We start from the raw sequence: 57,406 nt of genomic DNA on the forward strand, positions 1-57,406 counted from the left end.
CATGCGGCGCGCATGAAGAATTTCGGCCGCGTCCATTCGGCGGGCATCTTGTTCCCCGCCGACCGCCGCGGGCAGATCGTCGACGGCAAGCTGAAGTTCAGCCTCGACGTGGACGACGATCTGCCGGTGCTGCGCGACGCGATGGCGACGCTCACCAAGGTCCATTTCGCCGCGGGCGCGCTCGAATGCTATCCAGCGCTGGCCAAGGGGCAAAAGATCACGCCCGACATGGATGTCGACGCCTTCTTCCGCGACGCGATCCGCGAACAGGACGATGTCACGCTGTCGAGCAGCCACCCGCATGGCGGCAATGCGATCAACGAGGATCCGTCGTACGGTGTCGTCGACCTCGACTGCCGCGTCCACGAAACGACCAATGTGTTCGTCACCGACGCGAGCACCTTCCCCAGCTGCATCCGCGTCAACGCGCAATGGACGACGATGGCGATGGCGCAATATGCGACGGGGCGCGGCGATCCCTTTCGTTGAGGCGCAATCGCGCCTACATGGCGCCCCCATGTTCCAGGTTGCCGCCCTTTATCGTTTCGCATCGTTCGACGATCCCGCCGCATTGCGCCAGCCGCTGATCGACCTCTGCGCGGCAGAGGGCGTGATGGGCACGCTCCTCCTCGCGCGCGAAGGCATCAACGGCACGATCGCCGGAACCGAGGCCGGGATCGCCGCGGTGCTCGGCCATATCCGGGCGCTTCCTGACTGCGCCGGGCTCGACGTCAAATATTCGACCGCCGCCGAGATGCCGTTCCAGCGGATGAAGGTGCGGCTGAAAAAGGAAATCGTGACGATGAAGGTGCCGGGGCTCGACCCCGCACGCGACGCCGCGCCTTATGTCGATCCCGCCGACTGGAACGCGCTCGTCGACGATCCCGACACCGTGCTGATCGACACGCGCAACGGCTTCGAGGTCGGCTACGGCAGCTTTACGGGCGCGGTCGACCCCGAAACGAAGAGCTTCGGCGAATTCCCCGACTGGTGGCGCGCCAATGCCGACCGTTTTGCGGGCAAGCGCGTCGCGATGTTCTGCACCGGCGGCATCCGCTGCGAAAAATCGACAGCCTTCCTGCGCCATGAAGGCGTCGAGGATGTCGTCCACCTCAAGGGCGGCATCCTCGCCTATCTCGAACAGGTGCCCGAAGCCGACAGCCGCTGGCACGGCAGCTGCTTCGTCTTCGACGAGCGGGTGAGTGTGGGGCATGGCTTGGTTGAGGTCGGCGAGAAGTCCGACCCCGACTGAGCCGTCAGGCGACCGTCAACGTATAGGTCACCCGATAATCGCTGGCGTCGCCGTCGAGCGTTTTCGTGAACGTCCCCGCCGCATCGCCGATGTCGATCGTCCCGATATTGTCGCTGCCGCCGATATCGTCGAACTCGCGCAGCTGGAAACTCACCGGCTGGTCGAACTCGAAGCTTTGGGGCACCGCCCAGCTCTCACCCTTCCTGATCGAATAAATCTCGCTCTTGCCCTCGGGAAAGCGCTGCCCCGTGTTGAAGCGCAGGAACAGCTGGTCGGGGAGGCCAAGCCCGAGGCGCCCGGTCAGCTTGACGCATTCGACGCGGATGTTCGACAGCGTGAATTTCCGCGCCGCCGGTCGGGCCGCGGGGGCCGGCTCCGTCATCGCTACCATCGTGACGGGCGGGATGACCGCACCGGGATCTTTCTCCAGGCGGGTGATATTCTCGCCTGCTTGCGCGGCATATTTGCCCGCCGGGAATTCGGCGAGATATGCGCTGAAGGCACGGACGCTGTTTTCGGCCATCGCGCCCTTCCACAGCAGCTCCTCCAGCCCGCTACGGTTGCCCGATGCTGGCGCACTCGCCGGCGTCGTGCGCGGCACCAGATAGACCGGCGTCCCGGTGATGCTCGCGCTCACGAACGGCCGCTGGCTGCCGCCGGTCGCTTTCAGCACATCGTCGCGGATCAGGCCGCCGAGCAGCTGCACCGGCATATCGGGCTGCGGCAGGCGTTTCGCGAGCGAGGTCGCGAACGGCGAATTGCCACTCGTTCCGTCGGCCGCGGTCTGCCCCGGCGCCGCGGCAAAGATCACCAGCACATCGTCAGCCTCGACCCCCGCGAGGCCATTCACCACCGCGCGCGTCCCCGACCGCCACGAGCGACCGAACGGATTGTTGCGGCACGAATCGAGCACGACCATGCGAATCTGCGCCCCCGACACCGATTCCATCAACCGGTCGAGATTGATCGCCTCATAGGGCAGGTCGAGGTCGGATTTCAGCTGCGCGTCGGTCGGGATCAGCCAGTTCTTCCCCTGCGCCTCGATCCCGTGCCCGGCGTAATAGACCATCGCGACCTCCGCCCCGTCGGCCTTGGCGCGAAAATCGCGCATCGCCTTCTGGAAGTCGTTGACCGCGAGGTCGGCAGCGATCGTCACGTCGTCGAACCCCGCCTGCTTCGCCGACGCGGCGATGATCTTGATGTCGTTCGCGGGGTTCACCAAGCGGCTGGTGTTCGCATAATCCCCATTGCCGATGATCAGCGCGACCTTGCGCGCTTCGGCGACCGACGGCGCGAGGAGGAACAGCGCGGTGAGGGTGGCAAGCCAGAATCGCATCATCTCGCAATCCTTTTTCTAGGCGGGGCGCGCCGCTCCATATTCGTACCAGCCGAACGGGCGCGGCGTTTTCGGGATATAGGCGGCCGCCTGCTGATCGACTGCAAAGCCCGCCTTTTCATAAGCGCCGCTGATCGGTCGGGTCAGGTGGCAGTTGCCGCCAATCCGCTTCCATACCGGCTCGATCCGCCGCTGCCATTTTGCGACCCCGGCATCGGGCGCGGCGCCATGTTCCAGGAACAAGGCAGTTCCGCCGGGCTTCAGCACGCGGCGGATCTCGCTCAGCACCGCAGCCTGATCGTGAACCGAGCATAAGGTGAAGGTGGTAACGACGGTGTCGAAAGAACCGCTCTCAAACGGCATCGCCTCGCCGATCCCTTCACGGATATCGGCGTCGATCCCGCGCGCCGCCGCCGCCGCGACGCTCATCGCGAGCAGTTCGGGCGAGGGATCGAGCCCGCTAAAGCTCTCAATCTGCCCCGGCCGGTAAAACTCCATGTTGATCCCGCCGCCGCAGCCGAGTTCGAGCACATGCCCGCGCGCATGCGGCACGACCTTGCTCCGCACCTTCATAATCTGCCCCTGCGAACAGGCACATTTGATCAGGCGCGGTACTCCGTGACGTTCCCACCAGCTTGCCATTCGCCAGTCTCCCCTTGGCGCGGAAGGTGACCCTTGCTAGCGCTATTGGCAACACCCATCTGTGCCTGCCCGCACAGTCAACGAAAGATCGCCATGCCCGCCGTCCACCACACCAAGATGCTCATCCTCGGCTCCGGCCCCGCCGGCCTGTCGGCGGCGATTTACGCGGCGCGCGCGGGCATGATGCCGATCGTCGTGCAGGGGCTGCAACCCGGCGGCCAGCTGACGATCACCACCGACGTCGAAAATTACCCGGGCTTTGCCGAGGTGATCCAGGGCCCCTGGCTGATGGAACAGATGACCGCGCAGGCGACGCATGTCGGCACCAGCATGATCTGGGACACGATCGTCGACGTCGATCTGTCGCGCCGCCCGTTCAAGCTGACCGGCGACGGCGGCGATGTTTACATGGCCGAAACGCTCGTCATCGCGACGGGGGCGCAGGCGAAATGGCTTGGCGTGCCGGGCGAGCAGGAGCTTGGCGGGAAGGGCGTCTCGGCGTGCGCGACGTGCGACGGCTTCTTCTATCGCGGCAAGAAGGTCGTGGTGATCGGCGGCGGCAACACCGCGGTCGAGGAAGCGCTCTACCTCACCAACCACAGCGAAGACGTGACGCTGATCCACCGCCGCGATCATCTGCGCGCTGAAAAGATTTTGCAGGACCGCCTGTTCGCCAATCCGAAGATCAAGGTCCTTTGGAACAAGCGCGTCGACCGTTTCGTCGCGGGCGAGGGCGTATCGGGCCTCGTCGGCGTCGACCTGATCGACACCGAAACCGGCGACGCGAGCTTTGAGCCCACCGATGGCGGCTTCGTCGCGATCGGCCACAGCCCGTCGACCGAGCTGTTCAAAGGCAAGCTGCCGCTCGATGCCGATGGCTATCTGGAAGTGACGCCGGGCACGTCACTGACCGCGATCCCCGGCGTCTTCGCCGCGGGCGACGTCACCGACAAAATCTATCGCCAGGCGGTGACCGCCGCGGGCATGGGCTGCATGGCCGCGCTCGACGCCGAACGCTTTTTGGCCGAGGCTGAATATCACGCGATGGCGGACGCCTGAGGCTATACGGTAGCCGTAGGGTCCGATCGGAAGCAGCGCTCCACTCCCTAATTCGTCATCCCCGCGAAAGCGGGGACCCAGCGAGCCGCCGTTGCTACTGGGTTCCCGCTTTCGCGGGAATGACGAACGTTAGGAATGTCTGCTTCCCACCCCGGCACCGGGATCGGGCACGCAACTATCGTCTCAATATGCCCAAAATCCGGTCAGCCAACCACGCGCCATCCTCCCCGGCAAAGCTGTGCGACGGGCTGGCAAGACGCTCGACCGGAACGCGATCCAGCGCAGCCGGGCAGTTTTCCATAAAAGCCTGTGCGGTCCGGTCGCCGGACGCGAGCAGGATCGTAGCGGGTGTGTCCAGCTCGGTGATAGCCCGGTCGATCCGCGCCGCGAGACTGTCGGGCGCAGCGGGCGTGGCCGATGCCTTGATCGCCGAAAGCCCGCGAAACAGTTTCCGGAAATCGACCTCGCCCTTGATCAGCCTGAGCAGGCTTTTCGGATCCTTCAGCCGCGCCAGATACCGCGCGCGTATCGCCGACGCCGGCGGTAGCGCCGGTTCCTCGGCGTCTTCCGCCTCGCTATCGTAGGTCCACGGATTGGCGACGATCAGCCCGTCGAGCGCCAACGGCTGGTGCAGCAACAACGCGCTCGCCGCATCGCAATTGCCGAACGCGACGATGCGCGTCACGTGCGGCGCCGCCCCGCGAAACGCAGCAATCGCCGCGCCGATATCGGGTCCGCTGCTCTCGAAGCCGCCATTCGCGCCTTCGCTGTCGCCGATCCCGCGCCGGTCGAAACGGAACACCGGATGCCCCGCCTCGGCGATCCGCGCCGCCAGCATCGCCATGCCGCGGTGCGCGCCGCTGCGTATCTCGTTGCCGCCCGACACGATCAGCAGGCCGCTACTGCCCGCCGCCTCGTCGAGGCTCGCGGCAAGCGTCGCGCCTTCGCAGACGAAACTCAGCTGATGCCGCATGTCGTGCTCCATGCAGATATGTCGGCAGCGATTGCCTTCGCCATCGCCGCATCTTCACCCGGTTCGGCGCGCAGCCAAAGCGGCGTTCCTGCAATGCCGTCGGCGCCGAGGCCGACATTGCGCAAAGGCTCGACCGTTTGCGCCTCGCTCGTGCCGAGCTGCGCGACCATTTCAGGGGACAATCGGTTGCCCGCGACGAGCAGCGGCTTGGTCTTCGCCTCCTCCTGCAAGCTTTCGAGCGAAGAGGTCAGACCGGCCTCGCGGTCGGCGCTCACCCGCGCACGCATCAAGGTGCGGAGCAGCGACGCTCCACCAACCGGCGCCAGCCGCCACCAGGCTGCGGCTTTCACCTGGTGGTCGATCAGCACCCCGCCGCGCACCGATGCGACAAGGATCGGCCCATCGATGCCCGCCGCAACCCCGGCAAGCGCATCGTGCCAGCGTGCCAGATCGACCTGTTCCAGCGGCACAAGGCTCTCATTCTGCCCCGGCAGGTCGGGTAGCACCGCCGCAAAACCCTCGGCCGCCAGTGCGCGCATCGCGAGCACCAAAGTGCGGCGCGTGCGGTTCGCTTCCTCGAACAGCGGCGGGACGATCAGGATGGTGGCGCGGGGCGTGCCCGCGGGGTCGATGCGCAATCGATGTTCGCTCATCCGCGCATCCGGGATCAGTCGGTCACTTTGCGCAGCGAAAAGGCGAGCAAATTACCATAGGTTTCAAAGATTTCGCCGTCGACTTCATCATCGTCGATGACGATACCCAGCCGGTCTTCCATTTCGGTCAGCACCGTCGCGACCGCCATCGAATCAAACTCGGGAAGTTCGCCGAACAGCCCGCTGTCCTCGGTCAGCGCCGCAGCGCGCGCTTCGCCGAGTCCAAGCACATCGGCGAGCAGGGCGCGAAGGGTGGCGTCGACGGTGTTGGCTTCGGTCATGAGTCTTTCCTGAGCAGCGAACGGGCAAATGCCTTCAATGCCGGTCCCCATGCCGCGACGCGCGACGGATTGAAAGCCTCGATGCGCCACAGCGGGTCGTGCCGGTTCATCCAGTCGCGCTTGTATCCGTCGTTGCCGGTGCCGAAATCGACGCGCTTCACGCCGTCGACCTCGATCACATGGCGGAACAATGCGGCCGACAGCAAGGTGCCCGGCGACGCTTTCAGGCTGTCCTCGACATGCGCGAGCTTGTGGATGAAGGCGGTGCCATCTTCGACGGTCCAGAACTGTGCGGCGACGGGGATTCCGTCGATACGCGCGATTCCCATGCGCAGGCGTCCGCCATCGCTCTCCGCCTCGGCAAAGGCGCGCAGCAGCGCGGGGTGGCCTTCTTCGGGCTTCCAGCTCGCGGCATAGATTTGTTCGTAAGCCGCCCAGCTTCCCGGATCGAAATCGGTGAGCAGCTGAATATCGACGACACCCTTCTTCGCCTTGCGCTGGACGGTATTGCGCAGCGCGCCGGGCCGGCTCGCCCACCAGGCGTCATGGTCCATCTCGCCGAGGTCGAGCCAATGGCGATCTCCGGTGGGCGTTTCTTTCACCCACCAGCCTGCAGCGCGGAGTGCCATGGCAAGTTCGGCAGTTTCGGCGACGGGGTAGAGCGTCAGGCGTGCAGCGTTCCGGCGAAGATCGGCAAAGAGCGTCCTCAAGGCGTCGCTTCGTTCGCCGTCGCCGGCGAAGAGCGGACGGATCGAAAAGCTGTACCAGTTGGTCAGCCCCGCGAAGTCGCCCGGCTTCTCGACCCGCAGCGGCAGCCATGCCGTCGTCGAACCGGCGATGCCCTGCGCATCGACCCGGCCCCGGCCTGCAAAGCCATGGGCTTCGAGCAGGTCGAACCACGCCGCGCGGTCGAACGGCGACGCAAAACCGGCCGCGCGCGCTGTGGCGGGCAACCGCTCATCATTAGCGTGATGTTCACCGTTCCCTTGCATGGTGCCGCCCTCTATCACTCCAGTCCTAACAGCCGATGACCAAAGCCGAAAACACATCTTCCAGGCCGATCGACCATCTCGCCCGCCGCGGCGCGCCGGATGCGGCTGCGCTGCTGATCGGCGACCGGGTCACGACATATGCCGATCTCGACGCCGGCGTCGGACGGCTGGCGTCATGGCTGCTCGAACAGGCGGGCGGCCCGGGCGAGCGCGTCGCCAGCTGGAGCGCGAAGACGCGGCTGGCGTGCCTGATGCCGCTCGCCGCGGCGCGCGCGGGGTTGATCCATGTGCCGGTCAATCCGCTGCTCAAGGGGCCGCAGGTCGCGCATATCCTTTCCGACAGCGGGGCAAAGCTGCTTGTCACCAATGGCGCGCGCGCCGAGATGCTTGGCGATGGCCTGCCCGACGAATGTATGGTGCAGGATCTGAAGGTCGGCGAGGAAGTGATTGATTCGAGCGGGCAGGGGCTGCCCCCGTCGATCGCCGAACCCGACGATCTCGCCGCGATCCTCTATACCAGCGGCTCGACCGGCCGGCCGAAGGGCGTGATGCTCAGCCATGCGAACCTGTGGCTCGGTGCCGAAAGCGTCGCCTCCTATCTCAAAATCGTCGCCGATGACCGCGTGCTCGCCGTGCTGCCGCTCAGCTTCGATTATGGCCAGAACCAGCTGCTTTCGAGCTGGTATGCGGGGGCCGCGGTCGCACCGCTCGATTATCTGACCGCGCGTGACGTCGTGAAAGCGGTGGCGCGGCACAAGGCGACGACGCTCGCGGGCGTGCCGCCGCTCTGGGTCCAACTCGTCGAAGCCGAATGGCCTGCCGACGCCGCGGCGCATTTGAAACGGCTGACCAACAGCGGCGGCGCGCTCACGCCGTCGCTGATCGGCGCGATGCGCAGCACATTCCCTGAGGCGGACATCTATCCGATGTACGGGCTAACCGAGGCGTTTCGTTCGACCTACCTCGACCCGAAATTCGTCGCCGACCATCCGACCTCGATGGGCCGCGCGATCCCGCATGCCGAAATTTTGGTGTGCCGGCCCGACGGTACGATCACCGCCGACGAGGAACCCGGCGAACTCGTCCATTGCGGCCCGCTCGTCGCCAAGGGCTATTGGCGGGACGAGGAACGTAGCGCGCAGCGTTTCAAACCCGCGCCGCGTGCGTCCGAATATGGCGGGATGGCGGTGTGGTCGGGCGACACGGTGCGCCGCGACGCCAATCATCTCCTCTATTTCGTCGGCCGCGACGATGCGATGATCAAGACCGCGGGCAACCGCGTCAGCCCGACCGAGGTCGAGGATGTCGCGGTTGCGTCGGGCTTGATTTACGAAGCCGTTGCGTTCGGCGTGCCCGATGCGCGGCTCGGCGCCGCGATCATCCTCATCGTGCGCGGCAAGGATGGCGTCACCGACGAGGAAGGGCTTTCGGGCTATCTTCGCCAGAATCTCCCCAATTTCATGCAGCCGCAGGCGATCGAATGGCGCGACGCCTTGCCGCGCAATCCCAATGGCAAGCTCGACCGGGTGGCGATTGCCGCCGATTGGACCAAGGAGTTGACGGCATGAAGCCCCATGGTCCGATCCCGCCCGGCTTCCGCGCCGATGTCAGCGGGATGTTGCTCATCGGCGGCGACCGCGCCGAGGCGCTCGCCGACGTCGCGGGCGACACCCCGCTGTTCGCCTATGACAGCGCGATGCTGACCGCGCGGGTCGCCGAGTGGCGCGCCGCGATGCCAACCGGGGTCCAGCTGCATTATGCGATGAAGGCGAACCCCTATGCGCCTTTGCTCGCCTTCATGGCGCGGCTGGTCGACGGGTTCGACGTCGCCTCGGGCGGCGAACTGAAAGCCGCGCTCGCCAGCGGGATGCCGGCGGGCGACATCAGCTTTGCCGGACCCGGCAAACGCGACCGCGAACTCGAAGCGACGATCACCGCCGGCGCGACGCTCAACCTCGAATCCGCGGGCGAGGCCGAACGAGCGCTGTCGATCGCCGAGCATCTCGGCCTCACACCCAGCCTCGCGGTGCGCGTCAATCCCGACTTCGACCTCAAGGGGTCGGGCATGAAAATGGGCGGCGGCGCCAAGCCGTTCGGGGTCGATGCCGCCGAGGTTCCGGCGCTCGTCCGGCGCCTGATGGACGCCGGTGCCGACTGGCAGGGTTTTCATATTTTTGCGGGATCGCAGGCGCTGGACGCCGCGGCCATCGCCGAGACGCAGGCGCAGACGGTGGCGCTCGCGGCGCGGCTCGCGAACGAGATCGGGGAGACCCCGCCGCTCGTCAACCTCGGCGGCGGGATGGGCGTGCCCTATTTCCCCGGTGATAAGCCGGTCGATGTCGCCGCGGTCGGGGCGGCGCTCGGCGAGACGCTGGCGGCGCGCGATCCGGTTCTCGCAAAGAGCCATTTCGCGATGGAACTCGGCCGCTGGCTCGTTGCCGAAGCCGGCGTCTATCTGATCCGCATCGTTGACCGGAAGACCAGCCATGGCGAAACCTTCCTCGTCACCGACGGCGGCCTCCACCACCAGCTCGCCGCGAGCGGCAATTTCGGCACCGTCATCCGCCGCAACTATCCGATCGCGGTCGCGGGTGCCTTCGGCGCAGAAGCCGAAGAGACCGTCTCGGTCGTCGGCTGCCTCTGCACCCCGCTCGACCGTCTCGGCGATCAGGTCGCGCTGCCGCGCGCCGAGGTTGGCGACCTCATCGCGATCTTCCTCGCCGGCGCCTATGGCGCGAGCGCCAGCCCCGCGACCTTCCTGGGGCAGGGGCCAGCGCGCGAAATGCTCGTCTGACGCGCCAGAATCTGTTCCTTATCGGGACAATTTCCGACAAGCGCGGTCCAAACTTAGTTCAATACTAACATTATGTTCACCCTTTTCGAGCAATGGCGGAAGCTGACGCAATGGCTGTCGCCGCGGAGTTTCCGGACCGCGGTTCCCCTGACGGCTCGAAAGGTTGATGGATTATGGCTTCGTTCCCCTCGCTCCGCATCGCGCGCGCCGCGCTCGTGTCAGGCATCGCCGCGACCGCGCTGACGGGCTGCATGGGCGCCGGCGGCAACGCGCCGCAGCTGCCGAGCGCGAACTTCGTCCAGAACCAGGAAGGGCCGGGCGAGGAATATATCATCGGCCCGCTCGACGAGCTTCAGATCTTCGTTTGGCGCAACCCCGAACTCGGCGGCAAGGTACAGGTGCGCCCCGACGGCCGCATCACCACCCCGCTGATCACCGACATGCCCGCGGTAGGGAAAACCCCCACCATGCTGCAGCAGGACCTCAAGCTCCAGCTCAGCCAATATATCACCGACCCGATCGTCAGCGTCATCGTCACCAGCTTCAACAGCACCTTCTCGCAGCAGGTGCGCGTCGTCGGCGCGACCGAGAAACCCGCGTCGATCCCGTTCCGCGCCAACATGACCGTGCTCGACGCAATGATTGCAGTCGGCGGCCTCGGCGAATATGCCGCTGGAAACAAGGCGCGACTCGTCCGTTTCGACAAGGGCAGTGGGAAGCAGCAGGAGTTTGGCCTGCGGCTTAATGACCTGATCAAGCGCGGCGATATCAAAGCGAACGTGCGGCTGCAGCCCGGCGATGTGATCATCATCCCCGAAAGCATGTTCTGACCCCAGGCCGCCAACCCACCCATCTCCCAAGGATAGATTGCGAGCGATGACCAGCCTTTACGACGAATTCAGGGTAGCGCTGCACAGCGTCTGGACGCGCCGGTGGCTCGTGCTGGCGGTGGCGTGGGGCATCTGCATCCTCGGCTGGCTGGCGATCGCGTCGATCCCCAACCGTTATGACAGCCGCGCGCGCCTGCTCGTCGACGTCAACGAAATCCTGCCCGACGACGCGCAGATCGGCGGCGGACGCCCGCAGATCGACCAGATCCGCGAAACGCTGACCAGCGCGCGCAACATGGAAAAGGTCGCCGCAACGACCGGCCTGCTGCCCGCTGGCGCGAACGAGCGCGAAAAGGCGGGCGCGGTCGGCATGCTGCAAAAGAGCATCAAGGTCATCCCGCAGCAGGACAATATCTTCGAAATCACCTCGAGCGTCGCGGTCGGCAGCCTGTCGGACGCCGACAACGCCAAGCTCGCGTCGGGCGTGCTCGACAGCCTGATCACCGTGTTTCGCGACGACCAGCTGCGCGGCGGCCGGATGAACGCGCGCGAGGGGCTGAAATTCCTCGACGCCCAGATCGCCGACCGCGAAAAGGCGCTGCGCGAGGTCGAAGCGCGCCGCGCGGCGTTCGAGGCGCAGAATATCGGCCTGATCCCGGGCGGCAGCGGGTCGCCGGCGCAGCGCGTCGAAGCGGCGCGCGCCGAACTCGGCCAGATCGATTCGCAGCTCGTGTCGGCGCAGGCGCAGCTTGCGGCGGCAAACGGCCAGCTCTCCTCGACCCCCGCGACGATCAACGTCCCCGGCATGGGCGGCGTCGGCGGCGGCGTCGCGCGCCAGCAGCTTGCGGGCGCGCAGAACGAACTTTCGTCGATGCGTGCGCGCGGGCTGACCGACGCGCACCCCGACGTCATCGCGCTGAAAAGCCAGATCGCCTCGCTGAAAGCCATGGCCGACCGCGAAGGCGCGGGCGGCGGGAGTGGCGGCAATTCGCAGAACCCCGCCTATGCATCGCTGTCGGCGATGCGCGCCGAGCGGCAGGCGACGGTCAGCGCGCTGTCGTCGCGCAAGGCGCAGCTCACCGGCGACATCGCCAAGATCACCTCGCAGCAGATCCAGAACCCGGGCATCGCCGCCGAATATGACCGGATCAACGGCGAATATACCGCGTTCAAGGCGCAGTATGACAAATTGCTCGCGCAGCGCGAGCAGGTGCGCATGCGCGGCGAGGTGCAGACCGAAACCGACGCGATCAAGATCGAACTGCTCGATCCGCCGTCGAAACCGACAAGCCCCGCCGCGCCCAACCGGCCGCTGTTCCTGACGCTCGTGCTGCTCGCCGGTATCGGCGGGGGTGTCGGCGCCGCCTTCGGCCTCGGCCAGGTCCGCACCAGCTACGCGACCGCGGCAAAGCTCGAACGCGCCAGCGGCCTGCCGGTGATCGGATCGATTACCGAAGTCGTGACGGCAGAACGCCATCTCGACCGGCGCAAGAAACTCGTCTGGCTGGCGAGCGGCGGGGGCGCGCTCGTCGGGCTCTACGCCTTGCTGCTGGTCGCCGAATTCATCCAGCGCGGCATGGTTGCGTGACGGGGGACGATGACATGAACGACCAACGCAAAGTCAAGCGCCCGCCCTCGCTCCTCGAACGCGCGGCCGACATGTTCGGCCTCGATCCCGCCGCCAATGCGCCGACGATCGACGTGTCGAAGCTGCCGCCCGAAGCGCCCAAAAAGGCGAAGACGGCGAAGCCAGAACCCGCCGCGGAAGCGCCGCAGCCCGAAATTCTCGACCCCGTCGTCGAGGCGGCACCGTCCGTCGAGGCCGCGCCCGCCGCGCCCAAGCCGTCGCCGCGCAAGGACGTCGCCAAGGCCGCGCCCGCCATCGTGCCGACGCGGCAGGGAACGATCGACCGCGCGCGCCTCGCTTCGCGCGGCATGATCGTGCCCGGTACGCCGGTGACGGGCATTTCTGAAGAATATCGCATCGTGAAGCGCGAGCTGATCCGCAATTTCGGCGGCGTCGGCAATCGCCCGATCCTGCCGCGCGGCCACCGCGTGCTGATCGCGTCGGCGAACCCGGGCGAGGGCAAGACCTTCTCGGCGGTCAATCTCGCGCTGAGCCTCGCGGTCGAGGCCGATCATGACGTGCTGCTGATCGACGCCGACATCGCCAAACCGAGCGTGCTCGAAGCGCTGGGTCTCGATGATGGCCCCGGCCTGATGGACGCGCTCGCCGATCCGCATCTGCCGCTTGGCGACTGCCTGATCCAGACCGACATCCCGGGCCTGAAGGTCATGCCCGCGGGCACCGGGCATATGCACGACACCGAACTTCTCGCGTCGGCGCGGACCGAGGCTTTGCTCGCGCAGCTCGAACAGGGCGCGCCGGGCCGCATCCTCATCATCGATTCGCCGCCGGTGCTCGCGGCGTCGCCCGCGGCGGTGCTCGCGGGGCATGTCGGGCAGACGATCATGGTCGTACGCGCCGACGAAACGCTCGAATCGGCGCTGCGCGACGCGATCGGCCTGATGGGCGCGTGCCCGCACATCCAGCTGCTCCTCAACGGGGTCAAATTCTCGCCGGGCGGACGCCGCTTCGGCACCTATTACGGACAGGGAGGCGCGTGATGCGCACTACCACCATGCGTCATGGCGCGACGCTGGCGGCCCTCTTGCTCGCCGGGACGGCGACGGGCGCGCACGCCCAAGTTTCGGGTGACCCCGGCACGGGCAGCGGCAACGCGCCTGCGGCCGGCGCGCCGGCATCCGAGGGCCGTGCGGCGAAGCGCGCCGAAGGCCGCCGGGCGCAGCGGCAGGTCGACGTCAGCCCCTATCTCGAAATCGGCCAGGTGCTGACCGCCGACCTCAAGAATGGCGGCGATGTCCTGACCTATACGAACCTCGCGGTCGGCGTCGACGCGTCGATCGTGACGAACCGCGCCGAACTCGCCGGCACGCTGCGCTACGAACATAATATCGGATGGAATGGCGGCCTCGGCGATTCGGACACAATCAGCGGCCTCGCCCGCGGCCGGATCGAGGCCGCACGCGGCCTGAATCTCGAAGGCGGCGCGCTCGCCACGCGCTCGCGCGCCGACGGGCAGGGCGCCGCGAGCGGTCTGTTGATCGGCGACGCCAGCAACGTCGCGAACCTCTATTCGCTCTATGCTGGCCCGACCTTCGCGCGCCGCATCGCCGGGCTCGACGTCGGCGCCGGCTATCGCTTTGGCTATACCAAGGTCGATGTGGACCAGCCCCCGATCCTCTCGCCGGGCTCGCAGCCGCAGGATATTTTCGACAGCTCGACGAACCATGTCGCGTGGGCCAGCGTCGGTGCGCGGCCGGGCGACCTGCCGTTCGGATGGCAGGTGTCGGGCGGGTACGAGCGCGAGGATGCGAGCCAGCTCGACCAGCGCTACGAGGGTAAATATGCCCGCGCCGACGTGACGGTGCCGATCGGCCCGACGGTCGCGCTGCTCGGCGGCGTCGGCTATGAGGATATCGAAATCGGCCAGCGCAATCCGGTGGTCGACGCCAATGGCGTGCCTGTGCGCGATGCCAGCGGCCGTTTCATCACCGATAAATCGACCCCGCGCCAGCTTTCGTTCGATACCGACGGGCTGATCTGGGACGCCGGTGTGATGTGGCAGCCGAGCCGCCGCACATCGCTTACGGCCAGAGTCGGCCGCCGTTATGGCGACACCATCTACACCGGCAGCTTCACCTATCGCGCCGACCATGCGACCTCGATCCAGGTTGGCGTCTATGACGGATTGTCCAGCCTTGGCCGCGGCCTGTCGGGCGGGCTTGCCGCGCTGCCGACGCAATTCGACCCGATCCGCAATCCGATCAGCGGCGACATCAATCCGTGCGTCTTCGGCCAGCAGGGCGGCGGCTGCCTCAGCAACCAGCTCGGCAACGCGACCTCGGCGCAATATCGCAGCCGCGGCGTGCAGGCGACTTTGTCGTCGCGCTTCGCCGGCTGGAGCTACGGCGTCGGCCTCGGTTACGACCAGCGCAAGCTGCTCGCGCCGTTGCTGTCGCCGATCGGCAGCCTCAACGGCATCAAGGACGAGAATTATTATCTCTTCGTGTCGGCGGCGCGTCAGCTCGACGTCGATTCCGACCTCTCCTTGTCGGGTTATGTCAATTATTTCGACAATGGCGCGCCGGGCGCCAGCGACGTCCAGTCGGCGGGTCTGACCACATCCTATTCGCGGCGCTTCTGGCGCGGCCTCACGGGGACCGCGGCGGCCAGCCTCAACGCCTTCGACCAAGAAGGCTTCAACAGTCAGCTTATCGGTTCAGCTTTGGTGGGACTTCGTTACAACTTCTGACCAAGCAACGGGAATTTTTGCGATGTACGATCAGTTCTATGGTTTCACCGGGCGTCCGTTCCAGCTGACGCCAGACCCGCATTTCTATTTCGAAAGCGGCACCCACCGCAAGGCGATGTCCTACCTGGGTTACGGCCTTGCGCAGGGTGAAGGCTTTATCGTCATCACCGGCGATGTCGGCGCGGGCAAGACGACGCTCGTCGGCCATCTGATGAACACGATCGACGCCAACCGCCTGACCGCGGTCAAGCTGGTGTCGACACAGGTCGAGGGCGACGATCTTCTCCGCCTCGTCGCCGAACAGTTCGGCATCGAATGGGAAGGGCAGAGCAAGGCCGAACTGCTGCGCTCGATGGAGCAATATCTGCGCGAACAGGCGCGCGCCGGCCGCCGCACGCTGCTGATCGTCGACGAGGGGCAGAATCTTGCGATCTCGGCGCTCGAAGAGCTGCGCATGCTGTCGAACTTCCAGCTCGGCGGCCATTCGTTGCTGCAGATCTTCCTGCTCGGCCAGCCCGAATTCCGCCAGACCTTGTTCCACTCGCCGGCGCTCGAGCAGCTTCGCCAGCGCGTGATCGCGACGCACCACCTCGATCCGATGGAACCCGAGGAGGTCGAACCCTATATCTTGCACCGTCTCGGCAAGGTCGGCTGGACGGGCAACCCCAGCTTCAGCCCCGACGCGTTCGAGGAAATCTTCGACTATAGCGAGGGCGTGCCGCGCAAGCTCAACGTGCTCGTCAGCCGCCTGCTGCTCTACGGCGCGGTTGAACAGATGAACCGCATCACCGCGCAGAATGTGCGCTCGGTGGTCGCCGAGATCGAGGCCGATCGCGGCATCGACGCGACGACACTCGCGCCGCTGCCCGTCGAAGAGGTTGTTGCCGCCGCCGCCGCGGCAGTGGCACCGACCCCCGCACCCTTCGCCGTTCCGACGCCCGCGAATGAAGCGCCGCTCGAATGGCCGCAGCGCGCCGCCGAGCCCGCCGCCGATGGCCGTCCGCCCTTTGCCGCGCCCGCCGAACCGGCGCGCGTTGTCCCGCTGACCCCGCCGAAGCCGGTGGAGCCCGAGGCCGAGGTTCTGGAGCTCGCGCCCGAGCCCGCGGCCGAAGCACCCGCTCCGGCGGCACCCGCGATCGACCCCGAACATCTTGCGGCGCTCGAAGGGCAGATCGCCTCGCTCGAGGCGCGGCTCGTCGAACAGGATGCCGCGCTCCGCCGCGTGCTCGACCTGTTGATCGAATGGGTCGAGCGCGATCCGGACAATGCACCCAACCCGCAGAATTCGCGGACCTGGGCTGCCTGACAACCGGGCCAAAATCGGCTATCCCGCTGATGAAGGTGAGGAAAAATGCAGAACGGCCTGTCGGTCGATGTCGAGGACTGGTTCCAGGTCGGCGCCTTTGAGCGCACGATCGACCGCGCCGACTGGCCGAGCCTCGAATGCCGCGTCGAGGCGAATTGCGACGCGGTGCTGCAAATTTTTGCCGATGCGGGCGCCAAGGGCACCTTTTTCACCTTGGGCTGGGTGGCCGAACGCTATCCCGCGCTGATCAAGCGCATCGTCGCGGCGGGGCACGAACTTGCCAGCCACGGCTATGACCATAAGCGCGTGTTCAACATGACCGCCGACGAATTCGCCGCCGACCTGAAGCAGACACAGGCGATCCTTGAAGACCTCGGCGGGGTCGCCGTGCGCGGCTATCGTGCGCCGAGCTTCTCGGTCGATACGCGCACGCCGTGGGCGCATGCGGTGCTCGCCGAACAGGGCTATGCCTATTCGTCGAGCGTCGCGCCGGTCGTCCACGACCATTATGGCTGGCCGCAAAGTCCGCGCCATGCGTGGCGCCCGCTGGCTGACAGCGCCCTCGTCGAATGGCCGGTCACCACCGCGCGCTTTGCGGGGCGGACATTGGCAGCGGGCGGCGGCGGCTTCATGCGGATGCTGCCCTATGGCTTCACGCGCTGGGCGATCGCGCGAATGAACGAAGAGGGGCATCCGGCGATCCTCTATTTCCATCCATGGGAAATCGATCCCGGCCAGCCGCGCGTCGCCGATGCGCCGATCCGGTCGAAGATCCGGCATTACAGCGGCTTATCAGCCATGGCTGGCAAGCTCAGGAAGCTGCTCGCCGACTTCGAATGGACCCGCGCCGACGACTTGCTCCCCGCGCAGCAGCAGCGCGCTTTGCCCTGGCGCGCAGCGGCGTGAACGCGCCTGTGTCGATCGACCAAAGCTTCACCGCCGCCCCGCTGTCCGACACGGCGGCGTGGGACGCCTATGTCGCCGCGCACGCGCAAGCGACGCCGTTTCACACCCGCGCGTGGTGCGAGGCGATCACCAAGGCGACCGGCCACCGCTGCCACCTCGTCACCGCGCGCGACGTCGATGGCAAGCTGACCGGCCTTCTCCCGCTCCACCATATCCGCTCGCCCCTGTTCGGTCAGGCGCTCGTCGCCAGCGGCTTCGCGGTGGGTGGCGGCATTCTCGCTGACAATGAAGCCGTGGCGGCAACGCTCGCGCAGGGCGCGGCCGACATGGCGCGCTCACTCAGCCTCCCGTCGGTCGAACTGCGCGGCGGCCCGCTGCCCGAAGGCGAGGGCTGGACTCGCGAGGACGGCGTCTACGCCGGCTTCGCCCGCGACCTCGCCGCCGCCGACGACGCAGAACTCCTCGCCATCCCGCGCAAACAGCGCGCCGAGGTCCGCAAGGCCCTCGAAAGCGGTCTCACCGTCACCACCGGCCGCTCCGAACAGGACCGCCGCGACCATTATCGCATCTATGCGACGAGCGTCCGCAATCTCGGCACCCCAGTTTTTCATAAATCATTGTTTTCATGTGTAATTGATGCCTTCGGCGATGACGCCAACATCCTCAATGTGCGCAACGATCGTGAAGTTGTGGCCAGCGTCCTCAGCCTCACTTGGCGCGGCACCGTGATGCCCTATTGGGGCGGCGGCACCACCGACGCTCGCCGCCTCCGCGCCAACGAACTCATGTACTTCGCCCTCATGCGCCACGCCCGCGAACGCGGCTGCACCCGCTTCGATTTCGGCCGCTCAAAGCTCGGCACAGGACCCTTCGCCTACAAGAAGAACTGGGGCTTCGAACCGCAACCGCTCGTCTACGCCCGCTGGCTCGCGCCCGGCGAAACCGCGCGCGACACCAACCCGAACAGCGCCAAATACCGGCTGCAAGTCGACCTTTGGAAGAAACTGCCGCTCTGGGCAGCAAACCGGATCGGCCCGCTGATCGCCCGCGGACTCGGCTAGTGGCCGAAATCCTGTTCCTCGTTCACCGCGCGCCCTGGCCCCCCGACCGCGGCGACCGGATCCGCAGCTGGCACATGTTCGAGGCGCTGGCGAAGCTGGCGCCAGTGCATGTTGTAGCGCTCGCCGACAATGCGGGCGAAGCCGCAACCGCGCAGGCAAAAATGGCGCCGCTTTGCAAGAGCCTGACGATCGAAGTGCGTAAAGCTTCGCGCCCTGTCGCACTGGCGCAGGCGGTGCTGCGCGGCGAGCCGGTGTCGAACCGTTTGTTCCGCAACGCCGCGCTGGCGCGCCATGTCGACGCGCTAATCGGGCAGGGCGCCGTCAGCCATATCGTCGCCTTCTCGGGCCAGATGGCGCAATATCTGCCCGCCCGGTTCGATGGCCTGGTGCTGATGGATTTCGTCGACGTCGATTCCGCCAAATTCGCCACCTACGCTGAACAGGACAAGCGCCAGCCGCTGAACTGGGTGCACAAACGCGAAGCGCGCGTGCTGGGCACCTATGAGGTAGGGGTTGCGCGCCGCGTCGATGCCAGCCTGTTCGTGAGCGAGGCCGAGGCGGCGTTGTTTCGCAAGCAGAGGGAACTCGGCGCGGACAAGGTCCGCGCTATCGAAAACGGCATCGACACCGACAGGTTCGACCCGGCGATCAAGTTCGATGCGGTCGGGGTGGGCGAGGGGCCGCTGGCGGTCTTCACCGGTCAGATGGATTACCGCCCCAATATCGACGCGGTGCGCTGGTTCGCGACCGACATCCTGCCGCTGATCCGCGAGCGGCATCAACACGCCCGCTTTGCGATCGTCGGTCGTGCGCCGACCGATGAAGTGCGCGCGCTCGCGGCGCTGCCCGGCGTGGCGGTCACCGGCGAGGTCCCCGATGTGCGGCCGTGGCTCGTCGCCGCCGATGCCGTGGTCGCGCCGCTGCTGCTTGCGCGCGGGGTGCAGAACAAATTGCTCGAAGCGATGGCGATGGCGCGGCCCGTCGTCGCGAGCGCCGCCGCTGCCGAGGGGATCGACGCGACGCCGGGCGAACATCTGCTCGTTGCCGATGGTGCGGCCGCGATGGCCGATGCCGTGTGCTCGCTCTTCGACGACCGATCCGGGGCGGCAAAGATGGGGCAGGCGGCGCGCGCGCGAATGATCGCGCGCTATGGCTGGGACGCCCGTCTTGCGCCGCTCGGCGAGTTGCTGGGGCTGCCCGCATGACGCGCTGGCAACGCCATCTTGCGGCGCTTGCCCTCTTGTCGGCGGCGATCTTCGCGATCTTCTGGCGTGAGGCGGCCGACGTGGCGGGTATCTGGTGGAACAGCTCGACCTTCACCCATTGCCTGCTGATCGTCCCGATGATCGGGTGGCTGGTGTCGCAGCGCGCGGCGTTGCTGCGGCCGCTGACACCGGTCTATTGGTGGCCTGCGCTGATATGGATGGCCGGCGCGGGGCTGGTGTGGCTGGTCGGTGAAGCCGCGGGGGTCGGCCTGTTCCGTCAACTGGGTCTTATTCTCATGCTGCAGGGCGCCGTCGCGGCGACGCTCGGCGAAAGGCTCGTGCGCGCTTTGCTCTTCCCGCTCGGCTATGCGCTGCTGCTGGTGCCGTTCGGTGAAGAACTGGTGCCGCTGCTCCAGACGCTCACCGCGCATATCAGCATGGTCCTGCTCCACCTGTCGGGCATCCGGGCCGAGATGGAGGGCGTCTTCATCACCACACCCGCGGGCTTCTTCGAGGTTGCCGAAGCCTGTTCGGGGGTCAATTTCCTGATCGCGATGCTCGCTTTTGCGGTGTTCGCGGCACATCTCTGCTTCCGCAGCTGGACGCGGCGGATCGTTTTTGTCCTCGCGGCGCTCGCGACGACGATCCTCGCCAACGCGCTGCGCGCTTATGGCACGATGGTCGCGGCGGAAATCTGGGGGATCGAGGTAGCGGGCGGGATCGACCATGTCTTCTATGGCTGGTTCTTCTTCGGCGCCGTGATCCTGCTCGTCATGCTCGTGGCGCGGCGCTGGTTCGATCGGCCGGCGAATGACGCTGCGGTTGACGTGCGCGGATTGGATGGGGTGCCGCGCTTTGCCGGGCGAGCAAAAACGGTATTGCCGGTCGCGCTCGCGGTTCCGTTGCTCTTTGCCGGCTGGGGCGCGCTGGTCGGCGGACGCAGCGCACCCTTGCCCGATACGATGGCAGTCGAAGCGCCGCCGGGCTGGAGCGAGGCGCGCGTCGCAACCATGGAGTGGCAGCCGCGCTTCGATGGCGCCGATCAACGGCTGCTGCGCCAGTTCGCCAACGACAAGGGGCAGGTGGTGACCGTCGCGGTCGGCGGGTACGAGCACCAGGCGGAGGGGCGCGAGGTCGTCGCCTTCGGGCAAGGCGCGATCGACCCCGACAGCAAATGGGCGTGGAGCGCCTCGCTCCCCGCAGTCGAGGGCGCGAAGACCGAGCGGCTGCTGCATCCCGGCCCGGTGTTGCGCGATGCGGCGACTTGGTATGTCGTCGGTGGCAGGGTGACCGGCGATCCGCGCCGCGCGAAGCTTGCGGGCCTCAAGGCGCGGCTACTCGGCGGCGATCCGCGCGCACTGTCGCTGATCATATCGAGCGAAGAGCGGAACGGCGGCCGCAATGCGATAGAGGATTTCCTTTCCGCGTCGGGCGGAGCCAAGGCAATGGCTGACCGCGCGCTGAAAACGCGTTAAGAGCGGTTCCTATATGTGTGGGATCGCCGGCATCTATCATCTGGAAACGGCGAAACCGGTCGACCCGGCGCGCCTGCGCGCGATGCTCCAGCCGATGCAGCATCGCGGCCCCGACGGATCGGGCGAGTGGACCGCGCCCGGGGTCGGGCTAGGCCACCTGCGCCTTTCGATCATCGACATTGCGGGCAGCCCGCAGCCGATGGCGAGCGACGACGAGATCGTCACGCTCACCTACAATGGCGAAATCTATAATTTCCGCGAGCTGCGCGCCGAGCTTGAGGATCGCGGCCACCGTTTCCGCACCAGCGGCGATACCGAGGTCATCATCGCGGCGTGGCGCCAATGGGGTCCCGATTGCCTGTCGCGCCTCAACGGCATGTTCGCCTTTGCGATCCACGATCATCAGCGCGGGTGCTTGTTCCTTGCGCGCGACCGGCTGGGCGTAAAGCCGCTCCATCATGTGCGCCTGTCGGACGGATCGGTGGCGTTCGCGTCGGAACTGAAAGGGCTGCTGCGCAATCCGCTGCTCAGGCAGGAAGCCAATCTGACCGCGATCGAGGACTTCCTCGCCTTCGGTTATGTCCCTGACGACAATTGCATCGTCGCGGGCGTCGAGAAGCTGCCCGCCGGCCATTATCTGATGCTCGAACGTGGCAAACCGGTGCCCAGACCGACGCGCTGGTGGGCGCCCGATTTCTCGAAGCGCGTCCGGGCTTCGGAAGGCGAGGCGGCCGAGCATCTCGTCCACCTGATGCGCGCCGCGGTGACCGACCGCATGGTCGCCGACGTGCCGCTCGGCGCCTTCCTGTCGGGCGGAGTCGACAGCAGCGCGGTCGTCGCGCTGATGGCCGAGGCGAGCGCGAAGGCGGTCAAGACCTGCACGATCGGGTTCGATCAGGCGGCGCTCGACGAAACCGCCTACGCCCAGCAGATCGCCGAACGCTTCGCGACCGATCACCGGACGCGCACCGTGTCGTCGGGCGACTTCACGCTGGTCGACAAGATCGCCGACCAGTTCGACGAGCCCTTTGCCGATGCGAGCGCCCTGCCGACCTATCGTGTGTGCGAACTCGCGCGCGAAGAGGTGACGGTGGCGCTCTCGGGCGATGGTGCCGACGAAGCCTTCGCCGGCTACCGCCGCCTGGTGTTCCAGCATCAGGAGGAGAAGCTGCGCGGGCTGATTCCGGGCTTCCTGCGCCGCGGCGTGCTCGGGCCATTGTCGCATGTGTGGCCGCAGATGGATTGGGCGCCGCGCCCGCTCCGCGCGCGCGCGACGCTCGCCAGCCTGTCGAAAAGCGGGGCGGAGGGCTATGCCGAAGCGGTCGGGGTGACTGGGCAGGCGCAGCGTTCGCGGCTGTTCAACGACGCCGCGCATCATGCACTCGGCGATCATGTCGCCGAGACGCGATACTGGAAGGCGATGGCCGAGGCGCCCGCGCGCGAGCCGCTCGACCGCGCGCAATATGCCGATCTCCAGATATGGCTCCCCGGCGACATCCTGACCAAGACCGACCGGATGAGCATGGCGGTCAGCCTCGAGGCGCGCGAGCCGTTGCTCGACTATCGGCTGATCGAATTCGCCGCGAGCCTGCCCGCATCGATGCGCGTCAAGCGCGGGACCGGCAAGGCGATCATGAAGCAGGCGATGGAACGCTATCTGCCGAACGACATCCTCTATCGGCCCAAGATGGGGTTCGTGACGCCAGTGTCGCACTGGTTTCGAGGGCCGCTCGTCGAGGCCGCGAAGGGGTTGGCGACCTCATCGACGCTCGCGCGCTCGGGCTGGTTCGACATGGCCGAAATCGAACGCATCGTCGCGGCGCACCAATCGGGGCGGCGCGATCATGGACGGCTGATCTGGCAATTCTTCATGCTGGAAAAGTCGCTGGCCAAACTGTTCGGGATCTGATTCTTCCTCCTTGGAAGGAAGGAGGATGAGATGATTTGCCACCCATCCTTAACGCTTGGCTGCTAGGCTCGCTGCCGATGACGGTCCATCCTGCCTTTCCGACAAGCGCCGCCGAAGCCGCGCCGCTCACGGTGCGCGTTGTCGATCCGCTCGCGCTGTCACCCGACCTTGCCGCGCAGTGGGACCGGCTGGCCGACGCGACAAGCGAGCCCAATCCCTTTGCCGAGCGCTGGTGCCTGCAATCGGCGCTGCACCTGTTCGATCCCGAACGGCACGCGCGGCTGGTGCTTGTGCGCGACGGCAGTGACGGGCCGGTGATCGGCATCATGCCGCTCGCCCCCGCAACGCATTATGGCCGCGTGCCGCTGCGGCATGTCACGGGCTGGGCGCATCCCAATCATTTCCTCGGCAGCCCGCTCGTGCGAGCGGGTTTCGAAAGCCTGTTCTGGTCGATCCTGCTCGGCTGGTGCGACGCGGCGCCATGGGCGCGCACCCTAGTGCATGTGCCGCGGCTGACCGAAGGCGGCCCGCTGCACCGCGCGCTCGTCGATGTCGCACGGATGCGTGGCGGCGAGGCCGAGGTGGTGCACCGCGAGGAACGCGCGCTGCTCGAAAGCAATCTGTCGCCAGAGGAATATTGGGACGCCGCGGTGCGCGCGAAGAAGCGCAAGGAATTGCGGCGGCAGGCGAACCGGCTCGCCGAGCAGGGCATGGTGCAATTTCGCCGCTGGCAGCCGGACGAGGCAATCGATCCGTGGATCGATGCCTTCCTCGACCTCGAGGCGCGCGGCTGGAAGGGACGCGCCAAATCGGCGCTCGCGAGCCAGAGCGACACGCAGGCGTGGTTCCGCGCGATCCTCGTCGCGGCGGGCGATGCTGGCCGGCTCGACATGCGCGCACTCGATCTGGACGACCGTCCGCTTGCCATGCTCGTCAACTTCCTTTGCCCGCCCGGCGGCTTTTCGTTCAAGACCGCGTTTGACGAGGATTATGCCCGTTTCTCGCCCGGCGTGCTGTTGCAACAGGCTAACCTCGACCTGCTCGACGACCCGAAAATCGACTGGGTCGACAGCTGCGCGGCGCCTGGTCATCCGATGATCGACAGCGTCTGGCGCGAACGCCGCGCGCTTGTCTGGATCAACGTCCCTTTGTCGGCCGCCCCGGACAGGCTTCGTTTCGCTATGCTGACGAAGACCGAGCGGCTCTGGCGGCGCTGGAAGGGTGCCGCTGCGCCCGAAAATGAAGTAGAAAGCCCGTTATGACCGCGCTCCAGCCGATCACCCGCCCGGTATTCCCCGCCGAAACGCTCGAGCGGATGACCGCCCTCTATCCGCTGCAAGCGGGGCTGCTGCACCATCATCTGCCCGATCACCCGCTACTCACGCTCGAAGCGCTCGCACAGCTCGGCGAAAGCCTGCCCGCGAGCGAGGTCGAGTATAATCCGGGCAATGTCCCGATCGGCATTCGCCCCGAAGACATCCCTTCGAACGGCCTGTCGATCGGCGAGACGATCCGCACGATCGACAGCAACGGCAGCTGGGCGGTGCTCAAGAATATCGAGAATGTCGAAGCCTATCGAACGCTGTTGATGGACCTGCTCGGCGAACTGGAAGCCGTGGTCGAGCCGCGCACGGGCGCGATGCTGACGCCGCAGGGATTCATCTTCATCTCGTCGCCGGGGTCGATTACGCCGTTTCACTTCGATCCCGAGCATAATATCCTGCTGCAACTGCGCGGCACAAAGGTGATGAACGTCTGGCCGTCGGGCGACGAACGCTTCGCGCATCGCAGCGAGCATGAACGCTATCACACCGGCGGTCACCGCAACCTGCCGTGGCAGGACGATTATCATGGCGATGCACAGCAGGTGCCGCTCGGCCCCGGCGATGCGGTGCTGATGCCGGTGATGGCGCCGCATTTCGTCGCCAATGGCAATGCGCCGTCGATCTCGCTGTCGATCACCTGGCGCAGCGAGTGGAGCTATCGCGAGTCCGAGGCGCATGCCGCCAATGCGACCTTGCGCCGCCTGGGGCTCGACCCTGCGATGCCGCCGCGCTGGCCGAGCTATGCCTGGATGAAAACCATTGGCTGGCGCATCGCGCGCAGGCTCAAACTCGTCGCCTGAAACCGCCTGTGACAGATTGCTTTCAATTGGCACAAATTGGCGTTATGGGCCCGCATCCTTGATTTCGAGCCCATAGAGGACTGATGGCGAAAGAAGAACTTCTGGAAATGCGCGGCCAAGTGGTCGAACTGCTGCCCAACGCGATGTTTCGCGTCAAACTGGAAAATGACCACGAGATTCTGGGTCACACCGCCGGCAAGATGCGCAAGAATCGAATCCGCGTTCTGGTGGGCGACGAAGTGCTCGTCGAACTCACCCCTTATGACCTGACCAAGGGTCGGATCACCTATCGCTTCAAGTGAGCAGCGCGGCGAACTTTCCCGTGCTCGTGCTTGCTTCGACATCGCCGCGCCGGCGCGAATTGCTGGCGCGGATCGGCCTTGTGCCGTCACGCATCGCTGCGCCTGAAATCGACGAGACCCCGCTGAAGGCCGAGCTGCCGCGTGACTATGTCGCGCGGCTTGCCAAGGGCAAGGCGCTCGCGGTCGAGCGCGCGCCGGACGAGGTCGTGCTCGCGGGCGATACCACCGTCGCGGTGGGCCGCCGTATCCTCGAAAAGCCCACCGACGAGGCCGATCTGCGCCGGATGCTCGGGCTCCTGTCGGGGCGGCGGCACCATGTCTATTCGGGGATTTGCGTTGTCGGAACCGACGGAAAGGCCCGCGTGCGCGTCGTCGATACCGTCGTCGCGTTCAAGGCGCTGAGCGCCGCCGAGATCGACCGCTATATCGAATCGGGCGAAGGCATGGGCAAGGCGGGGGGCTATGCGATCCAGGGCCGCGCTGAAACCTTCGTCCGTTTCCTGTCGGGCAGCCATTCGAACGTCGTCGGCCTGCCATTGTTCGAAACGCGCGCGTTGTTGACGAGCGCGGGAATCGCGCTTGGCTGAGTGGCTCTACGAAGCCGGAATCGGCGAGGCGCGCGCGGCGCTGGTCGAGGATGGCGCGATCGTCGAAGCCCGGATCGAGCGTGACCATGAAGGACCGCCCGTCGGTACCGTGCAACATGCCCGGCTGATCGAGGCTGGGAAAAAGCCGCTGGCCATGCTCGACGGGTCCGGCGAACAGCTTGTCTCACTCGCCAGATTGCCGCCCGGCATCCCGATCGGCTCGCAGTTGAAGGTGGAAATCACCCGCGCGGCGCTGATGGAGCGCGGCCGCGACAAGCTCGGACGAGCGAAGATCGCCGATCCCGACGCGGCGGTGGGACCCGGCCCCGACCTGCGCGTGCGGATCGCGGCGAGCGGGGTGAAGGTCGTCGATCTCGGCGCACCCGGACCCGACCGTTTGGAAGAAGCGGGCTGGTCGGAGATCGTCGGTCATGTGCAAACCGGCCATTGGCCGTTCGGCGATGGCGCACTGTGGGTCGATGCGACCCCGGCGATGGTGCTGATCGACATCGACGGCGATGATGACCCGCTGGCGCTGGCCAAGGCGGGTGCGGCCGCCGCGGTCAGGGTGATTCGCTGCTGCGACATCACGGGATCGATCGGGATCGATTTCCCGTCGCTGGCGCGCCGGGCCGATCGGCTTGTGATCGATGCGCTGATCGATACGCTTTTGCCGCAGCCCTTCGAGCGCACCGCGGTCAACGGGTTCGGCCTGATGCAGATCATCCGCCGCCGCGTGCGGCCCTCGCTGATCGAACAGATACGGCTCGATCCCGTCGCCACCGACGGCGCCCTGCTGCTGCGGCAGGCGGAACGCGCGGTGGGGGCGGGGGTTCTGAAACTGACCGCGCGTCCGGCGGTCATCGATCATCTCGGCCGCCAGCCGCGCTGGATCGAAATGCTGCAAAGACGTACAGGCCGGCCGGTCGAACTGATCGCCGACGCCCAGATCAAAGGAATGGGCCATCCCCAATAACACATCCGCCAAATCGCAATCCTGCCCGCTGTGCGGCAAGCCGCGCGAGCCCGAATATAAGCCCTTTTGCAGCCGCGGCTGCCGCGATCGCGACTTGCTCACCTGGTTCGGCGAAGGCTATCGTGTGCCGGTCGACCAGGCGCCCGACGGCACTGCCGAGGACGATCGTTTCGACGAAGGCTGACCCCAAAATAGAGCGTCACAAAGCCTCTGGACAGGATGCAAAGCCCTGCCTATAGCCGCCGCTCGCCAGCGCGACCGACCGGTCGTAGCGGCCGTGCCCGGGTAGCTCAGTTGGTAGAGCATGCGATTGAAAATCGCAGTGTCGGCGGTTCGACCCCGTCCCCGGGCACCACTTTTCTCCTCCCGGACATGTCACACTCTGCACGCCGATTGCGATCGCCTGCAGACACCCGAATTTCGCCGGCAAGAAACGTCCTGAAAGGACGCAAATGCGTCGATTTTCGCCTCTACCAATGGGCTGTTCTGCGTGTTACTGCCGCGCGATGAACAGGATCGTGAACAAACTCAACCGGTTGTGGAAAGAGCGCGCGCACCGCGCCGCGGCACATGCGGTACTGGATACCCCCCCGATCGTGCCGGCCGATGACGGGCTGATCCTGTTTTCCATGATCGGCACGCGGGTGCTGCTGCCCTATCTGGTCGCGGTCAAATCGCTGCACGCACAGCTTCGCAAAGGGCGCATCGTCATTCTCGACGACGGGACACTCACTGACGCCGACCGGCAGATACTGGCGACGCACCTTGGAAAACCGCACATTGTGTCGATCGCGGATATCGATACCGCGCCTTGTCCGCGCGGCCAGGTCTGGGAACGCCTTCTCGCGCTTCTGGACATGCGGGCCGGCGATTATGTGATCCAGCTCGATTCGGACACGGTAACGCTGGGCGAGGTGCCGGAGATCGCCGCCGCGATCATGCAAAATCGCAGCTTCACATTGCGCGGCGATCCCGATTCCGAGCTGTTGTCCTTCGCTGAAATGGCGGCAAAGTCCGATGACGACGCGTTTCTCCACAATCCCGAGGCGCATGTGCAGGGTGCGATCGAATGTGGTCTCGACCGCGTTTCGCTGCCCACGCTCACGAACCCGCGCTATGTGCGCGGATGTGCGGGTTTTGCTGGTTTCGCGCGTGGCGGCGACGGGCGCGCGCTTGCCGAGGCGTTTTCACGCGAGGCCGAACGACTGCTGGGAGTCGAGCGCTGGGCGCGGTGGGGCAGCGAGCAGGTGACGTCGAACATCGTTATCGCCAACGAACCCGACCCGTTGCTGCTGCCTTACGATCATTATCTCAATTTCTGGGACGAAGGCGTGCCGGCCGACGCACGGTTCGTCCATTTTATCGGCAGTTATCGTTTTAGCGGCAATGCCTATATCGATGCGACGCGCGCGGCTGTCGCGGCACTCGGTCGCGCTTAGGTAGCGACGGCCGGAGCGGCCGGCATGCGTCGTCCGCGCACCAGTTCGATCAGGTCGCGCACCGTCTCGCGCGCGAACAACGCCAGCCACAGGCAATAGATCGGCCCTCCGGTTGCGACGAGCACCGCCAGCCGCAGGGGCTCGGGCAGCGCGGGCAGCATACGATCGACCAGCATCACCACCGCGGCCATGGCGGTGGCCGCGAGAATCGGCGGGGCGACCGCGCGCAACAGCTCGCTCGCCCGGACGCCGACAACGGGCAAGCTCCGGACGGCGGCAAAGATGAGCAGCAACGGATAGGCGACCAGCCAGGCCCATGCGATGCCGATGATTCCCCATTGCGCGCCGACCAGAAATACCGCCGGCATCAGCAGCGCCCCTGCCGCGGCATTGCCCGACGCGATGCCCGGGCGGCCGAGCGCGTCGGTTGCGGGACGAAGCAGGGTGAACAAGGTCCAGAAGGGCATGGCGAGCGCCAGCGGCAGCAGTAACGGCACAATCTCGCGCCATTTCTCGCCGAGCAGCGTGAGCACGAGCGGCTCCGCCACCGCGGCGAGGCCGAAGAAGAACGGCATGGCCGCGACCATGATCGCGCGCGTTGAGCGCGTGAAGCCCGCGGCCAGCGCGGGCCGATCATTCTGCATTCGCGAATAGGCGGCAAAGGCCACCTCGTTGAGCGGCGGCACGACCTTGTTGTTGAAGATCTGTGTCAGCAGCAGCGCGGTCGTATAGATGCCGACCAGATGCGCCTCGAACCAGCGGCCGGCGACCAATATGTCCGCCTGGCTCTGGACGAAGCCGAAAAACTGCGCGACCGCGATCAGCCCGCCATAGCGCGCGATCGAACCCGCGCCGCGAAAATCGAAGCTGGGCCACATCCAGCTGCGCGCCGCGATCGTCAGGCCCAAGGCCCGCGTCGCGAACATGGCGATCGGTGCCCAGACCAGTGCCCACACGCCCCAGCCGGCCAGCGCGCCGCCGAGCGCGACCCCCGCGCCGATCAGCGCGGAGACGAGGTTGACCTGCGCCTGACGCTGAAACTCCAGCGAGCGTGCGAGCTGCGCATAGGCGAGCGCCGAGAAGGGGATAGTGAGATAGATTAGCGCCTGCACCCGGAGCAGATCGGCGACCATCGGCTGGCGATAATAGGCGGCGGCCAAGGGAGCACAAGCAATCTGCGCGACCGCGAGCGCGCCGTTGAGCAGCAGCAGCAGCCCGAAAATCTGCCTCAGCTCGTGGGCGGCAACCTCGTCGCGCTGGATCACGGCGCTGGCGAGACCGTAACCGTTGAGCAGGTTGAACAGCATCAACATCACTTGGGTGAGCGCGAACAGGCCATAATCTTCGGGCGTCAGGATACGGATGACGAGGAAGGTGGAGGCCCAGGCGACGATCTGCCCCGCAATCTGCGACCCCGAGCGCCAGATCACCGCGCGGCGGATCCGCTGACCGAAATCGGGTTCGGTTGCGATATCCGGGCCGAGTGCCGTTTCGGGGGGGCTGGAGGGACCTGACATGGCGGCGAGCCTAGCAACTATTCGTTGGCAAAGCATTGCACGCGCGCGTCATCGCGGTGCGGCGCCGATTTTGCGCTCGGCATAGTCGCCGACCGGCGGCCGCGCCACCAAGGCGCGCTCGACCTTGACCCATATCGGCTTGCGCCCCAGCCGCGCGTTGAACAGGCTGTTGAATGTCGCCGGATCGGAAGCGGGGGAGTCGAGCGCTTCACCATATTCGCGGCGCACCGCTGCGCGATCATAGCCCATCGCATTCAGCAGCGTCGAAAAGATGCGGTAGTGGCTCGATGCATCGAAATGGCGCTTCGCGGCGGCTTCCCAATGACCGGGCGCGCCGATGATTGCGAGGGGGACCGCGCCCTCCTCGCTGACCGGCGACGGGCTGCAATGCGTCGTCGTTCCCGAATCGCCGCGCTCGTGCAGATTCTGACCGTGATCGGACGTATAGACGATCAGCGCGCCGTCGAGCCGGGCGCCGGCGAACAATCGGTCGAAGAAGCCGCCCACCGTCCACGCAACCGTGTTGCGATAGGCGTTGCGGTAGAGCCGCCAGCTTTCGGTGCCGCTGTACAGATTTTCCGGAAGCTGGGTTTCGGTCACGACCGCGGATTCGTCGCGCGGCAGCGCGGGCCGGAAAATATCGCCGCTGTCGGGATATTTGTCGGCGACAGGGAAATGCGCGCCCATCTTGTTGACGAGGATGAATTCGCGCCGGTCGTTGCCCAGCGCCGCGATCAGTGCATCCGCCGCCGCCATGTCGCGGTCGACGACGGGTATATCGTCAAACTGGACGATATGATCGATGTGCCGCCGCTCGGTATCGTCCATGCCGTTCTGATAGGCGCCGCCGGTTCGCTGCGCGTCGATGTAGATCGTCGCGAAGCCGGCGTGCTTCGCATAAGCGAAGATCGACGGCATCGTGGCATTGATCCGGTGATAGGCGTCGCGTGTCCCGCCGTAGCGAAGCGTCAGATTGCTTCCGAAACTGCAATTGGCGATCGACGCGGCGAGCCCGAAATTGCTGACGGCGATGCCGGGGGGCGGCGATGTCAGCCCGGATCGCACGCCCGCGGTATCGTTGATGTCGAGGTATCGGCCGGCGATGCTTTCGTCGACGATCAGGATGATGTCGCCCTGTTTCGGCTCCAGGCGATGCGCGATGGTCACCGGTTGGCGCGTCGTCGACGGCTGCGTTGCGGCTTCGAATGCCGCGAGCGCCGAATAGGCGGTTCCGACCCAGGCGTTCGGCAGCCCGCGGCCACCTTCGCCCCCGCGCACGAACAGCAGGATGGTTAGCATCGCGAGCCCCGCCAGCGGCGCGAGCGCCGCAGCGAAGTTGGGCAGGGCGCGCCGGGCGCCGGGCTTCAGCCCGACGCCGACAAAGAGGAAGAATGCACCGGCGGCGGCCCATGCGATCGACGCGCCATATTGCGCGACGGCATCGTCGGCGAAGCCTGCCGAATGGACCATGGTGACGAAGGCGTCGTAGCTCATCGCATCGGCCGTGGCATCCTGAAAGCTGCCGACGAAGATTGTGGCGAGCGCAAACACCACGGCCCAGCCCCAGCGCAGCAATGGCCGGCGGATGAAGGCCGCGCCCCACAGGCAAGCGATCAGGCCGCCATAGAGGCCGGCGTAGAGCAGGAGGGGCGGGGACAGTCCCAGCATGGCGATCCGCGCGGCGATGCCGGGAAGCTCAAAGGCCAGGCCGAATGCCAGCAGCAGTGTTTTGATCAGCGTGTTCGGGCTCGGCCGGGTCTGTGCCCGCATCGCTTGTCCTTCGTCTTCCGGGGCTGAGCCATTTGGCAGATTGCCTAATACACGTTTCGCATTTGACACATAACTGTAACCAACTCGAACGTTCGCCGTAACGTAAACTGTTGCTTTTTAGTCACGAATTCACGGAAAATCGGCCGTTTCGCGCGTGCGCGCGTTGACGCCGCCGGGGCGGGCGTTAGACCGGGAGCTTACCACCGGGCATCTCCCGATAAGCCTTTGGCTGCGCCTCGGTGGGTTTGGAGAGAGAGACTGACCATGACTTTGCGCAACATTCTGTTGGGCGCCACCGTGCTGTGCGCCGCCACCACCCCCGTCTATGCCTTCGCCCAGGATGCCGCGCCGGCCGACGCCGGAACGACGGCCGATGACACCGATTATGGCAACGACATCATCGTCACCGCCAGCAAGCGTTCGCAGACGCTGCAGGACACGCCGGTCGCGGTCTCGGTGACGTCGGCGGCGCAGCTTGAAGAATCGCAGATCCGCGACCTCATCGACCTGCAATCGTCGGTCCCCAGCCTGCGCGTGTCGCAGCTCCAGTCGAGCGCGAACACCAACTTCATCATTCGCGGCTTCGGCAACGGCGCGAACAACGCCGGTATCGAACCGTCGGTCGGCGTGTTCATCGACGGCGTCTATCGCTCGCGTTCGGCCGCCCAGATCGGCGACCTTCCGAACGTCGAGCGCATCGAAGTGCTGCGCGGCCCGCAGTCGACTTTGTTCGGCAAGAACGCATCGGCGGGCGTCATCAGCATCGTCACGCAAAAGCCGCAGTATGAATTCGGCGGCTCGGCCGAAGTCACCTATGGCAATTATGACGCGATCACAGTCAAGGGCGACGTCACCGGCCCGATCAGCGAAACCATCGCCTTCTCGATCGGCGGCAGCTACAACCGCCGCGATGGTTATGCGCAGGATCTGAAGCTCGGCACCGACGTCAACGACCGCAATCGTTGGGGCGTTCGCGGCCAGCTTTTGTTCGAACCGACCGACGCGCTGTCGATCCGCCTGATCGGCGACTATGACAAGATCGACGAAAATTGCTGCATCGCGGGCAATGTCATCGCCGGCCCGACCGTCGCGATCACCAACGCGCTCGCTGGCGGCCCCAGCGTCGATGCAAACGACCCCTTCTCGTACGAGGTCTACAACAACTTCCTGTCGTCGAATAAGATCAAGAATTATGGCGGTTCGGCGCAGATCGACTATGATCTCGGCAATCTCGCGCTGACCTCGATCACCGCGTACCGCAAGGTGCAGGCCGACACGAACCAGGATTCGGACTTCACCAGTGCCGACCTGATCGGCGAGAAGAGCGACAATGTCGGCATCGACACGTTCACGCAGGAAATCCGCCTGACATCGGACTTCGACGGCCCGCTCAACTTCCTGATCGGCGGCTATTATTTCAACGAAAAGGTCGACCAGCAGAGCGCGATCAAGTTCGGAAACCATTTCCGTCCTTACGGTGATGCATTGATTCGCGCGGCGAGCGGCAACGCGCTCAACGTCGCGATGCTCGAGGCGACGTTCGGTGCGCTTGAAGGGAACCCGGCGAAGTACGCGGGCACTTTCTTCCGCGCGGGCACCGGACTCGACGAAGATTATCAGATGAAGAACGAGGCCTTCTCGATCTTCGGCACTGTCGATTTCGAGGTCACCGATCGCCTGACGCTGACCCTCGGCGGCAACTATACGAAGGATCGCAAGCGTTTCTCGACCAATGTCGTCAGCAGCGATGTGTTCTCGGGCGTCAATCTTGACGCGGCTGCCTACACGCCGTTCCGTCAGGCGCTGCTGATCGGTCAGGGTGTTCCCGCACCGACTGCCGCCTTCTTGGCCGCAAATCCGACGCTGACGCTGCCCGATGGGCGCAGCGCGAATCCGCTGGCCGGCCTCAAGGCGTTCCAGTTCTTGCCGCCCTTCCTCAACATCCCGAACGCGGTCGAAAGCGGCAAGACGAACGACGGCGACTTCTCGTACAGCGTCCGCGCCGCCTATGAGCTCACCGACACGGTCAATATCTATGCAACCTATGCGACGGGCTTCAAGGCTAGCTCGGTCAACCTGTCGCGCGATAGCCGTCCGCTTGCTTCGGATCTTGCGGCGATTACCGCTGGGGGTCTGCGTACCCCGAACCTCGTGGCGGGTTCGCGCTTTGCCGATCCCGAAGAATCGACCGTCTATGAGTTCGGCTTGAAGGGCCAGTGGGACGTTGCGGCGGTGAACGTCGCGGTGTTCAAGCAGTCGATCAAGGGCTTCCAGTCGAACATCTTCACCGGCACCGGTTTTGCGCTCGCGAATGCCGGCAAGCAGTCGACGTTCGGGATCGAGTTCGACGGCTCGGTGCGTCCGGTCGCCGGGCTTAACCTGACGCTCGCGGCGACCTATCTCGACGCCAAATATGACAGCTTCGTCAATTCGGCATTCGGCGACATCTCGGGCAGCACGCCTGCGGGCATCCCCGAACTGTCGCTGTCGCTCGGCGGCACCTACACCCACGAATTCGCGGGCGGGACGAAGGCGATCGCGCACGTCGACTATGCGTATGAAAGCCCGGTTCAGATCGTCGAAGGCATGGGCGGCTTCCCGACGCAGGCGCAAGGGCTGCTGATCGCACAGAACCTGAAGCGCGAGGTCAACTCGCTCAACGCGTCGTTCACGATCCGGCTGACCAACGGCATCGACGTGGGCGTGTGGGGCCGCAACCTCACCAACGCGCAATATCTGACGACGGTCTTCCCGGCGGTCGCACAGGCGGGCAGCGTCTCGGGTTACCCGAGCCAGCCGCGCACCTATGGCGGGACTATCCGCTACAAATTCTGATCAGCGGGCCAAAGAGGGGCGGTCGCGGCCGTCCCGCTTACCCTGCCTGACAGGCAAGAAGGGCTCGGTCGTTCGCAGGAACGGCCGGGCCTTTCCTTTGATTTCCTGGCGATATGGCCGATGCCTGATGCGGGGGCGGGGTCATGTCGCTGGCGAAATCAAGGGCGTCTCTTCTGCCCGAATTTTCGATCGCGATGCCACCAAATGCTGCGCCAACCGTTTCGATAGCTGTTCAGGCGAGGAGATGCGTCATGCCTCTTTTCGGCGGAGCGCGCCCGGTGCCGGAGGCCGCGCGTAGCGAAGCTCTCCGCAGTGTGATGGTTGCGAGCCAACTTGCCGCGCGCGGGATCGCCGACCGCCGCGTCCTGCACGCCATGGCCATGGTCCCGCGCGAGCGCTTCGTGCCCGCCGCGCTCGCCGATTTTGCCTATGAGGACCGACCGCTGCCGATCGGTTTTGGACAGACGATTTCCCAGCCCTATGTGGTCGCGCTGATGCTGGAAGCGGCGGCGATTGCGCCCGACGACGATATTCTCGAGGTCGGCGCCGGATCGGGCTATGCCGCGGCGGTCGCGAGCCGGCTGGGGCGACGTGTCGATACGATCGAACGCCTGCCCGCGCTCGCCGAGGGGGCGCGGGGCGTCGTCGCGGCACTCGGCTACCCCAATGTCGCCATCCATATCGGGGACGGAAGCCGCGGCTGGCCCGACCGGGCGCCCTATGACGTCATATTGGTGGCGGCGCGTGCGTCCAGCGTGCCGCCGCCGCTGATCGAACAGCTCGCGCCCCGGGGGCGGCTCGTCGCGCCTGTCGGCATGGCGGACCAGCAGCACCTGCTGTGCATCCGCCGGACCGCCAGCGACGCGTTCACGCGCGACGATCTGGGCCTGGTGCGGTTCGTCTCGCTGATCGGTGCATATGGCGAATTCGATGCTAATGATCCGCCGGATCGGCAGGCCGGAAAGCAGGGGCCATAGCCGCCCATCAACAGACAAGAAGAAGCCCCGGCCTCTCTTGTCGAGAGACCGGGGCCTTGGTTGGCGTTGCCGCCGGTGAGGTTTAGAACTTCACGCCGGCCGCGATGCCATAGCGGCGCGGCTCGAGCGTGAAGATATTGGTGTAGTTACCCGACGACTGGTCGGTGATGTAGAGGCCGGTGACGCTGTTGGCGTCGAAGATGTTCTGGATGAACCCCCTCACATACCATTTGTCGTCGGCACCGTTGAGCTGGATCTGGGCATTGACCTGGGCATAGCCCTTGATCCGGTTCACATTGCCGTTGAAGATGCTGCCATAGCTTTCACCGGTATAGGCCATGTCAACGCGCGGGACGAGCGACATGTCGCCGTCGCCCAGCCGCATCGTATGCTGGATGCCCGCGCTGAACTTATAGTTCGGCGCCTGCGGTAGCTGGTTGCCCTTGATGTTGACCGGAACGCCAGCGGAGAAATATTCGATCCCGCCGAACGCGGTCGGATTCAGCCCCGCGGCGGCAAAGGCGCCGGCCGCGGCCGCTTCCATGACCCCGCAAATGCTGAAGGCTCCGGTCGAAGCGATGCCGCCGTCGGCCGGGAAAGCGGTGGTCGGCCGCAGGTTCGCACCCGCCTGTACGCCCGGGACGAAGCCGCCGTTGATGACCTGTTGGACCCCGTTCACAAAGGCGTTGACCCCCGCGACATTGCCCGAGCGCGATGCGACGGCGCAGTTGGCGGCGTTGGTGATATCCTTGATGATCACCGCATCGGAGCGGCCGCCGCCGAAATCGCGGGGGTTGCTCGTGAACTTGTCGTCGGACACCTTGCTGTGCAGGTAGCTGAAGCCCAGGTTGACGACCAGATCAGGGTCGGGGCGAACGATGGCTTCGGCTTCGAAGCCATAGATGTCGGCGCTGACATTGTCGTTCACCGCGGTACGCGCAACGATCTTGCTGAGCTGCAGATCCTTGTACTTATAGTAGAAGGCCGTCAGATTCAGCTGGAGCGCGCCGTTGTCGAAACTGTTCTTCGATCCGATTTCGAACGCGTCGACCTGCTCGGGTTTGAACGATTCGGGCACCGCGAAAATCGGCTGCAGCGGCGGGTTGATGCCGCCCGATTTATAGCCGCGCGAATAGGAAGCGTAGAGCAGATTGTCGTCGGTGACCTTGAAGTCGAGCACCGCGCGGCCCGTCAGCTTGTTGAATTTGACGCTGCGTTCCTGAATGATCTGATTGCCCGGCGTGCCCGGATCGGCGTCAAATGATCCGACGAACGGCGAACCGAAGACGGTGTCGGTTGTTCCAGCGTGCGGTGCGAGGAAGCTCGCCAGCGTCGAACGCGCCGACACACTCTTCTTGTCGTTGTTGTACCGCAGCCCCGCCGTGAGCTTCAGCCGGTCGCTGAACTCGAAATAGGCTTCGCCGAACAGACCCCACGATTTGATATTCAGGTCGTCGGTGTTGTTACGGAAGAAGGGTGTCGCGAGGAACGAAGGCGGCAGGGGGCCACCCGCGGCCGGCGGGTTCGTCGCCGCGGTGAACGCGCCAAGCACGCCCGTCAGATAATCGATCGGGAAGGCGTTCACATAATAGCTGTTCTCGGTCAGGTGGTAATCGGCATAAATGCCGCCGACCAGGAAGTTAAACGGCCCGTCGAGGTCGCTCGACAGGATGCTTTCGACCGACCAACTGCTGTTATACTGGTTCGAGCGGTCGAACTGCAGCGACTGGTCGCTACAGATTTTGTTGCTGCCAAAGCTTCCGTAGCCGCTTTCTTCCGCCAGCGACGTGCAAAGCTGGCCGGTCGGCCCATTGGGAATGATCGCCGCCGCGACGGGACGGAAATAGGGCGCGAGACCGGCGCCCAGCGCGCCGTTTGCCGCCGCCTGCAAGGTGGCGAGGCCGGTCGCATAGAGCGCGCGGTTGCCGATATTGCTGTTATAGTCCTGCGATGCGTCGAGCTTGACCTTCTGATACTGGCCCGACACCTGCAGCGACACCGGGCCGAAATTATGCTCGATCTGGCCCTGCAGCGTCAGTTCGCTGGTGAAATAGCTCGGCGTGTAAGCGGTATTCACCTCGCGGGGATCCGACGGGATCGTCGTGTTGGCATAGACGTCGGGGCCATAGAGGCTGCCGAGCGCAAACGCTTGCGGAATGCCGCGGATCGCGAGGAATTCGCGCGAGGTCAGCGCGGCGGTGAAGGTAGCGTTGCCGTTGAAGGGGGCATTGTCGAGGCGGCTGTTCAAACAGCCGAGAATGCCGGTCGGGTCGCGCTGGCAAAGCTGTTTCTGGATGCGCGTGCGCTTGTCCTTTTCGCGGAAATAGGATGCCAGCAGGTCGATCGTCGTGTCGTCGCTGGGCTCCCAGCGGAACGAGCCGCGGACCGAGTACAAGTCGCGGTCGTCGATGCGCGTGTCGAGGAAGCTGTTCTTCGTATAGCCGTCGCGGTTGAGGTAAATGCCCGCAACGCGAATGCCCATCGTGTCGCCGAGCGGGATGTTGACCATCGCCTTGCCCTTCATGGAATTATAATTTCCATATTCGGCTTCGGCGGCGGCTTCGAATGTTCCCAGTTTCGGCTTGGCGGTGATCACGTTGACCACGCCCGACGTCGCGTTGCGGCCGAACAGCGTGCCCTGCGGGCCGCGCAGCACTTCGACGCGTTCGAGGTCGAAGAATTCGGTTTCGAACAGGCGGGTCGAAAACAGCGGGTCGCCGTTCAGGTGGATCGCGGTCGCACTGTCGCAGGTCGTGCCGACGCAAAGGTCGCCGATGCCGCGGATCGTGAAGCTCGCGCCCGTGAAATTGGTCTTGGTGAAGGTGACGTTGGGCAAGGTCAGCTGAAGATCGGACGGTGTCTTGATCTGCTGCGCTTCGAGCGCCTCGGTCGAGAAGGCGCTGACCGCGATCGGCACGTCCTGCAGACGTTCCGACTGGCGCTGCGCCGTGACGACGATTTCGCCGCCGAAAGCATCGCGTTCCACTTCATCCGCCGCGTCCTGCGCATATGCCGGCGTCGCCACCGTCATCGCAAGGATCGAGGTTCCGATCAGTGCCTTGAACTTCATCTATAGCCTCCCTTTTTCGATCCCGCGCGATGCGGGGCCGCCCAACGTCAAATTGTGGTAAGGGGAGGGGAAGCGACCAGACATGGCAAAGGGCACCCGGCCAGAACGACCACGTGCCCTCGTGAATCCCACTTGCCAGCTGTGCTGGTCATCGTCCTCTCCCACCGGCGTCGGGGAAAAACGCCGGCCTCTCCGGAATACGACCCGCTTGAGCGAGTTCTGTATGACTTAAAGGTGCGCCGAGTTGACGAAAGCGTCAAGTGACTTGTTCGGCCCAAAAAAGGACGCGAAACTGCGCGTCTTGGAAAAGTGAAAAAGCCAAGATTCCGCAACGTAAAGTTGATGGGAGAGGACAATTTCTTCTTCGCCGGCCCTTGCTTATCGTCGCATTCGCCCCGAAATGTGCGACATGAAGGCAACAGTGAAAGCGGGGCAATGAGCGACAACGGACAAGAGTTGGGACCGGACGGCAAGGTGGTGGTCCCCGACCATGTCGCGGACGCCGTGCGCACGCTGATCGAGTGGGCGGGCGACGATCCGGCGCGCGAGGGACTGCTCGACACGCCGCGCCGCGTCGCGCGCGCGTGGAAGGAATATTGTTCGGGCTATGCCGACGATCCGGCGCTCCACCTGTCGCGCACCTTCGAAGAGGTCGGCGGCTATGACGAGATCGTGCTGCTGCGTGACATTCCGTTCCAGTCGCATTGCGAACATCATATGGCGCCGATCACCGGCAAGGCGTCGATCGCGTACCTTCCGCGTGACCGCGTCGTCGGCATTTCGAAGCTCGCCCGCGTGCTCAACGGGTTTTCGCGGCGGCTGCAGGTGCAGGAGCGGCTGACCGCCGAGGTCGCGAAGTGCATCTGGGACAATCTCCAGCCGCATGGCGTCGCGGTCGTCATCGATGCGCAGCATGGCTGCATGACCGGGCGCGGCGTGCGTACCCCGGGTGTCGGCATGGTGACGAGCCGTCTGCTCGGCTGTTTCCTTGAGGACCAAAGCAGCCGCAAGGAAGTGCTGAGCCTGATGGGCTATTGAAGAGCTTCGCCCGCCTTCGCGGGCCGGCAAAAAGAAAAAAGGCCGCGCTTCCGAAAGGAAACGCGGCCTTTTCCTATAGGCTTTGGCCTCGGGAAGCTTAAGCTTCTTCGGCTTCGTCCGCAGCAGCTTCGCCAGCGAGCTCCGAAGGCGGCGTTGCGTCTTCGAATTCGTCTTCGCTGTCGGGTTCCAGTGCCGTGGCGACTGCCTCGGCCTGTTCTTCCTCGAACATCGCCGCAATAACGTCGATGCCCTGCTTCTGCATTTCGGCTTCGTCGGGCGAACGTGCGACGTTGACGCCGACGGTCACGACGACTTCGGGGTGCAGCTTGACCTTGACGTCGACCAGGCCGAGCGACTTGATCGGGCGTTCGAGTTCGACCATCGACTTGCCGATGCCTTCGACGCCGTCTTCGGCGAGCGCGTCGACGATGTCACGGACCGAAACCGAGCCGTAAAGCTGGCCGGTGTTCGATGCCTGACGGATCAGGACGATCTGCTTGCCGTTGATGCCGCTGGCGCGGCCTTCGGCGTCGGTGCGACGTTCGGCGTTATCGGCTTCGATCTTGCCGCGGTTCGCTTCGAACAGCTTCTTGTTGGCGTCGTTCGCACGAAGCGCCTTGTTGTTCGGCAGCAGATAGTTACGGGCAAAGCCGTTCTTGACGGTGACGACATCGCCGATACCGCCGAGTTTCTCGATGCGTTCGAGCAGGATGATTTCCATCGGTCAGCCCTCCTTACTTCACAATGTAGGGGAGCAGGCCGATGTGGCGCGAGCGCTTGATCGCTTTCGCCAGCTCACGCTGCTTCTTGGTGGACACCGCGGTGATCCGCGACGGGACGATCTTGCCACGCTCCGACAGGTAACCCTGGAGCAGGCGGACGTCCTTGTAATCGATGACCGGTGCGTCCTTCTGGCTGAAGGGGCAGGTCTTGCGGCGGCGGAAAAAGGGTCGTGCCATGGTCGTTTTCCTTATTCTTCGCCGTCGCGGTCACGGCCGCGGCCGCCACGACGTTCCTGCTTGCGCATCATCACCGACGGACCCTTTTCGAGTTCGTCGACCTTGATGGTGAGCCAGCGGATGATATCTTCGTTGATCGCAGCCTGACGCTCGATCTCTGCGATCGCTTCGCCCGACACTTCGGCCGACAGCATCACATAATGACCCTTGCGGTTCTTCTGGATCTTGTAGGCGAGCTGCTTCAGGCCCCAGGTCTCGGTCTTGTGAACCGTGCCCTTAAATTCGCCGATGACGTTGGTGACGGTTTCCGCCAGCGCGTCGACCTGAGCCTGGCTCAGATCCTGACGCGCGATAAAAACATGCTCGTAAAACGGCACGATGCGCTTCCTTCGATTTGGCCGATCGCTGGCTTCGCGCCAATCGCGAAACCCCTCCGGCTGTCGTCAAGCCTTGCGGATTGGTGCAAAGCAAACGGGGCGATGGCAATATGGCCTCGCCCCGAATGAGCGCGCCTATACAGATTCGCGGGGAGAAATCAAGCGCGGACGGCCAGATTTTCCAAGAGTTCGCGCCCGAATTCGGTGAGCGTATCGTCCCGCGCGCCGAGGATGAGGATGCGGTCGCCCGCTTTCGCCTCGTCGAGCATCGCCGCGCCGCACGCCGCGCGCGTCGTCATGTGCACCGCACCTGCGCCGCCCGCGACGATGTCGGCGACCAATGCCTCGCTGCCGATGCTGCGGTCGACGGTGCCACCGAAATAGACGGGGTCGCACACGAACAGCTTGTCGTCGGGGCGCATTCCGCTTGCGAAGCTCGCCGCGAGTTCCTTGCCCATCTGGCGGAGCGGGCCATAGCCGTGCGGCTGGAAGAAGAGCAAAGCGCGGCCCGGCAGTTCCGCCACGGCCGCCAGCGTCGCGGCCACCTTGTCAGGGTTGTGCGCGAAATCGTCGATCACCGTGATCCCGCCTGCTTGTCCGAGCACTTCATAGCGGCGCGCGAGGCCGGCGAAGTCGCCAAGCGCCTCGACCGCCTGCGCTACGGTCGTGCCCGCCGCGTGGGTGGCGGCGATGGCGGCGAGCGCGTTCGCGGCATTGTGGCGGCCGGGCATGCGAAGCCTCACCCGATAGGCGGTGCCATCGGCATGGACGGCGAAGCGGCAGCCGTCGGGCAGCGCCTCGAAATCGCTGCCGCGGATCGTCGCCGCATCGTCGAAGCCAAAGGTCACGACATTGCGCCCCGACAGCAGCGGTGCGGACTCGGCGTCGTCGGCGTTGACCACAGCGACGCGGGCTTTCGCGGCAAAGTCGCCGAAGAGCTGGTGCAACTCGGCGAGGCTCTTGTGATCGAGGCTGATGTTGGTGATCACCGCGATATCGGGGCGATAGAGCGCGATCGACCCGTCGCTCTCGTCGACTTCGCTGACGTAGATCGCGGCGTCACCGACCAGCGCGCTGGCAAAGGGCCTGTCATCGCCCGAGAAATTGCGCATCACCGCGCCGTTCATCACCGTCGGCTTTTTGCCTGCACTTTCGAGGACCCAGCCGATCATTCCCGTCACGGTCGACTTGCCGCTCGTCCCGCCGACGCCGATCGCGTTGTCGGCCGCGTTGAACAAGGCGGCATTCAAGTCGGCGCGCGTCATACGCGGCAGGCCGAGCGCATTGGCCGCGGCAATATCGGGAACGCTGTCCTCGATCGCCGCCGACGCGACGAGGATCTGGCCAGCTTTGGGACCGCTGCCGTCCTGCGGGTAGAAGGCGATGCCCTGGCTTTCGAGCCATGCGAATTTTTCGGGCGTCCGGCCTTGGTCGCGGCTGCGATCCGACCCCGAAACCGCGTCGCCACGCGCCGCGACGATCATCGCGAGCGGCAGCATCCCTGACCCGCCGATGCCGCAGAAGAAATAGGATTTGTTTTCGGCCATCGCGGCGCGATATGGCTTTGACGAAGGCTTTGCAACCGCACCCGCCGCAATAACCGCTCGTATCGGGCGGATCGAGGAATCAGCCAGTCCATGCGTATCGGCATTGTTGCCCCGTCGACCCCGATCCTGCCCGACGATGCGGAGGCGGTGCGCGCGCTCGCAAGCCTCGGCTACCCCGACGTCGAACTCGTCTTTGACCCGCAATGCTTCGCCGTCCACGGCCATTTCGCCGGCGAGGACGGCCATCGCTTCGCCGCGCTCGTCGAAATGGCGAACCGTCCCGACATCGACGCGATCTGGTTCGCGCGGGGCGGTTATGGCGCGTGCCGGATCGCCGAGGATGCGGTTGCGGCGATGACCGACGCGGCGCGGGCCAAGGCGTTTCTCGGCTATTCGGATCAGGGCAATCTGCTCGGTGCGCTCTATCGCGAGGGGTTCGACCATGTCGCGCACGGCCCGATGGTCGCCGATATCCGCCGCGAGGGCGGCGAGGCGGCGGTTCTGCGCGCGCTCGACTGGCTCGTTGCGCGCGATCCGGCGGCGTGCGAGGCGGGGTTGCAGCACGGCGCGCGCCATGCGGCGTTCAACCTGATGACGCTGTCGATGCTGCTCGGCACCCCGCTCGAACCCGACCTTGCGGGCCATGTCGTGCTGGTCGAGGAGGTGAGCGAATATCTATATGCCTTCGACCGCGCCTTCTTTCACGTCGCGACCTGTCTGGGCCCGCGCGGATTGGCTGGGTTGCGGCTCGGGCGGGTCGGCGACATTCCGGAAAACGACCGCCCCTTTGGCATGGAGGCCGACGAGATCGCCCGCGATTGGTGCGGTCGCACCGGCATCCCCTGGCTCGGCCGCGCGGACATCGGCCACGACGCGGCGAACAAGGTCGTGCCCTTCGGCTTGCATCGCGCGGGGTGAAGGAATAGGCGCGCGGTAACGAATATCACCGCAGGGGACGCATCATGCGCGCATTTATTTTTCCGGGTCAGGGCAGCCAGGCCGTCGGCATGGGCAAGGCATTGTCGGACGCTTCGCCGGTCGCGCGCGAGGTGTTTCAGGAAGTCGACGACGCGCTCGGCCAAAAGCTGTTCCAGCTGATGAGCAAAGGACCGGCGGAAGATCTGATGCTCACCGAAAACGCCCAGCCCGCGATCATGGCGAACGCCGTCGCGACGCTGCGCGTGCTCGAAAAGGAAGGCGGCGTGACGCTGTCGGCCAAGGCCGACTATGTCGCGGGCCACAGCCTTGGCGAATATAGCGCGCTGTGCGCCGCGGGCGCGTTCGACCTCGCGACCACCGCCCGCCTCCTCAAGACGCGCGGGCAGGCGATGCAGGCGGCGGTGCCCGTCGGCGTCGGCGCGATGGCCGCATTGATCGGCGCCGATATCGAATCGGCGCAGAAACTCGCCGATGCCGCCGCCGAAGGCGAGGTCTGCACCGTCGCCAACGATAACGACCCGACGCAGGTCGTGATCTCGGGCCACAAGGGCGCGATCGAGCGTGCGGTCGCGCTGGTCAAGGATTTCGGCATCAAGCGCGGGCTGCTGCTGCCCGTCTCAGCGCCCTTCCATTGCCCGTTGATGCAGCCCGCGGCCGACGCGATGGCCGAGGCGCTTGGCGCCAACGCACCCGCCGCACCGCTCATCCCCGTTGTAGCCAATGTCACTGCCAGCCCGGTGAGCGATGCCGAGACGATCCGCGACCTGCTTGTCCAACAGGTCACCGGCCGCGTCCGCTGGCGCGAAAGCGTCGCCGCGATGGAGAGCATCGGCGTCGGCCAGTTCGTCGAATTCGGCGGCAAGGTCCTCTCGCCGATGGTCAAGCGCAGCGCGAGCGAAGAGGTCGAAACGGTCAGCGTCATTTCGATGGACGACATCGAAGCGTTGCTCAAGACGCTCTAAGATTCAGATTTCAGGAGACTAAACATGTTCGATCTCACCGGCATGACCGCCCTCGTCACCGGCGCCTCGGGCGGCATCGGTTCGGCCATCGCGCAGGCGCTCGCGGCGCAGGGCGCGCGGCTCGCGGTGTCCGGTTCCAACTCCGACAAGCTGAATGCCTTTCGCGAGACGCTCGGCGGCGATCATGTCGCGTTGCCGTGCAATCTCGGCGATGCCGCCGCGGTCGATGCGCTCGTCCCCTCGGCGGTCGAGGCGCTCGGTCAGCTCGATATCCTCGTCAACAATGCCGGGGTGACGCGCGACAACCTGATCATGCGCATGAAGGACGAGGAGTGGATGGACGTCATCCGCATCAACCTCGAGGCCAATTTCCGTCTCGCGCGCGCGGCCGCGAAGCCGATGATGAAGGCGCGTTTCGGGCGCATCATTTCGGTCACCAGCGTCGTCGGTGCGACGGGCAATCCCGGGCAGGCCAATTATGCCGCGTCAAAGGCGGGCGTCACCGGCATGACCAAGGCGCTGGCGCAGGAACTCGCGAGCCGCGGCGTCACCGCGAACTGCGTCGCGCCGGGCTTTATCGCCACCGCGATGACCGACGATCTGCCCGACGCGCAGAAGGAAGCGCTCAACCAGCGCATTCCGGCCGGCCGGATGGGTGCTGGCGACGATATCGCTGCCGCCGTCGTTTATCTGGCATCGAAGGAAGCGGGCTATGTCACCGGTCAGACGTTGCATGTGAACGGCGGGATGGCCATGCTGTCCTGACGGGTCGCACCTTAAAGGGCGGAAGGATTCGTCGATGCATAAGGGTCTGATCGCGGGCGTTACGCTTGCCTTGGCGATGCTGCCGGGCGCCGTCCGGGCGCAGGAAGGCGAGAAGTTCGATTGCGTCGTCACATCGGTTACTGATGGCACCAGGAATTCGATCGGCGCCGCGATGGCCGGTGGCGGCGACGAAGCATCGCGTGAGGCTCTGTTCAAACAGCTTGGCGCGGTCACCGACGATTGCGTCACGCGCCATGGCATCGCCGCCGAACAAAAGCCTGTTTATTTCGACTACAGCCTCGCGCGCATTTCGCGCGAATGGCTGATGGGCGACATCGCAAAACTTGGTCTGGCGAGTGTGGTCGTCGACAAGGCGCTCGATTTCGGTCCCGGCGGCGCGAACCCCGATCTGTCGGGTGACATGACCGAGGATCAGATCATGAAGATCGTCCAGGCCTATATCGAAAGCGGCGTCGACATCGAAAAGGTCGACGGCGCGGCGTGGGAAAAGGTCGGCGCCTATGCTGCCGCGACGTCGATTTACTGGAACAAGCGCAAGCTTCTCGCCTTCTGAAACCGAACGGGCCGGATCCGGCTGAACCGGACCCGGCCCTCGGGACGAGCGGAGAGAGGGGTTAGAAGCTCGCCCGGGCTGTCAGCCGGAAATCGCGTCCGGCCAGTGGCACATAATCCTTGGTAAAGCTCGCGTGGCGGCGCGCTTCGACATCGAAGATATTGTTCGCCGACAGGCTCAGCGTCAGATTCTTCGTATCGGGAAGCGGGCGCCAGCTGATCGAGGCGTTGACCAGGGTGAAGCCGTCGGTCGGCGTTTCGAACTGCGCGACGCGTGTCTGGTCGTCGGTCCATTCGACCTCGACGCGCGCATCGACGCGTTCGCCTTGCGCCTCGAGCCCGCCGAGGACGCGGAGCGCCGGGATGCGCGGGACGTTGCGGTCGAGACCTGCATTCTTGATCTTCGCGCGCGTCATATCGGCGGTCACATCGCCGACGATGTTGAACCCGCCGATCTGCGCCAGCCGCGCGCTCGCCTCGGCCTCGAAGCCATAGACGCGTGCGTCGCGCTGAAAATACTGGAAGACGGGCAGTTCATCCTCTTCGGCGCCCGTCGCGGCCGAATAGATGAAATTGTCGAACCAGTTCGAATAGCCGGTGAGGCTGAGGTTGAACGCATCGGTCTTGATCTTGAACGAGGCTTCGGCACCCCAGTTCGATTCGCGCTTCAAATTCGGGTCGCCGAGCTCGAAGCTCTGCGTCGCGATGTGCGGACCGTTCGATAGCAGTTCCTCGGCCGACGGCGCGCGGACTGCCCGCGATATCGAGACGCCGAATTTCGCGCCCTCGAAGATGTCATAGGTCGCCCCGAGCGCGCCCGAGAAGCTGTCGAAATTGCGTTCGAAGCCCAGCGTTTGCGCGCGCACATTGGTCTTTTCATACCGCGCCGCGGCTTCGAGGCCGAGCGGGCCCATCGTATATTCCTGCAGCGTGAATAGCGCGAACTGGTCGGTCAGGTTACGCGGCACGAACGCCTCGGCACCGACCGCATCGAAGTCGCGGTGGCTGTACTGCACGCCGCTCGCACCGCGCCAGCCGCCACGGTCATTCTGCGCCAGCTCGATCCGGCCTTCGACGCCCTGATTGGTGAAGACGGTCCCGACTTCGTCGCCTTCGAACTCGGTGTGCTTGTAATCGGCAAAGCCCGCGCGGATGCGCAGCTTGTCGAAGAAGCCGTCGCCCAGCTCGACCTCACCGCGCAGGTCCGCGCGCCACTGCTTCAGGCCGATGGTGACGGGGCCTTCGCCATGCTCATGGCCGCCTTCTTCCTCGCCGCCATGATCATGCGCGGTGTTGGGGCGATCGGGCACGCCATAGTTGGTGTCGTAATAGCCGATCGAAATCCCAAGCTGGCCGCCGTCGTTGATTAGCGAGATTCCGCCGCCGGCTGTCCAGGTTTCGCTCTGCGTGTTGTCGATCTTGCCGCGCTTGCCCGCCTGTGCCGTCAGTTCGGCCGCTTCATCGAGATGCCCGTCCTCGACCGCATGTTCGGCGAGGTGGAGCAGGTCGCCGCGAATATCGGGGGCATAGACGAAGCCGCCGCTGCGGGTGTCGCCGGTCTTGCGCCAGCTGCCGTCGAGATGCGCGACGATCTGCGGGCTCAATGCGACGTCGATCGAGCTGCCGATATTGCGGTCGTTCGCCGCGGTCGCATAGCCGCCGATCGCGTCGATATGGACATGGTCGGCGGGGACTTTGCGGGGAATGCGGCGGTCGAACATGTTGACCGCGCCGCCGATCGCCTGGCTGCCGAACAGCAGCACCGCGGGGCCGCGCAGGATTTCGATGCGCTCGACGGTCAGCGGGTCGATGGTGACCGCATGGTCGGCGGAGGTGTTCGACGCGTCAATCGACCCGATGCCATCGGTCAGAACGCGCACGCGTTCGCCCGAAAAGCCGCGAAGGACGGGGCGCGAAGCGCCGGGGGAAAAGCTCGTGGCCGATACGCCGGGCTGGCGGGTGAGCGTGTCGCCGATCTGCCCGCGAATGTCGCGCGCCAGTTCGTCGCCCTCGAGCACCGACACATTGCCGAGAATGTCGAGGCTGCGGACATAGGGCGCGGTGACGACGATCGGTCCGCCGGCGTGCACATCGTCATCGCTGCTTGCTGCTGTGCTGTCTTGCGCAAAGGCGGGGGCGGCGAGGAAAAGGGCAAAGGTGAAACCGGCAGAGCAAAGCAAACGCATGAGGGGAGAGTCCTGTTGTTATGGCGACCTGTTGGCGCATCCAGTAATGATATACTGTTACAATCACAACCCTTGACGTGGCCGCCGGCTGTCGTTCGTCGGACGTCGATGCCCGTTGGTCGACAAAGGCCGAACATCGGCAGGGCAAGCGAAGCTGTCTTGCGGGGCTGCGGGCGGCGCCCTAGATCATGTTTATGACTATTGCTGCAAACAGCCTCGACCTCATCGGCAACACCCCGCTGGTGCTGCTCAAGGGGCCGAGCGAAGCCACTGGCTGCGAAATCTGGGGCAAGTGCGAATATGCCAACCCCGGCGGATCGGTGAAGGACCGCGCCGCGCTCTATATCGTCCGCGACGCAGAGGCGAACGGGAGCCTGCGTCCCGGCGGCACGATCGTCGAAGGGACCGCGGGCAATACCGGCATCGGGCTCGCTCTCGTCGGCAATGCGCTTGGCTACAAGACGATCATCGTGATGCCCGACAATCAGAGCGCCGAGAAAATGGCGACGATCCGCGCCTTGAGTGCCGAGCTGGTGCTCGTACCGCCCGCGCCCTTCGCCAACCCCGGCCACTTCGTCCACACCTCGCGCCGCATCGCCGAAGAAACCGACAATGCGATCTGGGCCAACCAGTTCGATAATATCGCGAACCGCAAGTCGCACATCTTCGGCACCGCCGAAGAGATATGGGAGCAGATGGACGGCCGCATCGACGGCTTCACTTGCGCGGCGGGCACCGGCGGCACGATCGCGGGCACCGGGCTGGGCCTGAAGGCGCATGATCCGGACATCGTCATCGCGCTCACCGACCCGCACGGCGCGGGGCTCTATAATTATTACCAGTGCGGCGAGCTGCGCGCCGAAGGCAACAGCGTCGCCGAGGGCATCGGGCAGAACCGCATCACCGCCAATCTCGACGGCGCGCCGATCGATACCCAGTTCCGCATTTCGGATGCCGAGGGGCTCGCGGTGGTCCGCCAATTGCTCGACGAGGAAGGGCTGTGCCTCGGCCTGTCGTCGGGGATCAACGTCGCCGGGGCGATGGCGCTCGCGCGGCAGCTGGGTCCGGGCAAACGCATTGCAACCATCCTCTGCGACAGCGGGTTTCGCTATCTCTCGACGCTTTACAACCCCGAGTGGCTGGCGAGCAAAGGACTGGAGGCCGCTGCATGAGCGTGCGGATCGAAATTCCCTCGCCCCCCAAAGAGGCGACGCCGCCGCCCGCTACGGCGCCCGTCAACGACACGATGCGCCGCTTGCAGATCGGCATCGCCGGGGTGCTCACGGTGCTGCTGCTCGTCGGCATGGCCGGGTTGATCGGCGATCGCGCCCGGGAAAGCGCTGCCGGAGACGCGACGGCTGCCGCCGAAGTCAAGATGCCGGGAGAGGAAGAGAAAACTAGCGGCGCGCCGCTCGAGGAACTGGGCGTCCAGGCGGTGTCGCCCTCGTCGAAGGATGAAAATGCTGCGACGCCGGTAAAAGTGCCGCAGGCGACGCCACCATCGTCGACCGTGCCTGACCTCGAGCCCGATCCCGCACTCCAGCGCGCGCGCCAGTCGAACCAGTGACCGCGGCATCGCGCCGGCCCAGGCTGCGCGCTTTCATCATCGCCGCCACGATCGTCGCGCTGGCCTGGGTCGCGGGCGGGCAGGCGCTGCTTGGCCGCATCGATCCCGCGCTCGCGCTCCCGCTGCTCGCGCCGCCGATGCTGCTTTTGGCCTGGTGGCAGCGCGCTCAGTCCGTCGCGGCGCGGCGTCGCGCCTGGCTTCTCACCCTCGCGCTTCTCGCGATATTGCAGGCCTCGCTCGGCATCATTTTTGCCGGATCGGCGGCGTGGTTGCAACTGCTCCTGACGATCCTGGCGGGAGGCGCCGCGGCCTGGCTCGCGGACCGGCTCATCCAATGGCGCAGCCGGTTCAGGCTGCTGCCGTGGCTCGCCGGATTTCTGCTTGTGGTCGGCTGGTTCGGGGCAGGGCACGCGCTGCTGGCGGCCCTCTATCGGCCAGCGTCGGCCTCGGCGGATGCCCCAGCCGTCACCATGCTCACGGGTCTGCCGCTGCGCTGGTCGGCAAGTCCAAGCATTGCGGCGATGATCGCCGAAGGGACGAATGACGATCCGGCGCTGGCGCGGCTGGCGGCGGCGGGGCGGGTGTCGCTGGTCGACAGCCTCGCCGATCATGTCCCGCGGCCGGGCGGGACGCTGCTGATCGCGCACCCGCGCGCGCTGGCGCCGCAGGAGCTGGTCGCGATCGATGCGTTCGTGCGGGGCGGCGGGCGCGCGGTCATACTCGCCGATGCGCTGTCGGGCTGGCCGGCGCGCCATCCGCTCGGCGATCCGCGCAACGCGCCGGTGACGAGCCTGCTCACGCAGCTGCTCGACCATTGGGGTGTGACGCTGGGCGCCGCACCCACGCAGGAGGGCAAGCCGCTGCCGGTCGATGTCGATGGCGCGCGCCTGCGCCTGTTCAGTGCGGGACGCCTCGATCGCCTGCCGCCGGCGTGCCGCGCCTATGCCGATCGCCGCGTTGCACATTGCCGGATAGGGCAGGGCGAGGTCTGGCTCGTCGGCGACGCCGATCTGCTCTTTGCCCCGCTCTGGCAACCGCTCGTTCCCGGCGCGGCGCACCTGCGGCAGGCCGATACGATGGAGTGGCTTTCGGCCCGCCTGTGGCGCGGCGCCGGAAACAGCTTGCTGCATCCGCTCTGGATTCGCGCCCGCACCGCCTGAGTCGGGCGTATCCGCCCCAATTTACCCCGATCGAAGCATGTCGCGCGGTGCCGCTGTGCGCCGTGGGACCGGTATTTACCCAATTCAGAGGTCATTTTGCGGTAAATGGGGATTAGATTCCCTATTTTACCCTAAATTACCCCTTTTCACCCCGATCTATAGTTGATACTCAGGAATCGGAGAGGGGCATTCTCCACCCGTGCCGAACTAGCTGGAATCATGCGATTCCGGGGACGGGGAAGTTTTGCCCGGTGGCGCGAATACGGGGGGCAGAGCGATGGCGATTGTGACGCCCGGCCAGTATGCGGGCACCAGTTTCGCCGCGATCGATGGCAAGGGGCGCATCGCCGTCCCCTCACAATTCCGCAACAATGTGCCCCTCATTGCGGACGGCCAGCGCGTGCTTTGGGTCGGCTTTCACGAAAAGCTGCCCTGCCTCGTCGCCTATGGCCAGGATCAATATGACCGGCTGAACGGCGAGATCGAGCGCGACCGTGAAACCGCGCGGCTGCGCAACCTCGACTTCGACGAGGATAGCGAGTTCAAGAAGCGCTTCAGCTATACCGAGCCCTATACGCTCGACGACAGCGGTCGCTTCCTTCCCAGCTTCATCCACCGCGACCGCGTCGGCGATGCCGGCGCGACCGCTTTTGTGGGCTCGGGCCGCCGCCTCGAAATCTGGTGGCTGCCGACCCTGGCCGAATGCGCCGAGGCGGATCCTGTCCTCCAGCGCCTCGCGGCGTCGTGGGACGCGACCAAAGGGAAGGGGCGCAAGTGACCGACCTTCCGCGCGATCCCCGCCACGATCCGGTCCTCCGTGAAGAAGTCCTCGCCGCACTCGCCATCGCCCCCGGCGAGCGCCATGTCGATGCGACCTTCGGCGCCGGCGGTTACACGCGTGCGATGCTCGCCGCGGGCGCCGATGTCATTGCCTGCGACCGCGACCCCGACGCGATTGCCGACGGGCAGGCGCTGGTCGAGGAAGCCGGCGGCAAGCTCACGCTGATCCACGGCCGCTTCGGCGAGATCGACCGGCTGCTCGCCGAGCGCGGGATCGACGCGGTCGACGGCATCACCTTCGACATCGGTGTCTCGTCGATGCAGCTCGACCAAGGCGAGCGCGGTTTCTCGTTCCAGAAAGACGGTCCGCTCGACATGCGCATGGCACAGGAAGGCGAAAGCGCCGCCGACTGGCTGAACAGCGCCGACGAAACCGAAATCGCCGACGTCCTTTTCCACTATGGCGACGAACGCCAGTCGCGCCGCGTTGCGCGTGCGATCGTCGCCGCGCGGCCGCTCACCCGCACCGGCGAGCTGGCGACGGTGATCCGCAAGGCGCTGCGCCATCCGCCGGGCGCGCCCAAGGATCCCTCGACCAAGAGCTTTCAGGCGATCCGCATCCATGTGAACGGCGAACTCGACGAGCTGATCGCCGGCCTCAATGCCGCCGAACGGCTGCTGCGTCCTGGCGGCCGGCTTGCGGTGGTCAGCTTCCACAGCACCGAGGACCGGATTGTGAAGAACTTCCTGCGCGAACGTAGCGGTGGCGATGCCGCGGGTTCGCGCCACCGGCCCGCGCCGCTCCCTCTGGCGCGGGCCGCAACGTTCGAAACCCCGGCGCGCAAGGTGCGCCCGGGCAAGGCCGAGGAAGCGCGCAACCCGCGCGCGCGTTCGGCGACGCTGCGCAGTGCGATCCGGACATCTGCTCCGGCGCATTCGACGATCAAGGAGGCGATGTCATGCTGATGGCGGCCCGCAAGCTCCAGGGGATCGGCCTGGTCCTGCTCGTGCTCATCTTCGCGATGATGCTCTATCCCGTGTCGCTCAAAGTCGCGGCGACGCGCAGCGAGCTGACGCGCATCGAAAAGCAGATCGACCGCACGCGCGACAACATCCGCTACCTCGAATCCGAACTCGCGGTGCGTGCGTCGATGCGCCAGCTCGAACAGTGGAACGCCGACACCTTCGGCTATTCGGCGCCCGATGCGGGGCAGTATCTGGCGAGCGAGCGCCAGCTCGCGTCGCTCGACCGCCTGCCGCGCGCGCGCGGCGCTAACGAAGTCGCACCGGTGCTGATGGCGATGGTTTCGCCCGTCGGCACGCCTGCCGTCAGTGCGCCGAAGGAAAGCCCGGTCGCCGGCAAGCCCGCCGCGGCGAAGCCCGCCACCGCCAAGCCGGTCGTGCTCGCGCAGGCCGACACCGCGATCCGCAGCGACGTGACGCCGCGGATGGCGCCGACGCGTCGCCGCGAACAGCTGAAGATGATCGAGGATCAGCTGCTCGCCGAATCGACGCTCGCCGACCTCAAGCGCGCGGCGGCGGCCGAAGCGGCAGGAGGCAAGCCCGGCCGATGAACACGCTGGTCGTCCGTCCAACGAGGGTCCGAACCGCCGGGGTGCGGCAGCAGATATTGCTGACCGCACAACAGCGTTTGATGATCCTGATGCTGCTGTTCATGGCGGCATTTTTCGTTGTGTCGGTGCGGCTGCTCTATTTCGCGCTGTTCGATACCTCGTCGAGCGCCAATGCGGCGACCGCCTTCGTCCCGGCGCGCGCCGATATCGTCGACCGCAACGGCGTGCCGCTCGCGCGCACAATCGACGGCTATTCGATCCGCGTCGTCCCGTCGAAGCTGCTCAACAACCGGCAATATCTCGCCGACGAGCTGCACAAGATTTTCCCCGACACGCCGCGTGAGGAGCTGCTGGCAAAGGTCAGCGGGTCGCGCCCGACCTATATCCGCCGCCGCGCGCTGCCCGATCAGGTCGCGGCGGTGAATGCGATAGGCGACGTCGGCTTCGACTTCCCGCGCGAAAAGGAACGTCTCTATCCGCAGCTGACCTTGGCCGCGCATGTGCTCGGCTTCACCAATGCCGAAGGGCATGGCGTCACCGGCGTCGAAGGCGCATTTGACCAGCGGCTGATCGACAAGGCGACGCGCGGCGAGCCGCTCGCGCTGTCGATCGACGCGCGTGTGCAGGGCGTGCTCGAAAGCGAGCTTAGTTCGGCGGTCGCGAACCTCGAGGCAATCGGCGGCGCGGGGATCATCCTCGACGTTCACACCGGCGAAGTCGCGGCGATGACGTCGCTCCCGACCTTCAACCCGAACAAGCTGACCGGCAGCGATCCGGCGACGCGCCGCAACGCCGTCACCTATAATCTCTACGAGCTCGGTTCGACCTTCAAGCCGCTGTCGATCGCTGCCGCCATCGACGATGGCACGATCACTAGTATGGCACGCCGCTACGACGCGTCGGCGCCGCTGCCGATCGCTGGTTTCCGCATCCGCGACAGCCATCCCGGCCGCTGGTACAATGTGCCCGAGACGCTGATCGAAAGCTCGAACATCGCAACGGCGCGTATCGCCGACGAACTCGGGCGCGAGAATCTGGAACGGCTGTTCCGCAACCTCGATTTCGACAAGCGTCCGCAGATCGACCTCAAGGAACGGGCTTTCCCGCTGTGGCCGAAGGATTGGGGCCGCGTGACCACGATGACGACCAGCTATGGCCACGGCATCGCGGTGACCCCGATGCATCTTGCGAGCGCCTATGCCGCGCTCGTCAACGGCGGCATCTATCGTCCCGCGACGCTGATGAAGCTCGGCGACAAGGCCCCGCCGCATGGGCGCCGCGTGTTCAAGGCGGCGACCAGCGCACGGATGCGCCAGCTCCTCCGCCTCATCGTTTCGGACGGCACCGGCAAGCAGGCGAACGCGCCGGGCTTCCGCGTCGGCGGCAAGACCGGTTCGGCAGAAAAGCCGGGCGCGGGCGGCTATCGCCGCCATTCGCTCGTCTCGACCTTCTCGGCGGCTTTCCCGATGGACAATCCGCGCTATGTGGTGATCGTGATGATCGACGAGCCGAAGGGGAACGCGTATAGTTCGGGCCAGCGCACCGCAGGCTGGACCGCAGCGCCCGTGGTGCGCAAGGTCGTGACGCGCGCGGGGCCGATGCTCGGGGTCTTCCCCGACGAAAGCCGCGACGTCGATGTCTCTGAACTCATCCCCTTGCTGCGGAGAAACGAGGAAACGCACTGATGCGTCTCGCCGCGCTGCTCGAAGACCAAGCGCTGGGGGGCAGCGATCCCGTCGTTACGGGACTTGCGATCGATCATCGCAAGGTCGCGCCGGGGACGATTTTCGGCGCCTTCGTCGGCGAAAAATTCAACGGCGAGGATTTCATTGCTGCCGCGATCGAAGCGGGCGCGGTCGCGATCGTCGCGCGGCCCGAAGCGCGGGTCGAAGGTGCGGTGCATATCGCCGACGCCAACCCGCGCCGCGCCTTCGCGCATATCGCGGCGCGTTTCTTCCACCGCTTTCCCGCGACCTGCGTTGCGGTGACGGGGACGAACGGCAAGACCTCGACCGTAGAGATGACGCGTCAGCTATGGCGGATGGCCGGGTTCAACGCCGCGTCGATCGGCACGCTGGGCATCACGACCTCGATGGACAGCGCCTCGACGGGGCTGACGACGCCCGACATCGTCACCTTCCTCTCGAACATGTCGGGCCTCGCCGCCGAAGGCATCACTCATGCTGCATTCGAAGCGTCGAGCCACGGCCTCGACCAGTATCGCACCGAGGGCTTGTCGGTGAAGGCGGCCGCCTTCACCAATCTCAGCCATGACCATCTTGATTATCATGGCACGATGGAAGCTTATCTAGCCGCCAAGTTGCGACTTTTCTCCGAAGTCGTCGAGCCCGGCGGCGCGGCGGTGATCTGGGCTGATGACACCTATTCGGCCGAAGTGATCGACGCGGTGACCGCGCGCGGCGTCCACCTGCTGACCGTTGGCGCGAAGGGCGAAACGCTCCGTCTCGTCTCGCGCGAGCCAACCCAGCTCGGCCAGTCGCTCGTCATCGCGGCGGGCGACCTCACGCAAAAGGTCGATCTGCCGCTGATCGGCGCCTACCAGGTCGCGAACGCGCTTGTGTCGGCGGGGCTCGTGATCGCGACCGGCGGCGACGCGGCACAGACGCTCGGCAATCTCGCGCGGCTGCAGCCCGTGCGCGGCCGCCTCGAACGCGCGGCGATCACCCGGACCGGCGCACCTGTCTATGTCGATTATGCGCATACCCCCGACGCGATCGAGGCCGCGCTCGACGCGCTGCGCCCGCACGCGACCGGCCGCCTGATCCTCGTTTTCGGCGCGGGCGGCGACCGCGACCAGGCGAAGCGCCCCGAGATGGGAAAGGCCGCCGCGGCCAAGGCCGAGGTGCTGATCATCACCGACGACAATCCGCGCGGCGAAGATCCCGCCGTCATTCGTGAGGCCATCGCCGCCGCTGCACCCGCTGCGCAGGTCATCGGCGACCGCCGCGCCGCCATTGCCGCCGCCATCGCCGAAGCGCGCGCCGACGATATCGTCTGCATCGCGGGCAAGGGGCACGAACAGGGCCAGATCGTCGGCCGCGGCGACGCGATGCGCGTCATCCCGTTCGACGATGTGACCGTTGCGCGCGAGGTGGCGGCATGAACCCGCTCTGGACCGCGCGCGCCATCGCGGCGGCCACGGGCGGCACCGCCAGCGTCGACTTCACCGTGCAGGGCGTCGCCTTCGACTCGCGTGAGGTCACGAAGGGCGACCTCTTCGTCGCGATGAAGGGCGAGGCGACCGACGGGCACAAATTCGTCGACAAGGCGATTGCGGCGGGCGCCGCGGGCATCGTCTGCGAAACCGCGATCGACTATCCGCACATTCGCGTCGCCGACAGCGCCGCCGCGTTGAACGCGCTCGGTATCGCATCGCGCGCGCGCAGCCATGGCCGGATCATCGGCGTCACCGGCTCGGCGGGCAAGACGGGGACGAAGGAAGCGCTGTTCGCTGCGCTCGACCGCTTCCGCCCGGGCAAGGCGCATCGCTCGGTCAAAAGCTATAACAACCATGTCGGCGTGCCACTCAGCCTTGCGCGCATGCCCTCGACCGCCGATTTCGGTGTGTTCGAAATGGGGATGAACCACGCGGGCGAGCTTGCCGAATTGACGCGTATGGTGCGCCCGCACGTCGCCATCGTCACCACCATCGCCCCAGCGCACATGGAATATTTCGGCAGCGAAGAAGCGATCGCCGACGCAAAGGGCGAGATTTTCGAGGGGCTCGAACCCGGCGGCACCGCGATCGTCCCATTCGACAGCCCGCATTTTGCAAGGCTGCGCGCCAAGGCGGAGCAGCACGCGGCGCACGTCGTCAGCTTCGGCCTGAACGAAGGGGCCGACGTGCGCGCGGTCGACTGGCTTTCGGACGGGAAGGGCGGTTCGCTCGTTACCGCGCAGGTGCAGGATTCGCTCCTCTGCTTCACGATCGCGCAGGCCGGCGCGCATTGGGTCGCCAATTCGCTCGCGGTGCTTGCCGCGGTCAAGACGGTTGGCGGCGACCTTCCCGCGGCGGGCCTTGCTTTCGCCGAAATGGGCGGTCTCACTGGACGCGGGGCGCGCCACCGCGTCGAGGTTCCGGGCGGGTACATCCTCGTCATCGACGAAAGCTACAACGCCAATCCGGCCTCGATGGCCGCGACGATCAACCAGTTCGGCACCGAATCCGCCGACCGCAAGGTCGCGATTCTCGGCGCGATGAAGGAGCTTGGCGCGGGCGGAGAGGCGTATCACGAGGGGCTCGCGGCTCCGCTCGTCGCGGCCGGAGTGCAATTCGCCCTGCTTGTCGGCGAAGAGATGGCGCCGCTCGCCAAAGCGCTTGAGGGACGCATCGATTTCGAGCATGTGCC

52 protein-coding genes and 1 tRNA gene (2 of these 53 running past the window's edge) are annotated in these 57,406 nt (G+C 65.7%); 39 read left to right on the forward strand and 14 right to left on the reverse strand.

Annotated elements, in window-relative coordinates:
- Positions 1-489, forward strand: partial view of a GMC family oxidoreductase N-terminal domain-containing protein gene (locus V8J55_RS19035; RefSeq protein ID WP_336447169.1) — the end only. Its footprint begins 1,527 nt before the window's first position; 489 of the gene's 2,016 nt are visible here — the last part of the coding sequence; the start codon falls outside the window, past its left edge; its stop codon occupies positions 487-489.
- 28 nt (positions 490-517) lie between these two features.
- A complete protein-coding gene (gene trhO / locus V8J55_RS19040; protein WP_336447170.1) occupies positions 518-1,252 on the forward strand; it encodes an oxygen-dependent tRNA uridine(34) hydroxylase TrhO in 735 nt (244 codons plus the stop codon).
- Between the two features lie 4 nt (positions 1,253-1,256).
- On the opposite strand, the gene V8J55_RS19045 is transcribed toward trhO, so the two are convergent.
- Together V8J55_RS19045 and V8J55_RS19050 are read right to left on the reverse strand one after the other, a co-directional pair.
- Complete coding sequence (locus V8J55_RS19045) at positions 1,257-2,591, reverse strand: caspase family protein (protein WP_336447171.1); 1,335 nt, start codon at positions 2,589-2,591, stop codon at positions 1,257-1,259.
- 15 nt (positions 2,592-2,606) lie between these two features.
- The gene (locus V8J55_RS19050; protein ID WP_336447172.1) at positions 2,607-3,230 is read right to left on the reverse strand and encodes a class I SAM-dependent methyltransferase; all 624 of its coding nucleotides are present in this window, start codon (positions 3,228-3,230) and stop codon (positions 2,607-2,609) included.
- 93 nt (positions 3,231-3,323) lie between these two features.
- Here V8J55_RS19050 and trxB point away from each other — a divergent pair, with 93 nt between their 5' ends.
- Complete coding sequence (trxB, locus tag V8J55_RS19055) at positions 3,324-4,289, forward strand: thioredoxin-disulfide reductase (RefSeq protein WP_336447173.1); 966 nt, start codon at positions 3,324-3,326, stop codon at positions 4,287-4,289.
- Positions 4,290-4,464: 175 nt separating this feature from the next.
- Here the strand turns inward: trxB and V8J55_RS19060 are convergent, their stop codons facing one another.
- From V8J55_RS19060 to V8J55_RS19075, 4 genes are read right to left on the reverse strand one after another with little or no spacing between them, the layout of a single operon-like run.
- Positions 4,465-5,262 carry a hydrolase 1, exosortase A system-associated gene (locus tag V8J55_RS19060; RefSeq protein WP_336447175.1) on the reverse strand — a complete coding sequence of 266 codons (798 nt, stop codon included), beginning with the start codon at positions 5,260-5,262 and terminating at the stop codon, positions 4,465-4,467.
- Positions 5,247-5,915, reverse strand: a complete 669-nt coding sequence (locus tag V8J55_RS19065; RefSeq protein ID WP_336447176.1) for a hypothetical protein — start codon at positions 5,913-5,915, stop codon at positions 5,247-5,249. The genes V8J55_RS19060 and V8J55_RS19065 overlap by 16 nt, the downstream gene beginning before the upstream one ends.
- Positions 5,916-5,929: 14 nt before the next feature.
- The gene (locus tag V8J55_RS19070; RefSeq protein ID WP_037517533.1) at positions 5,930-6,196 is read right to left on the reverse strand and encodes an acyl carrier protein; all 267 of its coding nucleotides are present in this window, start codon (positions 6,194-6,196) and stop codon (positions 5,930-5,932) included.
- A complete protein-coding gene (locus tag V8J55_RS19075) occupies positions 6,193-7,149 on the reverse strand; it encodes a GNAT family N-acetyltransferase (RefSeq protein WP_336447177.1) in 957 nt (318 codons plus the stop codon). The genes V8J55_RS19070 and V8J55_RS19075 overlap by 4 nt, the downstream gene beginning before the upstream one ends.
- 74 nt (positions 7,150-7,223) lie before the next feature.
- Between V8J55_RS19075 and V8J55_RS19080 the strand changes: the two genes are divergently transcribed.
- The 20 genes from V8J55_RS19080 (at position 7,224) to V8J55_RS19175 (ending at position 28,440) form a co-directional block, all read left to right on the forward strand.
- Positions 7,224-8,756 carry an acyl-CoA ligase (AMP-forming), exosortase A system-associated gene (locus V8J55_RS19080; protein WP_336447178.1) on the forward strand — a complete coding sequence of 511 codons (1,533 nt, stop codon included), beginning with the start codon at positions 7,224-7,226 and terminating at the stop codon, positions 8,754-8,756.
- Positions 8,753-9,982, forward strand: a complete 1,230-nt coding sequence (locus tag V8J55_RS19085) for a pyridoxal-dependent decarboxylase, exosortase A system-associated (RefSeq protein WP_336447179.1) — start codon at positions 8,753-8,755, stop codon at positions 9,980-9,982. Before V8J55_RS19080 ends, V8J55_RS19085 begins: the two co-directional genes overlap by 4 nt.
- Positions 9,983-10,155: 173 nt before the next feature.
- The gene (locus V8J55_RS19090) at positions 10,156-10,812 is read left to right on the forward strand and encodes an XrtA/PEP-CTERM system exopolysaccharide export protein (protein ID WP_336447180.1); all 657 of its coding nucleotides are present in this window, start codon (positions 10,156-10,158) and stop codon (positions 10,810-10,812) included.
- Positions 10,813-10,858: 46 nt separating this feature from the next.
- The gene (locus V8J55_RS19095; protein WP_336447181.1) at positions 10,859-12,400 is read left to right on the forward strand and encodes an XrtA system polysaccharide chain length determinant; all 1,542 of its coding nucleotides are present in this window, start codon (positions 10,859-10,861) and stop codon (positions 12,398-12,400) included.
- Between the two features lie 14 nt (positions 12,401-12,414).
- Positions 12,415-13,440: a P-loop NTPase gene (locus tag V8J55_RS19100; protein ID WP_336447182.1), complete on the forward strand. Its 1,026-nt coding sequence runs from the start codon at positions 12,415-12,417 to the stop codon at positions 13,438-13,440.
- Positions 13,440-15,149, forward strand: coding sequence for a hypothetical protein (locus tag V8J55_RS19105; protein WP_336447183.1), 1,710 nt, complete (start codon positions 13,440-13,442; stop codon positions 15,147-15,149). The genes V8J55_RS19100 and V8J55_RS19105 overlap by 1 nt, the downstream gene beginning before the upstream one ends.
- Positions 15,150-15,171: 22 nt before the next feature.
- Entirely contained in the window at positions 15,172-16,455 is a 1,284-nt protein-coding gene (locus tag V8J55_RS19110) for an XrtA/PEP-CTERM system-associated ATPase (protein WP_336447184.1), read from the forward strand.
- Between the two features lie 45 nt (positions 16,456-16,500).
- Positions 16,501-17,361, forward strand: coding sequence for an XrtA system polysaccharide deacetylase (locus tag V8J55_RS19115; RefSeq protein WP_336447185.1), 861 nt, complete (start codon positions 16,501-16,503; stop codon positions 17,359-17,361).
- On the forward strand, positions 17,358-18,422 hold the full coding sequence (locus V8J55_RS19120; RefSeq protein WP_336447186.1) for a FemAB family XrtA/PEP-CTERM system-associated protein: 1,065 nt from the start codon (positions 17,358-17,360) through the stop codon (positions 18,420-18,422). The genes V8J55_RS19115 and V8J55_RS19120 overlap by 4 nt, the downstream gene beginning before the upstream one ends.
- Positions 18,422-19,627: a TIGR03087 family PEP-CTERM/XrtA system glycosyltransferase gene (locus tag V8J55_RS19125; RefSeq protein WP_336447187.1), complete on the forward strand. Its 1,206-nt coding sequence runs from the start codon at positions 18,422-18,424 to the stop codon at positions 19,625-19,627. The genes V8J55_RS19120 and V8J55_RS19125 overlap by 1 nt, the downstream gene beginning before the upstream one ends.
- The gene (gene xrtA / locus V8J55_RS19130; RefSeq protein ID WP_336447188.1) at positions 19,624-21,102 is read left to right on the forward strand and encodes an exosortase A; all 1,479 of its coding nucleotides are present in this window, start codon (positions 19,624-19,626) and stop codon (positions 21,100-21,102) included. The genes V8J55_RS19125 and xrtA overlap by 4 nt, the downstream gene beginning before the upstream one ends.
- Before the next feature lie 13 nt (positions 21,103-21,115).
- Positions 21,116-23,011, forward strand: coding sequence for an XrtA/PEP-CTERM system amidotransferase (locus V8J55_RS19135; RefSeq protein WP_336447189.1), 1,896 nt, complete (start codon positions 21,116-21,118; stop codon positions 23,009-23,011).
- 77 nt (positions 23,012-23,088) lie between these two features.
- Positions 23,089-24,273, forward strand: a complete 1,185-nt coding sequence (locus V8J55_RS19140; protein WP_336447190.1) for a GNAT family N-acetyltransferase — start codon at positions 23,089-23,091, stop codon at positions 24,271-24,273.
- A complete protein-coding gene (locus V8J55_RS19145; RefSeq protein WP_336447191.1) occupies positions 24,270-25,136 on the forward strand; it encodes a cupin-like domain-containing protein in 867 nt (288 codons plus the stop codon). Before V8J55_RS19140 ends, V8J55_RS19145 begins: the two co-directional genes overlap by 4 nt.
- A gap of 83 nt (positions 25,137-25,219) precedes the next feature.
- Positions 25,220-25,438 (forward strand): translation initiation factor IF-1, encoded by a 219-nt coding sequence (gene infA / locus V8J55_RS19150; RefSeq protein WP_010162480.1) that lies wholly within the window; start codon positions 25,220-25,222, stop codon positions 25,436-25,438.
- A gap of 20 nt (positions 25,439-25,458) precedes the next feature.
- Positions 25,459-26,025, forward strand: coding sequence for a Maf family protein (locus V8J55_RS19155; RefSeq protein WP_336447193.1), 567 nt, complete (start codon positions 25,459-25,461; stop codon positions 26,023-26,025).
- A complete protein-coding gene (locus V8J55_RS19160) occupies positions 26,018-27,001 on the forward strand; it encodes a ribonuclease (protein ID WP_336447194.1) in 984 nt (327 codons plus the stop codon). The genes V8J55_RS19155 and V8J55_RS19160 overlap by 8 nt, the downstream gene beginning before the upstream one ends.
- A 28-nt stretch (positions 27,002-27,029) precedes the next feature.
- Positions 27,030-27,185, forward strand: a complete 156-nt coding sequence (locus tag V8J55_RS19165; protein WP_443030843.1) for a DNA gyrase inhibitor YacG — start codon at positions 27,030-27,032, stop codon at positions 27,183-27,185.
- A gap of 95 nt (positions 27,186-27,280) precedes the next feature.
- Positions 27,281-27,356, forward strand: a tRNA-Phe gene (locus V8J55_RS19170).
- A gap of 163 nt (positions 27,357-27,519) precedes the next feature.
- Positions 27,520-28,440, forward strand: a complete 921-nt coding sequence (locus tag V8J55_RS19175) for a hypothetical protein (protein WP_336447195.1) — start codon at positions 27,520-27,522, stop codon at positions 28,438-28,440.
- Here V8J55_RS19175 and V8J55_RS19180 read toward each other — a convergent pair.
- The gene (locus tag V8J55_RS19180) at positions 28,437-29,957 is read right to left on the reverse strand and encodes a lipopolysaccharide biosynthesis protein (RefSeq protein ID WP_336447196.1); all 1,521 of its coding nucleotides are present in this window, start codon (positions 29,955-29,957) and stop codon (positions 28,437-28,439) included. The genes V8J55_RS19175 and V8J55_RS19180 overlap by 4 nt on opposite strands.
- Positions 29,958-30,005: 48 nt before the next feature.
- Positions 30,006-31,727 (reverse strand): sulfatase-like hydrolase/transferase, encoded by a 1,722-nt coding sequence (locus V8J55_RS19185; RefSeq protein WP_336447197.1) that lies wholly within the window; start codon positions 31,725-31,727, stop codon positions 30,006-30,008.
- Positions 31,728-31,991: 264 nt separating this feature from the next.
- On the opposite strand from V8J55_RS19185, the gene V8J55_RS19190 reads away from it, so the two are divergent.
- Positions 31,992-34,562 (forward strand): TonB-dependent receptor, encoded by a 2,571-nt coding sequence (locus tag V8J55_RS19190; protein ID WP_336447198.1) that lies wholly within the window; start codon positions 31,992-31,994, stop codon positions 34,560-34,562.
- A 251-nt stretch (positions 34,563-34,813) separates the two neighbouring features.
- A complete protein-coding gene (locus V8J55_RS19195; protein ID WP_336447199.1) occupies positions 34,814-35,539 on the forward strand; it encodes a protein-L-isoaspartate(D-aspartate) O-methyltransferase in 726 nt (241 codons plus the stop codon).
- An 82-nt stretch (positions 35,540-35,621) separates the two neighbouring features.
- Here the strand turns inward: V8J55_RS19195 and V8J55_RS19200 are convergent, their stop codons facing one another.
- Positions 35,622-38,609 carry a TonB-dependent receptor gene (locus V8J55_RS19200; RefSeq protein ID WP_336447200.1) on the reverse strand — a complete coding sequence of 996 codons (2,988 nt, stop codon included), beginning with the start codon at positions 38,607-38,609 and terminating at the stop codon, positions 35,622-35,624.
- A 435-nt stretch (positions 38,610-39,044) separates the two neighbouring features.
- On the opposite strand from V8J55_RS19200, the gene folE reads away from it, so the two are divergent.
- Positions 39,045-39,647: a GTP cyclohydrolase I FolE gene (gene folE, locus V8J55_RS19205; protein WP_336447201.1), complete on the forward strand. Its 603-nt coding sequence runs from the start codon at positions 39,045-39,047 to the stop codon at positions 39,645-39,647.
- 97 nt (positions 39,648-39,744) lie between these two features.
- Here the strand turns inward: folE and rplI are convergent, their stop codons facing one another.
- The 4 genes from rplI to V8J55_RS19225 form a co-directional block, all read right to left on the reverse strand.
- Complete coding sequence (rplI, locus tag V8J55_RS19210) at positions 39,745-40,368, reverse strand: 50S ribosomal protein L9 (RefSeq protein ID WP_336447202.1); 624 nt, start codon at positions 40,366-40,368, stop codon at positions 39,745-39,747.
- 13 nt (positions 40,369-40,381) lie between these two features.
- A complete protein-coding gene (gene rpsR / locus V8J55_RS19215; RefSeq protein WP_037517582.1) occupies positions 40,382-40,606 on the reverse strand; it encodes a 30S ribosomal protein S18 in 225 nt (74 codons plus the stop codon).
- Positions 40,607-40,617: 11 nt separating this feature from the next.
- Positions 40,618-40,983, reverse strand: coding sequence for a 30S ribosomal protein S6 (gene rpsF, locus V8J55_RS19220; RefSeq protein ID WP_037554563.1), 366 nt, complete (start codon positions 40,981-40,983; stop codon positions 40,618-40,620).
- Between the two features lie 158 nt (positions 40,984-41,141).
- Positions 41,142-42,530, reverse strand: a complete 1,389-nt coding sequence (locus V8J55_RS19225) for a Mur ligase family protein (RefSeq protein WP_336447203.1) — start codon at positions 42,528-42,530, stop codon at positions 41,142-41,144.
- 90 nt (positions 42,531-42,620) lie between these two features.
- Here V8J55_RS19225 and V8J55_RS19230 point away from each other — a divergent pair, with 90 nt between their 5' ends.
- Genes V8J55_RS19230 through V8J55_RS19245 form a run of 4 tightly spaced genes read left to right on the forward strand, consistent with a single transcriptional unit; the run spans position 42,621 to position 45,770 of the window.
- Positions 42,621-43,448 carry an LD-carboxypeptidase gene (locus V8J55_RS19230; RefSeq protein ID WP_336447204.1) on the forward strand — a complete coding sequence of 276 codons (828 nt, stop codon included), beginning with the start codon at positions 42,621-42,623 and terminating at the stop codon, positions 43,446-43,448.
- Between the two features lie 44 nt (positions 43,449-43,492).
- Positions 43,493-44,431 carry an ACP S-malonyltransferase gene (gene fabD, locus V8J55_RS19235; RefSeq protein WP_336447205.1) on the forward strand — a complete coding sequence of 313 codons (939 nt, stop codon included), beginning with the start codon at positions 43,493-43,495 and terminating at the stop codon, positions 44,429-44,431.
- Positions 44,432-44,455: 24 nt separating this feature from the next.
- Entirely contained in the window at positions 44,456-45,196 is a 741-nt protein-coding gene (gene fabG / locus V8J55_RS19240; protein WP_336447206.1) for a 3-oxoacyl-[acyl-carrier-protein] reductase, read from the forward strand.
- 34 nt (positions 45,197-45,230) lie between these two features.
- Positions 45,231-45,770, forward strand: a complete 540-nt coding sequence (locus tag V8J55_RS19245) for a hypothetical protein (RefSeq protein WP_336447207.1) — start codon at positions 45,231-45,233, stop codon at positions 45,768-45,770.
- Positions 45,771-45,831: 61 nt separating this feature from the next.
- Here V8J55_RS19245 and V8J55_RS19250 read toward each other — a convergent pair whose 3' ends face one another.
- The gene (locus tag V8J55_RS19250) at positions 45,832-47,955 is read right to left on the reverse strand and encodes a TonB-dependent receptor (protein ID WP_336447208.1); all 2,124 of its coding nucleotides are present in this window, start codon (positions 47,953-47,955) and stop codon (positions 45,832-45,834) included.
- Positions 47,956-48,149: 194 nt separating this feature from the next.
- On the opposite strand from V8J55_RS19250, the gene V8J55_RS19255 reads away from it, so the two are divergent.
- From V8J55_RS19255 to V8J55_RS19295, 9 genes are all read left to right on the forward strand, one after another.
- A complete protein-coding gene (locus V8J55_RS19255) occupies positions 48,150-49,127 on the forward strand; it encodes a cysteine synthase A (protein ID WP_336447209.1) in 978 nt (325 codons plus the stop codon).
- Positions 49,124-49,522, forward strand: coding sequence for a hypothetical protein (locus tag V8J55_RS19260; protein ID WP_336447210.1), 399 nt, complete (start codon positions 49,124-49,126; stop codon positions 49,520-49,522). The genes V8J55_RS19255 and V8J55_RS19260 overlap by 4 nt, the downstream gene beginning before the upstream one ends.
- Positions 49,519-50,682, forward strand: a complete 1,164-nt coding sequence (locus V8J55_RS19265; protein ID WP_336447211.1) for a Gldg family protein — start codon at positions 49,519-49,521, stop codon at positions 50,680-50,682. The genes V8J55_RS19260 and V8J55_RS19265 overlap by 4 nt, the downstream gene beginning before the upstream one ends.
- A 277-nt stretch (positions 50,683-50,959) precedes the next feature.
- A complete protein-coding gene (locus V8J55_RS19270; protein ID WP_336447212.1) occupies positions 50,960-51,460 on the forward strand; it encodes a division/cell wall cluster transcriptional repressor MraZ in 501 nt (166 codons plus the stop codon).
- Complete coding sequence (rsmH, locus tag V8J55_RS19275) at positions 51,457-52,428, forward strand: 16S rRNA (cytosine(1402)-N(4))-methyltransferase RsmH (protein WP_336447213.1); 972 nt, start codon at positions 51,457-51,459, stop codon at positions 52,426-52,428. The genes V8J55_RS19270 and rsmH overlap by 4 nt, the downstream gene beginning before the upstream one ends.
- Positions 52,422-53,036 carry a hypothetical protein gene (locus V8J55_RS19280; protein WP_336447214.1) on the forward strand — a complete coding sequence of 205 codons (615 nt, stop codon included), beginning with the start codon at positions 52,422-52,424 and terminating at the stop codon, positions 53,034-53,036. The genes rsmH and V8J55_RS19280 overlap by 7 nt, the downstream gene beginning before the upstream one ends.
- Positions 53,033-54,721, forward strand: coding sequence for a peptidoglycan D,D-transpeptidase FtsI family protein (locus V8J55_RS19285; RefSeq protein ID WP_336447215.1), 1,689 nt, complete (start codon positions 53,033-53,035; stop codon positions 54,719-54,721). The genes V8J55_RS19280 and V8J55_RS19285 overlap by 4 nt, the downstream gene beginning before the upstream one ends.
- Positions 54,721-56,160: a UDP-N-acetylmuramoyl-L-alanyl-D-glutamate--2,6-diaminopimelate ligase gene (locus V8J55_RS19290; protein WP_336447216.1), complete on the forward strand. Its 1,440-nt coding sequence runs from the start codon at positions 54,721-54,723 to the stop codon at positions 56,158-56,160. Before V8J55_RS19285 ends, V8J55_RS19290 begins: the two co-directional genes overlap by 1 nt.
- Positions 56,157-57,406, forward strand: partial view of a UDP-N-acetylmuramoyl-tripeptide--D-alanyl-D-alanine ligase gene (locus V8J55_RS19295; protein WP_336447217.1) — the 5' portion only. Its footprint extends 127 nt past the window's final position; only the first 1,250 of its 1,377 coding nucleotides appear in the window; the start codon lies at positions 56,157-56,159; its stop codon lies beyond the right edge, outside the window. The genes V8J55_RS19290 and V8J55_RS19295 overlap by 4 nt, the downstream gene beginning before the upstream one ends.

It is taken from the genome of Sphingopyxis sp. CCNWLW2 (assembly GCF_037095755.1).
Lineage (GTDB): Bacteria > Pseudomonadota > Alphaproteobacteria > Sphingomonadales > Sphingomonadaceae > Sphingopyxis.

Coding starts and splice junctions, on each gene's coding strand:
- V8J55_RS19255 (WP_336447209.1), top strand. CDS start 48,150: ATGACTATTGCTGCAAACAGCCTCGACCTCATCGGCAACACCCCGCTG.
- V8J55_RS19195 (WP_336447199.1), top strand. CDS start 34,814: ATGCCTCTTTTCGGCGGAGCGCGCCCGGTGCCGGAGGCCGCGCGTAGC.
- V8J55_RS19245 (WP_336447207.1), top strand. CDS start 45,231: ATGCATAAGGGTCTGATCGCGGGCGTTACGCTTGCCTTGGCGATGCTG.
- V8J55_RS19200 (WP_336447200.1), bottom strand. CDS start 38,609: ATGAAGTTCAAGGCACTGATCGGAACCTCGATCCTTGCGATGACGGTG.
- V8J55_RS19140 (WP_336447190.1), top strand. CDS start 23,089: ATGACGGTCCATCCTGCCTTTCCGACAAGCGCCGCCGAAGCCGCGCCG.
- V8J55_RS19115 (WP_336447185.1), top strand. CDS start 16,501: ATGCAGAACGGCCTGTCGGTCGATGTCGAGGACTGGTTCCAGGTCGGC.
- V8J55_RS19225 (WP_336447203.1), bottom strand. CDS start 42,530: ATGGCCGAAAACAAATCCTATTTCTTCTGCGGCATCGGCGGGTCAGGG.
- fabG (WP_336447206.1), top strand. CDS start 44,456: ATGTTCGATCTCACCGGCATGACCGCCCTCGTCACCGGCGCCTCGGGC.
- V8J55_RS19070 (WP_037517533.1), bottom strand. CDS start 6,196: ATGACCGAAGCCAACACCGTCGACGCCACCCTTCGCGCCCTGCTCGCC.
- V8J55_RS19250 (WP_336447208.1), bottom strand. CDS start 47,955: ATGCGTTTGCTTTGCTCTGCCGGTTTCACCTTTGCCCTTTTCCTCGCC.
- rplI (WP_336447202.1), bottom strand. CDS start 40,368: ATGGAAATCATCCTGCTCGAACGCATCGAGAAACTCGGCGGTATCGGC.
- V8J55_RS19145 (WP_336447191.1), top strand. CDS start 24,270: ATGACCGCGCTCCAGCCGATCACCCGCCCGGTATTCCCCGCCGAAACG.
- V8J55_RS19280 (WP_336447214.1), top strand. CDS start 52,422: ATGCTGATGGCGGCCCGCAAGCTCCAGGGGATCGGCCTGGTCCTGCTC.
- V8J55_RS19105 (WP_336447183.1), top strand. CDS start 13,440: ATGCGCACTACCACCATGCGTCATGGCGCGACGCTGGCGGCCCTCTTG.
- folE (WP_336447201.1), top strand. CDS start 39,045: ATGAGCGACAACGGACAAGAGTTGGGACCGGACGGCAAGGTGGTGGTC.
- rpsR (WP_037517582.1), bottom strand. CDS start 40,606: ATGGCACGACCCTTTTTCCGCCGCCGCAAGACCTGCCCCTTCAGCCAG.
- V8J55_RS19290 (WP_336447216.1), top strand. CDS start 54,721: ATGCGTCTCGCCGCGCTGCTCGAAGACCAAGCGCTGGGGGGCAGCGAT.
- V8J55_RS19095 (WP_336447181.1), top strand. CDS start 10,859: ATGACCAGCCTTTACGACGAATTCAGGGTAGCGCTGCACAGCGTCTGG.
- infA (WP_010162480.1), top strand. CDS start 25,220: ATGGCGAAAGAAGAACTTCTGGAAATGCGCGGCCAAGTGGTCGAACTG.
- V8J55_RS19085 (WP_336447179.1), top strand. CDS start 8,753: ATGAAGCCCCATGGTCCGATCCCGCCCGGCTTCCGCGCCGATGTCAGC.
- V8J55_RS19100 (WP_336447182.1), top strand. CDS start 12,415: ATGAACGACCAACGCAAAGTCAAGCGCCCGCCCTCGCTCCTCGAACGC.
- xrtA (WP_336447188.1), top strand. CDS start 19,624: ATGACGCGCTGGCAACGCCATCTTGCGGCGCTTGCCCTCTTGTCGGCG.
- V8J55_RS19060 (WP_336447175.1), bottom strand. CDS start 5,262: ATGCGGCATCAGCTGAGTTTCGTCTGCGAAGGCGCGACGCTTGCCGCG.
- V8J55_RS19110 (WP_336447184.1), top strand. CDS start 15,172: ATGTACGATCAGTTCTATGGTTTCACCGGGCGTCCGTTCCAGCTGACG.
- V8J55_RS19045 (WP_336447171.1), bottom strand. CDS start 2,591: ATGATGCGATTCTGGCTTGCCACCCTCACCGCGCTGTTCCTCCTCGCG.
- fabD (WP_336447205.1), top strand. CDS start 43,493: ATGCGCGCATTTATTTTTCCGGGTCAGGGCAGCCAGGCCGTCGGCATG.
- V8J55_RS19050 (WP_336447172.1), bottom strand. CDS start 3,230: ATGGCAAGCTGGTGGGAACGTCACGGAGTACCGCGCCTGATCAAATGT.
- V8J55_RS19065 (WP_336447176.1), bottom strand. CDS start 5,915: ATGAGCGAACATCGATTGCGCATCGACCCCGCGGGCACGCCCCGCGCC.
- V8J55_RS19180 (WP_336447196.1), bottom strand. CDS start 29,957: ATGTCAGGTCCCTCCAGCCCCCCCGAAACGGCACTCGGCCCGGATATC.
- V8J55_RS19090 (WP_336447180.1), top strand. CDS start 10,156: ATGGCTTCGTTCCCCTCGCTCCGCATCGCGCGCGCCGCGCTCGTGTCA.
- V8J55_RS19260 (WP_336447210.1), top strand. CDS start 49,124: ATGAGCGTGCGGATCGAAATTCCCTCGCCCCCCAAAGAGGCGACGCCG.
- trhO (WP_336447170.1), top strand. CDS start 518: ATGTTCCAGGTTGCCGCCCTTTATCGTTTCGCATCGTTCGACGATCCC.
- V8J55_RS19270 (WP_336447212.1), top strand. CDS start 50,960: ATGGCGATTGTGACGCCCGGCCAGTATGCGGGCACCAGTTTCGCCGCG.
- trxB (WP_336447173.1), top strand. CDS start 3,324: ATGCCCGCCGTCCACCACACCAAGATGCTCATCCTCGGCTCCGGCCCC.
- V8J55_RS19285 (WP_336447215.1), top strand. CDS start 53,033: ATGAACACGCTGGTCGTCCGTCCAACGAGGGTCCGAACCGCCGGGGTG.
- V8J55_RS19080 (WP_336447178.1), top strand. CDS start 7,224: ATGACCAAAGCCGAAAACACATCTTCCAGGCCGATCGACCATCTCGCC.
- V8J55_RS19230 (WP_336447204.1), top strand. CDS start 42,621: ATGCGTATCGGCATTGTTGCCCCGTCGACCCCGATCCTGCCCGACGAT.
- V8J55_RS19190 (WP_336447198.1), top strand. CDS start 31,992: ATGACTTTGCGCAACATTCTGTTGGGCGCCACCGTGCTGTGCGCCGCC.
- V8J55_RS19185 (WP_336447197.1), bottom strand. CDS start 31,727: ATGCGGGCACAGACCCGGCCGAGCCCGAACACGCTGATCAAAACACTG.
- V8J55_RS19135 (WP_336447189.1), top strand. CDS start 21,116: ATGTGTGGGATCGCCGGCATCTATCATCTGGAAACGGCGAAACCGGTC.